The sequence below is a fragment of the Clostridium sp. K04 genome, from assembly GCF_019734375.1.
GTDB lineage: Bacteria > Bacillota > Clostridia > Clostridiales > Clostridiaceae > Clostridium > Clostridium saudiense.
In genome coordinates this window covers 99821-151786 of sequence record NZ_JAASHD010000002.1, presented here as the reverse complement: position 1 = coordinate 151786, position 51966 = coordinate 99821, and the positions used below count along the sequence as shown (strand labels likewise).

45 protein-coding genes and 4 pseudogenes are annotated in these 51966 nt (G+C 26.4%); 7 read left to right on the top strand and 42 right to left on the bottom strand.

What is annotated here, in order from left to right:
* Nucleotides 1-321: 321 nt before the first annotated feature.
* Together HCG70_RS01785 and HCG70_RS01780 are read right to left on the bottom strand one after the other, a co-directional pair.
* On the bottom strand, nt 322-870 hold the full coding sequence (locus HCG70_RS01785) for a Uma2 family endonuclease (protein WP_055292086.1): 549 nt from the start codon (nt 868-870) through the stop codon (nt 322-324).
* A 94-nt stretch (nt 871-964) separates the two neighbouring features.
* Nucleotides 965-3712 carry a DEAD/DEAH box helicase gene (locus HCG70_RS01780; RefSeq protein WP_154820760.1) on the bottom strand — a complete coding sequence of 916 codons (2748 nt, stop codon included), beginning with the start codon at nt 3710-3712 and terminating at the stop codon, nt 965-967.
* 412 nt (nt 3713-4124) lie between these two features.
* On the opposite strand from HCG70_RS01780, the gene HCG70_RS01775 reads away from it, so the two are divergent.
* Entirely contained in the window at nt 4125-5480 is a 1356-nt protein-coding gene (locus HCG70_RS01775) for a glycosyltransferase (RefSeq protein ID WP_221697425.1), read from the top strand.
* A 128-nt stretch (nt 5481-5608) separates the two neighbouring features.
* On the opposite strand, the gene HCG70_RS01770 is transcribed toward HCG70_RS01775, so the two are convergent.
* The 3 genes from HCG70_RS01770 to HCG70_RS01760 all read right to left on the bottom strand — a co-directional run bounded on the left by HCG70_RS01770 (nt 5609) and on the right by HCG70_RS01760 (nt 9698).
* On the bottom strand, nt 5609-6877 hold the full coding sequence (locus HCG70_RS01770) for a sensor histidine kinase (protein ID WP_260457712.1): 1269 nt from the start codon (nt 6875-6877) through the stop codon (nt 5609-5611).
* A gap of 414 nt (nt 6878-7291) precedes the next feature.
* Nucleotides 7292-7588, bottom strand: a complete 297-nt coding sequence (locus tag HCG70_RS01765) for a hypothetical protein (RefSeq protein ID WP_042395531.1) — start codon at nt 7586-7588, stop codon at nt 7292-7294.
* Nucleotides 7589-7730: 142 nt separating this feature from the next.
* Entirely contained in the window at nt 7731-9698 is a 1968-nt protein-coding gene (locus tag HCG70_RS01760) for a UvrD-helicase domain-containing protein (RefSeq protein ID WP_195948882.1), read from the bottom strand.
* A gap of 189 nt (nt 9699-9887) precedes the next feature.
* Between HCG70_RS01760 and HCG70_RS01755 the strand changes: the two genes are divergently transcribed.
* Nucleotides 9888-10136, top strand: a complete 249-nt coding sequence (locus tag HCG70_RS01755; protein ID WP_042395636.1) for a hypothetical protein — start codon at nt 9888-9890, stop codon at nt 10134-10136.
* A gap of 98 nt (nt 10137-10234) precedes the next feature.
* Here HCG70_RS01755 and HCG70_RS01750 read toward each other — a convergent pair.
* The 5 genes and pseudogenes from HCG70_RS01750 to HCG70_RS01730 form a co-directional block, all read right to left on the bottom strand.
* Nucleotides 10235-10451 (bottom strand): annotated as a pseudogene (locus tag HCG70_RS01750) (hypothetical protein).
* A gap of 97 nt (nt 10452-10548) precedes the next feature.
* Complete coding sequence (locus tag HCG70_RS01745) at nt 10549-11454, bottom strand: DUF6179 domain-containing protein (RefSeq protein ID WP_154820759.1); 906 nt, start codon at nt 11452-11454, stop codon at nt 10549-10551.
* Between the two features lie 161 nt (nt 11455-11615).
* Complete coding sequence (dpaL, locus tag HCG70_RS01740) at nt 11616-12806, bottom strand: diaminopropionate ammonia-lyase (RefSeq protein ID WP_055292254.1); 1191 nt, start codon at nt 12804-12806, stop codon at nt 11616-11618.
* Nucleotides 12806-14410, bottom strand: coding sequence for a selenate reductase (locus HCG70_RS01735; protein WP_195951516.1), 1605 nt, complete (start codon nt 14408-14410; stop codon nt 12806-12808). Before HCG70_RS01735 ends, dpaL begins: the two co-directional genes overlap by 1 nt.
* Before the next feature lie 134 nt (nt 14411-14544).
* Nucleotides 14545-15834, bottom strand: a complete 1290-nt coding sequence (locus tag HCG70_RS01730) for an amidohydrolase family protein (RefSeq protein ID WP_195951517.1) — start codon at nt 15832-15834, stop codon at nt 14545-14547.
* Between the two features lie 377 nt (nt 15835-16211).
* Here HCG70_RS01730 and HCG70_RS01725 point away from each other — a divergent pair, with 377 nt between their 5' ends.
* Nucleotides 16212-17306 (top strand): Mbeg1-like protein, encoded by a 1095-nt coding sequence (locus HCG70_RS01725; RefSeq protein WP_221697424.1) that lies wholly within the window; start codon nt 16212-16214, stop codon nt 17304-17306.
* A 153-nt stretch (nt 17307-17459) separates the two neighbouring features.
* Nucleotides 17460-18020: a hypothetical protein gene (locus tag HCG70_RS01720; protein ID WP_221697423.1), complete on the top strand. Its 561-nt coding sequence runs from the start codon at nt 17460-17462 to the stop codon at nt 18018-18020.
* Between the two features lie 214 nt (nt 18021-18234).
* Here the strand turns inward: HCG70_RS01720 and HCG70_RS01715 are convergent, their stop codons facing one another.
* The 3 genes from HCG70_RS01715 to HCG70_RS01705 all read right to left on the bottom strand — a co-directional run bounded on the left by HCG70_RS01715 (nt 18235) and on the right by HCG70_RS01705 (nt 20832).
* A complete protein-coding gene (locus HCG70_RS01715; protein WP_052330605.1) occupies nt 18235-18552 on the bottom strand; it encodes a hypothetical protein in 318 nt (105 codons plus the stop codon).
* 22 nt (nt 18553-18574) lie between these two features.
* Nucleotides 18575-19279 (bottom strand): hypothetical protein, encoded by a 705-nt coding sequence (locus HCG70_RS01710; RefSeq protein ID WP_221697422.1) that lies wholly within the window; start codon nt 19277-19279, stop codon nt 18575-18577.
* Nucleotides 19280-19389: 110 nt separating this feature from the next.
* Nucleotides 19390-20832 (bottom strand): serine/threonine-protein kinase, encoded by a 1443-nt coding sequence (locus HCG70_RS01705; protein ID WP_221697421.1) that lies wholly within the window; start codon nt 20830-20832, stop codon nt 19390-19392.
* A 102-nt stretch (nt 20833-20934) separates the two neighbouring features.
* Here HCG70_RS01705 and HCG70_RS01700 point away from each other — a divergent pair, with 102 nt between their 5' ends.
* Nucleotides 20935-21378: a helix-turn-helix transcriptional regulator gene (locus HCG70_RS01700; protein WP_221697420.1), complete on the top strand. Its 444-nt coding sequence runs from the start codon at nt 20935-20937 to the stop codon at nt 21376-21378.
* A gap of 108 nt (nt 21379-21486) precedes the next feature.
* Here HCG70_RS01700 and HCG70_RS01695 read toward each other — a convergent pair whose 3' ends face one another.
* From HCG70_RS01695 to HCG70_RS01655, 9 genes and pseudogenes are all read right to left on the bottom strand, one after another.
* Complete coding sequence (locus HCG70_RS01695) at nt 21487-22566, bottom strand: nucleotidyltransferase domain-containing protein (protein WP_042395504.1); 1080 nt, start codon at nt 22564-22566, stop codon at nt 21487-21489.
* Between the two features lie 226 nt (nt 22567-22792).
* A complete protein-coding gene (locus HCG70_RS01690) occupies nt 22793-23533 on the bottom strand; it encodes a TIGR03915 family putative DNA repair protein (protein ID WP_042395503.1) in 741 nt (246 codons plus the stop codon).
* A 14-nt stretch (nt 23534-23547) separates the two neighbouring features.
* A complete protein-coding gene (locus tag HCG70_RS01685; protein WP_042395500.1) occupies nt 23548-24900 on the bottom strand; it encodes a putative DNA modification/repair radical SAM protein in 1353 nt (450 codons plus the stop codon).
* A gap of 223 nt (nt 24901-25123) precedes the next feature.
* A complete protein-coding gene (locus HCG70_RS01680) occupies nt 25124-25969 on the bottom strand; it encodes a D-amino acid aminotransferase (protein WP_055292271.1) in 846 nt (281 codons plus the stop codon).
* A 50-nt stretch (nt 25970-26019) separates the two neighbouring features.
* Nucleotides 26020-26649 carry a GNAT family N-acetyltransferase gene (locus tag HCG70_RS01675; RefSeq protein WP_042395478.1) on the bottom strand — a complete coding sequence of 210 codons (630 nt, stop codon included), beginning with the start codon at nt 26647-26649 and terminating at the stop codon, nt 26020-26022.
* A 257-nt stretch (nt 26650-26906) separates the two neighbouring features.
* Complete coding sequence (locus HCG70_RS01670) at nt 26907-27194, bottom strand: hypothetical protein (protein WP_042395476.1); 288 nt, start codon at nt 27192-27194, stop codon at nt 26907-26909.
* 16 nt (nt 27195-27210) lie between these two features.
* Entirely contained in the window at nt 27211-27399 is a 189-nt protein-coding gene (locus tag HCG70_RS01665; RefSeq protein ID WP_221697419.1) for a hypothetical protein, read from the bottom strand.
* 243 nt (nt 27400-27642) lie between these two features.
* A pseudogene (locus HCG70_RS01660) lies at nt 27643-28135 on the bottom strand (GNAT family N-acetyltransferase).
* Between the two features lie 45 nt (nt 28136-28180).
* Entirely contained in the window at nt 28181-29059 is an 879-nt protein-coding gene (locus tag HCG70_RS01655) for a LysR family transcriptional regulator (protein ID WP_195953462.1), read from the bottom strand.
* 334 nt (nt 29060-29393) lie between these two features.
* On the opposite strand from HCG70_RS01655, the gene HCG70_RS01650 reads away from it, so the two are divergent.
* A complete protein-coding gene (locus tag HCG70_RS01650) occupies nt 29394-30215 on the top strand; it encodes a nitroreductase family protein (RefSeq protein WP_042395466.1) in 822 nt (273 codons plus the stop codon).
* A gap of 124 nt (nt 30216-30339) precedes the next feature.
* Here the strand turns inward: HCG70_RS01650 and HCG70_RS01645 are convergent.
* The 14 genes and pseudogenes from HCG70_RS01645 to HCG70_RS01580 form a co-directional block, all read right to left on the bottom strand.
* Nucleotides 30340-30660, bottom strand: a pseudogene (locus HCG70_RS01645) (VOC family protein); the annotation flags it as partial.
* 147 nt (nt 30661-30807) lie between these two features.
* Nucleotides 30808-31179, bottom strand: coding sequence for a MerR family transcriptional regulator (locus HCG70_RS01640; RefSeq protein WP_042395462.1), 372 nt, complete (start codon nt 31177-31179; stop codon nt 30808-30810).
* Between the two features lie 311 nt (nt 31180-31490).
* Entirely contained in the window at nt 31491-32417 is a 927-nt protein-coding gene (locus HCG70_RS01635) for a hypothetical protein (RefSeq protein ID WP_221697418.1), read from the bottom strand.
* Nucleotides 32418-32635: 218 nt separating this feature from the next.
* The gene (locus HCG70_RS01630) at nt 32636-32845 is read right to left on the bottom strand and encodes a hypothetical protein (RefSeq protein WP_042395459.1); all 210 of its coding nucleotides are present in this window, start codon (nt 32843-32845) and stop codon (nt 32636-32638) included.
* Nucleotides 32846-33079: 234 nt separating this feature from the next.
* Entirely contained in the window at nt 33080-33850 is a 771-nt protein-coding gene (trpA, locus tag HCG70_RS01625; protein WP_042395456.1) for a tryptophan synthase subunit alpha, read from the bottom strand.
* Nucleotides 33843-35027 carry a tryptophan synthase subunit beta gene (trpB, locus tag HCG70_RS01620; RefSeq protein ID WP_221697417.1) on the bottom strand — a complete coding sequence of 395 codons (1185 nt, stop codon included), beginning with the start codon at nt 35025-35027 and terminating at the stop codon, nt 33843-33845. Before trpB ends, trpA begins: the two co-directional genes overlap by 8 nt.
* A gap of 8 nt (nt 35028-35035) precedes the next feature.
* Nucleotides 35036-35635 (bottom strand): phosphoribosylanthranilate isomerase, encoded by a 600-nt coding sequence (locus HCG70_RS01615; protein WP_221697416.1) that lies wholly within the window; start codon nt 35633-35635, stop codon nt 35036-35038.
* Nucleotides 35628-36413 carry an indole-3-glycerol phosphate synthase TrpC gene (gene trpC / locus HCG70_RS01610; RefSeq protein WP_221697415.1) on the bottom strand — a complete coding sequence of 262 codons (786 nt, stop codon included), beginning with the start codon at nt 36411-36413 and terminating at the stop codon, nt 35628-35630. The genes HCG70_RS01615 and trpC overlap by 8 nt, the downstream gene beginning before the upstream one ends.
* Before the next feature lie 8 nt (nt 36414-36421).
* Nucleotides 36422-37429 carry an anthranilate phosphoribosyltransferase gene (trpD, locus tag HCG70_RS01605; protein WP_042395446.1) on the bottom strand — a complete coding sequence of 336 codons (1008 nt, stop codon included), beginning with the start codon at nt 37427-37429 and terminating at the stop codon, nt 36422-36424.
* A gap of 128 nt (nt 37430-37557) precedes the next feature.
* Nucleotides 37558-38121 (bottom strand): aminodeoxychorismate/anthranilate synthase component II, encoded by a 564-nt coding sequence (locus HCG70_RS01600; RefSeq protein ID WP_055276593.1) that lies wholly within the window; start codon nt 38119-38121, stop codon nt 37558-37560.
* Entirely contained in the window at nt 38121-39593 is a 1473-nt protein-coding gene (trpE, locus tag HCG70_RS01595; RefSeq protein WP_221697414.1) for an anthranilate synthase component I, read from the bottom strand. Before trpE ends, HCG70_RS01600 begins: the two co-directional genes overlap by 1 nt.
* Nucleotides 39594-40010: 417 nt before the next feature.
* Nucleotides 40011-40382, bottom strand: coding sequence for a hypothetical protein (locus HCG70_RS01590; protein WP_042395437.1), 372 nt, complete (start codon nt 40380-40382; stop codon nt 40011-40013).
* A 238-nt stretch (nt 40383-40620) separates the two neighbouring features.
* Entirely contained in the window at nt 40621-42249 is a 1629-nt protein-coding gene (locus HCG70_RS01585) for a hypothetical protein (protein WP_221697413.1), read from the bottom strand.
* Nucleotides 42250-42317: 68 nt separating this feature from the next.
* Nucleotides 42318-43739, bottom strand: coding sequence for a J domain-containing protein (locus HCG70_RS01580; protein WP_221697412.1), 1422 nt, complete (start codon nt 43737-43739; stop codon nt 42318-42320).
* Between the two features lie 460 nt (nt 43740-44199).
* Here HCG70_RS01580 and HCG70_RS01575 point away from each other — a divergent pair, with 460 nt between their 5' ends.
* A complete protein-coding gene (locus HCG70_RS01575; protein WP_042395429.1) occupies nt 44200-45138 on the top strand; it encodes an L-lactate dehydrogenase in 939 nt (312 codons plus the stop codon).
* 69 nt (nt 45139-45207) lie between these two features.
* Here HCG70_RS01575 and HCG70_RS01570 read toward each other — a convergent pair whose 3' ends face one another.
* The 6 genes and pseudogenes from HCG70_RS01570 to HCG70_RS01545 form a co-directional block, all read right to left on the bottom strand.
* Entirely contained in the window at nt 45208-46821 is a 1614-nt protein-coding gene (locus HCG70_RS01570; RefSeq protein WP_221697411.1) for an SH3 domain-containing protein, read from the bottom strand.
* Nucleotides 46822-47075: 254 nt separating this feature from the next.
* Nucleotides 47076-48671 (bottom strand): PAS domain-containing sensor histidine kinase, encoded by a 1596-nt coding sequence (locus tag HCG70_RS01565; protein WP_221697410.1) that lies wholly within the window; start codon nt 48669-48671, stop codon nt 47076-47078.
* Nucleotides 48672-48836: 165 nt separating this feature from the next.
* On the bottom strand, nt 48837-49838 hold the full coding sequence (locus tag HCG70_RS01560; RefSeq protein WP_154820743.1) for a C39 family peptidase: 1002 nt from the start codon (nt 49836-49838) through the stop codon (nt 48837-48839).
* Between the two features lie 130 nt (nt 49839-49968).
* Complete coding sequence (locus HCG70_RS01555; RefSeq protein ID WP_055278003.1) at nt 49969-50616, bottom strand: manganese efflux pump MntP family protein; 648 nt, start codon at nt 50614-50616, stop codon at nt 49969-49971.
* A 225-nt stretch (nt 50617-50841) separates the two neighbouring features.
* On the bottom strand, nt 50842-51231 hold the full coding sequence (locus tag HCG70_RS01550) for a hypothetical protein (RefSeq protein ID WP_055278002.1): 390 nt from the start codon (nt 51229-51231) through the stop codon (nt 50842-50844).
* Between the two features lie 139 nt (nt 51232-51370).
* Nucleotides 51371-51966, bottom strand: a pseudogene (locus tag HCG70_RS01545) (hypothetical protein); the annotation flags it as partial.

The following is a 51966-nucleotide window of genomic DNA, read 5'->3' as shown; positions in this document are numbered from 1 at the left end:
AAACTTATATAATTTTCAAAGAGCGAGCAATTCTATGAAAAATCAAGCTATTTTTTCATATCAACTTAACAGATTCATATTTTTTGGTAATATTTATAAATTTGTTTACATTTAACAAATACTACACTTTTAAAACTTATATTCATTATTTTTTATATTTCTTAAAAAAATAAAAAAAACAAAGGTGCTGACATATATAAAATATGTTCAACACCTTTGTTGAATATTTCCATTTTTTTATAATTTTAGTATACTACCCATTATTGAGTTGTCAAGTATTTTCCATTAATTAATCCAATAATAATCAAAACCATTCTTAAACTAATATATTTCTTTTAAACTTATTTTTAAATCAGTAAATACTGTACTAACATATTCATCTTCATTTTTATAAACATCAGAAATAATATATTGATTATCTACCAAAGAGTACTGTATAATTTTCCCACTTTGTTCTACAATATTATATTCTTCTACCTTAAACTTTTGATATACTGCAAGTTTAGTTATATAATCATGAGATGCCGTACTTTTAGAAACTACTTCAAATATAATTTTAGGAACTGAAGTAAAACTTTCTCCCTTTGTAGTAGCATTTTCACACATTACAAAAATATCGGGTTTATATTTATATAATTCATCTTTGCTTTGAAATATTACTTCTATTTGTTCATCAAAAGGCTCACATTTTGACCCTTTAAAGAAGTCATCAAGTTTAGATAATATTCTCCTTTTTATCCTATTATGCTCAATAGACGTATTTGAAGTTAAAAATATTGACCCATTATCAAATTCTGCTTTACCATTAAAATTCTTTTGAATTTCTTCAAAATCCTCTTCAGAGTAGATATAATCTTTAATAATATCCATTTTACCCCTCCTTACCACTCTTATTCTTACTTTTTATTATAGCCTAAACATATCTTTTCTTAAACATAAATTTTAATCTTAAGAAAGCTTCAATTTAATATCTATCTCTTCTTTTTCTATTACCCCTATTAAATCCATTTCTTCTGCTATTTCCCCTAAATACTTTCTTATATCTAAAGTCCTTACCATCATTCATCAATTCCTTACAAGCTCTACATCTTTCACTTGGATAATCCCAAGATAACTTTTTACCACAGTTTATACAAACTCTTTCATGATCTAAAAGATTAGTTAAAAGAAGTTCATTTATTCTATTTGCTGTATCTTCCTTTTCCATTGCAATATATCTATTATTTATCATCATATTAAAATTCTTACCAAAAGAATAATTTAATTCTAATGACTTATAATAACATTCAAGTTCATCAAGCTCCTTCTTTGAACTTACATTTTTCTTAAGTACTGGCTTCTTTAAATTTACTGCTCCAGAACTATACATCTTACAATACTCTTCCCATAATGCACATACTGCCTTATTATTTTCTTCAAAAGGTATTGTTGCCATTTTTAAAAGTTCTTCTTTTGAAGCCTCTATATTAAGCTTCTTTAATCTATTTAAAAGATAAATTATTGTTGTTACATCTGATTTTTCATAATATCCTTTTACAGGCATTGTACTCCATGTTTTTAAAGCATCTACAAGATCTATATTTATTTCAAGAATAGAATCTGGTATTCCTATAAAACATTTTTCAATTTTCTTTGTTTTTGCTTTTAATGCATCTCTTATCAAATTAGGATCGCTCATAGTTGCAACATAACCTTTATTATAGATACCTTTACGCCCTGCTCTTCCTGCTATTTGCTTTATTTCAGAAACATTTAATTTTCTTAGGGACACCCCATCATATTTTCTTGTTTCTAAAAATACAATACGTTTTATAGGAAGATTTACTCCCATTCCAATAGCATCTGTACATACTATTACTTCTGTTTCTCCATCTAAAAATCTTTCAAACTGTTTCTTTCTTGTTGAATATGGTAGTGATCCATAAATTATACTTGTTTTTATATTGTTATTAAGAAGCTGTGCTGAAACTGCAAGCGCCTTCTTTTTACCAAATACAACTAATGCATCTCCTGGTTTAACATCCTTATTTAAATCAAACTTTTTATCTTCAAATATCAGTTCCGTATCTCTTTTATGTTCAATAACTTCATATGTGTCATTACAATCTTTTATTAGCTTAATTATTACATCCTTTGCTTCTGGTGCCATACATATATGAACTTCTGGAGCCATTACACCTATTATAGCTCTTGTCCATGCCCATCCTCTTTGTTTATCCGCAATCATTTGAGCTTCATCTATAACACATACATCATAAGGAGTTCCAAGCTGTAGCTTTTCAATTGTTGATGATACATGCCCTGCATATGAAATAATATCTTCTTCTTCTCCTGTTAATAATGAACAAGATATATTTTCTGAATTAAGCTTATCTTGAATTTCAAGAGCTAATAACCTTAATGGTGCTAAATAAACCCCAGTTTCTACTTCCATAAGTCTTTCAATACTTGCATGTGTCTTTCCTGTATTAGTTTCACCAACATGAAGATAAAAATGTCTTTTCATCTCTCTAGTTTCTTTATATTCATATATTGGATTATCTAAAATTATTTCTTGAATTTCATCTTTTGCTTTATTTTTAATATAGATATTTTCTGATGTCCATACTAAACCTTTTATACATATCCAAGGAATACATTCTTTAAACTCTATCATTTCATCAATAGATGGTGCTTTTTCATTTTCTTTTAAATATTCCTTATAAAGAATATTTTCAACTACTGCAATTCTTTTTATTATTTCATTAATTTTATCTTCCTTAGATACAAGGTTTCTTCTAAAGCCTGGTAAATTAACACTTTTATAATATCCAAAGACCATACTTTTAGCATCTTCTAAAAATAAATTCATATGTTCTTTTGTCTTATAAATATTCACATTAATAAGATTATCTAATCTTTTATCAATTGAATTAACAACCTTAACTTTAAGTCTATTTATTCCTTTTGTTGATGAACTTGCCTCTTCACAGCTTTCTATCATAAGCTTTATTAATTTTTCTTCATCATCACTTTTATCTTCTTCTACAATTTCTGTATAACAATCATTAGCAATACCAAGTGCTACACAGCCCTTATCATAAATATCTAATAAAAGTTTTTCTTCTAATGGTGCTACCTTAACTGCAACTGCTGCACCCCATCTTGTTTTAAATCCGTTTCCTATTTCTACTTTTATTTTTTCTTCTATACTTCTTTTTTTATCATCATTTAATTCTTCTAAATCTAAATCATAATATACTTTTCCATCTCTAGTTCTCTTATACCATCTAACACTATTCCATATGAATTCATCATTATATTTACTTTTAAATTTTTTATATAATTCACCTTTTTTTTGCTCCATTATAGTTGCTACTTTTTCATATATAACAGTAGCAATATCTTTTGGCTCATACTTATATACAGGTGTATCATCATCATTTTCTTCAATTTCTTTTAAGTCTTCAATATATGAACCTTCCCATGATACTTCATATAAAAAATCTTTCACATATGTATAATCATAAATATTAAATGGTCCATTATCTATTAAATCGACCTTTGAATTTATATCATACTTATTGTAATTTGAATCATCTATTTGAACTTTATTAACTTCTTTTATGTATTTAACAATTTCTTTTATTGTTTCATTAATAAATTCATTATCTATGTATTTAGCTATTTCATTTTTTGTTTCTTTTCTTAGTGTACACTTAATTGAGCTCATCCCATCATTCCTTTATAAATTACTTTGTTATATTTTATGAATCTTAATTCTTTATCTTATACCTAGCCGTTGTAATACTTCCATCTCTTTAAGAAGAAGATATAAACAGATATCACTCCAAGACTAAATTCCTTATTTTTTAACCAATTCTAGTTCTTAAATTAGTTAAAAATTCCCCCTTAAGTTAAAATTTCAATTTATACAACATACATTTTATCACTATAGGTAGTTTAACAAAAATATATGTATTTGGGTATTTATTTACCAAACTATTTTTGTACAAATCATTTCCATTGCATAATTATCTATACTCTGCTAAATTATTTTATATAGTTGTCGAAAAATTAAGAATTATTTTACAATTATGAAATTCTATATTTTTTGTCAATCCCCTAAGGAGGGTTACTAATTAATGAACTATGAAAACATCATTTCAAACAATAAACAAGGTCCCACTCCAAAAAGAACTATATATATATCTGTAAAAGCTAAATTCATAATAGCTATTACCTTTTCGATACTTTGGGCATTATTCTCTATTTATCTATCAAAAGATTGGATTAAAGATTTAGCAAGTGTTACTAATTTATTTATAGCATTATTTATCATTACTGGAATTGCATACATTCCTGGATTTATAAATGCATTTTTGCTAGCTAGTATATTATTGGACAAGCAACCTAAATTTAAAAATGATGATCCTATGGATGAAGTAACTATTTTAATTGCAGCATATAATGAAGAAAATGGTATTTATAATACTCTTTCTAAAATAAAAGAACAAGATTACAAAGGAAAAATTAATACTATAGTAATTAATAATAATTCTAGTGATAATACTGTAAATGAAGTATATAGAGCTGCAAAAGAGCTAAATTTAAAAAATGTTAAATGTATAGATGAACCTAATCCTGGTAAATTCAATGCACTTAATAAAGGATTAAAACTTGCTAATACAGAGTATGTTATAACTCTAGATGCAGATACATTATTACATTCAAAAGCAATAAGATATTTAGTATCAAGAATAAATTCTGCCCCTTCAGATATTGCAGCTGTTGCAGGTAGTGTTTTAGTTAGAAATAGTAGAGATAATTTACTTTCAAAAATACAAGAATGGGATTATTTCTTATCTATTATGTCTATCAAAAGAATGCAAGGATTATTCCAAGGAACCCTTGTTGCTCAAGGAGCCTTTAGCATATATAAAACTGAACTAGTTAAAAGTCTTGATGGATGGTCTGATGCTATAGGAGAAGATATTGTATTAACATGGCAAATGTTAATGAAAAATAATAGAGTTTATTTTGAACCATTAGCTGTTTCATTTACAGATGTACCTACTAAGTTTTCTCATTTTTATAAACAGCGTTCAAGATGGGCAAGAGGAATGATTGAAGGATTAAGATTGGTAAAACCTTGGCAACAACCAAATATGTTTTTAAAATTTTTAACTGGTATTGATTTATTAATTCCTTATATGGATTTATCTTATACTATATTCTTCATTCCAGGATGTGTACTTGCATTATTCGGAAAGTTTTACATAGTAGGACCTATCATGCTTCTTGTATTACCTATAACATTATTAACATTTATTATTTTTTACTTTAAACAAAAAATATTCTTTAAAGCATTAAATTTAAAAGTTCGTAAAAATAAATTAGGTTTTACTACATTTATTCTCTTTTATCAAATGATAATGTCACCTATTTCACTTATTGGATATCTTCAAGAATTATTTGGAGCTAAAAGAGTATGGAAATAAATAATCTCCTATCAACTTTTCATAAAATATTTACTTTAAATATAAATAAGCTTAAATAAACAAGCCGTATTCAGATTTAATTATTAAATTTAATCTAAATACGGCTTATTTCTATTTTTCATTAAATTTTATACACTAATCTTTACAGGTATCTTTATTATAAATTCTGTAATTGTATCATTACTAGAAACTGATACTTTACCATTATTTCTTTCTACTATCTCTTTAACAATAGCTAATCCAAGTCCATGCTCCTTATTGCTGTTTTCCTTTGTAGTAAATCCAACATCAAAAATCTTATCTATTATTTCATCTTCAATTTTAGGTCCATTATTTTGTATTTTAATAACAACACTATTAAGACTATAATAAGTTCTAACTATAATAAGACCTTTTTCATTCATAGCTGTTACAGAATTATTTAATATATTTGAAACAATCCTTTGTATCTCCATTTCAGATACATTTATATCTTCTAATGAAGCCTGCTCATCAACAAAAATATTAATACCTTTATGTTTTATACCATTAACTATCATAGAAATAATTGAATCGTTATTATATATTTCAACTTCAGATATAATATTGTCATGTCCATTTATTATGGACTTTAAAGAATCCGTAAGCTTGTCATATTTCCCCATAAGACACAATCCATATAAATATGAAATTTGAGAACCATAATCATGCTTTACTTTCTTTAAATCATTTATTTTTTCTTCTAATTCTTTATTTAATAACATAATTTCTTTTGATTTTTTTTCAATACTTGCAAAATATAATATAATTCCCATAATAAATAACCCTGTCATTACAAATATGATATTCTTAATTATTAGGTTATCTATATCATATACTATAAAATTATAAACTATTACCAAATCAGCTACTACAGTAGTTATTATTAATGACATCATAGATAAGTTTTTACTTCTAACAAATAAGTAAATTCTATAAATTAAGTCTTTTCTCAATAATATAAAAATATCCACTATAAAATATGGTACATATGTAATCATTATATATGCAAATTCTAACTTCTCAGTAGGAATCCCACCTTTGAAATATAAAAATAAATTAGACATAATAAGTGTATTAATATTTATAAATAAATATACAATAGATATAGAAATAGTTGCTCCTAATGAGTCCTTTTTAAATACAATTATTCCCATAAGTATTAATACCAAATGAGTAAAAATTATTCCTATACTTAAACTTCCTACTAAATATGTTGTTAAAGTAATAATAAGCCAAAAATTCGCTATTAAAAGTCCGATCTTTAATTTACTATTTTTATCTCTATATTTAGTACAAAAATTGGGAATCAAAACTAGTACTAAGCTCTGAAGTATCGTATTAATTACATCTGCTAACCTTATAATTTCTGTTTTCATTACTTTTTACCTTTCATCATCCATCAATTTTATATTTATTTTTCAACAAATTTCCTTATAAAAATAACTATCTCATTTCTTTTTTCATATCTTATCTCGAATTATATCATATTTTTTCTTATTATTATACGTTTTTTATAATCATTATTAAATTTTTATAACTTTTTTTATATTATTAAGAAAACCAGTAAATATATGTTACCGCATAACTACTTAAATTATTTAACTCATATTTTATTAAAATATAAATTTATAAAATTATAAAATATATAAGCAAAAAGAGTTAGTATATTTATTATTTGCATAAACATATTAACTCTTTTTTCACTATATAAATAATATTTAATTTAAAACTAATCTAAATATGAAAAAAGAACCCTAGCAATAACTATGGTTTCTTCCTTAATCTCAATATTAATCAACTTTAGTTTTATAAGCTTCCATCATTACAAATACAGCCGTTAAGATATGCATTATCATTCCTAAAAATGGTATCCATCCAAGAGCATTACCTACAATCCCTAAAATACTACCTGTTATAGGCAAGTCCTCCTTTTTTGATAATACTAAATTTACAATATGGAATGCTAGCATAGCTGCTAATGGTACCCATACTAATCCTATTATTATACTTGCACCTATTACTGGAATTCCTAATAAAGCTTCGATTCCTCCAGCAACCCATTTGGTTACTCTTACTGTCTCCTTCATAATTCTCTCCTAATAAACTATTTATTAATTCCATATTATATATTCAAAATACCTTAATAAAATTCCTATATATTTAACTTAGTATCATCTATACATTTTTATTGGTTTACATATATTATTGGGGCTACTTTTAATATATTATTTATACTAAATTCACACTACTAATCATTCTCTTATTAAAAGATGGAATATCATCAACTTCTTCAAAATCATCATTAATAATGACAATTTCATTTCCATCAGTAACAACACCATACTTAACAGTATCAAAAATATTCATACATATCTTAAGATGACTAATTTCACTCTCTGTTCCTGCTCCTAATTTATTACTCTTAATAAAAATAAATGGTACTTTATCTTTATTTTCATAAACATATACAACAATATCAACTACTTCAGCCTTAGCTTCTATATTAACTTTAACTTCAACATCTATTAAATCCTTAGGATATCCATATCTATTCATAAGCTCACTAATAATCCATTGTCTTGTGATTTCTTCACTTTTATAAATATCGTCAATCTTATAAGTAAATAAATACTCATCAATATCAATCCTATGTAATTTTCTAAAATTACACTTAGAATTAATTCTTAAATACTTACAGCTTATATCTTTAATAAATTTAGATGGATTTCCATAACTACTTAAAAATAGCTCTTCTGTAGCTCTAGTCATTCCTACATATAATAATCTTCTATCTATAGATTCAACAAAATCACTATCTTCAAATTCATTTGCAAAATCTCTTGAAGGAATAATTTTATCATTAAGTCCAGCTATTATTACAGCCTTAAACTGTAACCCCTTAGCACAATGCATAGTAAGAAGTTTTACACAATCTTCATTAAAATCTAATTCTTCATTACTTTCTAGTTCTTTATAAGGAATATTATTTTTTTCTAAGAAAATCTTAATATCCTTAAGTTGATTTTTAAACTTACTTATTATTGCAATATCTTTGTAGTCATACTTATTTTTTAGCTCATTTTCTATTGTTTCAGCAATATATTCTGCTTCTGATACTTTATTTTTAAATCCTCTATATACTGGATAAACCCCTTGTTTATCAATTAATGATGGCTTTACAAAATTATCATCCTCAAGGATATTTTTATCATCTTCAATTAAACTATATGCTGCATATGCTATTTGCATTGTTGTTCTATAACTCTTTGATAGTGATGTAGATTTGCCTGTCATATCAAGTCCTATACTAGTAAAGCTTCTTCCCTTTACAAGCCAAGCTTCTGGATAAATGCTTTGTGCTGTATCTGAAACAAATAACATACTAGAATAGCTTCTATTCATATATAATGTTTTAATAAATTCTAATTGTACTCTTGTTAAGTCTTGTGTTTCATCAACTATAATATGAGTGTATTTTTCTCCAACTTCCCTTTTTGCTTGCTTTAATGCCATTAATGCAACATCTTGAAGATCTACTAGCTTTTCTTTTTTTAAGTTATCATTATATTGAATCATTACTTCAAAAATAGCTTTTCTTATCTTAGAATTCTTTCTTAATTTGTGTGTTGATTCCACATTATTATTTGATATTCTTCCTATTCTATCAATTGTTTGATATTCTTCAATGTCTGTATAATTACAGGATTTCATCCACCTTATTTCTTCTATAATAAAGGTAAGATTCTTTCTATCTAGTACGTTTACTTTTTCATACTCTTGTTTTACTACATTTATTGCTTCCACCATAGCTTTATTTATTTGCTTTTCAGTAGCAACTCTTAATTTTTCTAGCTTTTCTTCTTTAATATATGAAGTAAAATACTTAAACATCATATTATCAATAGTTTCTATATATAGCTTGTCCTTATCTCCGCTTTCATATATTCCTAATGTTAATTGTTCATTTTCTTTATTTCTTTCTATTTCTTCATATATATATTTAATATAATTTATTAATGATTTGTTATATGTAATAACAAGGATTTTATCATCTTTTTCATAAGTATAATCTTTTAATAAAAATGGTATTTTGTGTACTGCTACTGTAGTTTTTCCCGAACCTGCTACCCCTTTAACTAGTACATGACCATTAGGTTTGTTTTCAATTATTCTTCTTTGTTCAACATTCAACCTCATTGTACTCTCTCGTTTCCCCTTTTATTTTATCTATAGCACAATTATACCATATTTTGTATATTAACTCTTCTATAAATCCTTTTTTCTTAACTATTAAAACCTTAACTTTTTAATTCTTACCACCCACTATTCTAAACTTGAATATTCTCATTTGTATTACACACAATAATCTTGAAAGGAGGCTATTTTATGAAAAAATATATTGCTATATTTCTGATTTTAATTGGATTAATATCTACTACATTTATTTCAATACCTGCATTTACTAAAAATATCTTTACAGAGGGTGTTTATAAATCGTCTGATTTTAACTTTTCAGAAGATAAAACTTATTTTGTACAGAACGTTTCATCAGAAAACGCTGTTTTCTTAACCCTTTATGACGAAAATCAACTTGTAATTCAAAGTATCCGCTTAGAAGCTAATTCAAATAAATAAAATATAACCTCATTGTATAATTTGAGATTATTTTTCCAGTTATCAGTTATTTCTAAAAACTCTTTCAGATTATTGGCAATAATTATACCAATTCCTTATTATCTAATACCATTTTGTAATTGTTTATTTAATAAAAATATATTTTCTATCTTATTTCCTTGCTCATCATAATAATTTATATCTGCCCCTTCAATATAGCCCTTTGTATCCCTATCTAAAACTTGACCTTGCATTTTTAAAAGTTCTTCCTCTTCTTATAGGCAGTTGTACTTCTTTAGTTTCATTATCTACACTACATACCATTTTTATATTCATGATATTATCCTCCTTTATTATCACTACTTAAAAATAGTATGCTTCAAAATAACTAAGATATTTAAATTACTACATCTCAACCTTACAATTACCACAATTAAAAGTTACTTATAACTTCAATAAACTTCTGCTCCCAACCTGTATTTGAAATATTATCATTTAATTTATTATTCAAATAATATTTTAACGCCTCAATTTCCTCTTTACTAAGACTATTAACTAATTCCTCTACTTCATCTTCCCAAATACAATTATTTAAAATCTCTACTAAATCCTCTAAACTTTTAACTTCATTATGAATAATTGTTATCTTATCACTAGTAAATCTGCAAACTCTTATTTCGTCTATTAACTTTCTTAATCTTTCATCATCCATAGATTTATTATCTACAAAGATATCTTCTAACTTATCTTCTTCTATTTTATAACTTAAAAATATATTTGCTAAATTATTATTTTTAATGCCTTCTTCAATTCTAGGAAGTAAGTTTAAAGCTGTCATTTTTACATAATTAACTTCAAAGTTATTAACTATTTTTAATTTATTACATACATTATTAGCTGCTTTTATAAGTTCTTCTTCTATTTCTTTTATAGTCATATTTTTGAAAGTATATAATAGTACTTCTCTTTCATAACTTTTCATTTCTAATTCAAATATATCTGCTTCTACTAAATCTAATCCTATGACATTTGTAAGTACTGGCTCAAATATATTTATTAATAATCCTTTATAATCTTTGCAATAACTGTTTAAAATTCCTATTATTTTTTCTTTCTCAAAGTTATTACAAAACTTATTTTCAAATAATAATCTTGTAAGATATTCATTAATAAAATCTATCCCTTGTAAATCCTCACTTCTTTTATTAATTAAATTTTCAATTTGTGTATCTGACAATGTAACTCCATATTTCATTGTAATTTCATTACATTTTTTTATTTCCATTGCTAATTGTTTTTTCTTCATATTTTGAATAGTTAAAGCAAAATTTTCACTCATTCCTATCACCTCTCATATAGCTTACTACTGTTGCTACACAAGTACTAGACTTGAAATTTTCGCTATTTTGTGGTATTATAAGAGTATAGGAAAAGTGCTATAAAACTTGAAATATCAAGCTTTACAGCACTTTTATTTTTTATCAATTTTTTTATTATTTCTTACCTCGTATATTCTCCATCCCATACTATTTTTCTATAATTTTCTTTATCCGTGTCTCCTTCACTATTAAAAAATAAAATAACTGAATTTTCATCTAGCATTAATTCTTCTTTAAGCCACTTTAAATCTTTATTTCTTAAAACTTCACTTACAAATCCAAAACTTGAAGCTCCACTTTCCCCAGAAATTATTTTTTCATCACCTTTTAATGGATTGCCTAAAATCCTCATTCCTTGTGCTGCTACATAATCTGGACAAGATATAAAGTTATCAGCATAATCTTTTAAAATTCTCCATCCTACTGTTGTTGGTTCCCCACAAGCAAGCCCTGCCATAATAGTTTTCATCTCCCCTGTAACTGGGTGAATTTTACCATCATTAGCTTTAGCAGTTTTAAAAATACAAGCTGCTTCATTTGGTTCTACTATTGTTGTAATTGGCCTGTCTTCACCATAAACATCACCAAAAAAGCCTTGTACTGCAGCTGCAAAAGATCCCACTCCTGCTTGTACAAAAATATGTGTTGGCTTTACTCCATTTAATTGATCATAAGCCTCATAAGCCATTGTAGTATATCCTTGCATAATCCAAGTTGGAATATCTTCATATCCATCCCAAGCAGTATCTTGAACCATTACCCATCCATTTTTTTCTGCCAAATTATTAGAATATCTAACTGCATCATCATAATTAAACTCTGTAATTTCAGCTTCTGCCCCTTCAGCACGAATATTATCTAATCTTTCTTTTGCACTTCCCTTTGGCATATAAATCACACATTTTTGCTTTAATTGATTAGCTGTCCAAGCCACTCCTCTACCATGATTTCCATCCGTAGCTGAAATAAAAGTCAAATCTCCTAGCTTTTCTCTTACTTCTTTAGAAATCATTCTTTCATAAGGCATATTTTCAATATCCTCAACTAACTTTTTAGCTATATAATTTCCAATAGCAAAGCTTCCTCCAAGCACCTTAAAGGCATTTAAACCAAAACGATATGATTCATCCTTAACATAAATATTTTTAACCTTTAATTCCTTTGCTAAATTATTTAATTCTACTAAAGGTGTTTTTTTATAAATTGGAAAGCTTGAGTGAAATCTTTGTACTTTTTTTGCAGTCTCTAATCCTAAATGTTTCACAGAAACTTTTTCTTTTTTTCTCTCATAGCTTACTATTTCAAAACTCATTAAATATCTCTCCTTGTTGCTTTATAAATTTTCTTATACTCATTAGCTTCTTCTATAGAAACATCTCTTTTATTAGTTCTTAAAAACATATCTTTATCTAAATAAACTCCATTATTTTTACTATTATCGAAATTTTCTTTTGAACTAAATATAGTAAACTTTTCTTTATATGGACTATGATTATAAATACAAAACAAAGCACAATTTCCACATTCATTACATAAATCATCAATATGAACTGTATATTTCTTACCATCCACATTAACTAACTTATTACTCCTGTTAGGACAGACATCAACACAGTTTTTGCACTTTGAGCAAAACTCGCTATAATCTCCACCTTTAATTTCAGCCTTCTTTTTAATATTTTTTGAATAATTAAAATCTGAAATTGATTTAGATGCAAGTGCTTCTAATTTTTCTACATTAATCTTTGTAATCTTGCCTCTCTTATAATCCTTGCATTTTTCGTTTAATCTTGTAATATTTTTATATCCCCCTTGCTTTAATAACAAAGTTGAAACTGTAACTGGATAAATTCCGGTGTCTAAAATATCTTTTATGTTATTTACATCAGCTCCCCCAGAATATGAAATTGGTAAATCGCCATTAAATTCTTTTGCTATCATAGCTGCAACATTTATTGAAAATGGGTAAAGTGGTGGACCAGACATATACATATCATTTCCCTGTAATTCATTTCTTGTAATCTTAACTGGAAATGTATTAGTTAATTTAACTCCGAAAACTAAGTTTTTATTTTCTGCAATTTTAATTAATCTTCTAATAATATCAGTTAACTCCTTAAAAGAAATATCATGTTCAAAAGCTTCTTTTGATAAAACAACATAATCATATCCAAGCCCCTTTAATATTTCCTTTGCTTTATCATATCCAACTAATGTTGGATTACACTTTATATACACACTTAATTCTTTTTCATTTAATAAATACTCTGCTATTTTTTCAATTTCTTCTGGCAAACATCCATGCATTGTAGACAAGGTTATAGTATTACAAATATTAGGTGTTATATTTTCAATATATTCTGCTGTAACATTTTCAAACAGATCTAAATTTTCAAGAGAATATTTTTTGCATTCTTTCCATATTTCTGTGTTTGAAGCATCTTTTAACCCTTCAATAAAGTTATCTATTTTCTTTGATTTAATACCTTTTAAGTCATATCCCACACTCATATAAAAAACAAAATCATTTTCATCATTAAAATTAAATTCTTTTGAAATTAATTTAAGTAAAAACCATGCTTTTATATATTCTTCTAAAGCCTCTTGTACAGTTAATTCTGTAGACCATTCAGTATTATAAGCTTCTCCTTCTACATAAATACAAGGTTTTAAAATACCTAGTTCTTTACCTTCTAATACTTGAACTGTTTTTAATTCAAAGTGATTTGCACCACCTGCATAAGCTGCTAATATATTTTGAGCTAATTGCGTATGGGGCCCTGCAGCTGGACCTATTGGACTTTTAATTCTTTCTTTTGATACTGGTACATAATATATAGTTTTTTCTCTTTTATATTCTTTAATAGCTTGATTTAAAAGTTCTTTAAATGATATAGGGGTCATTTTATCACTCATAATTTACCTCCCATTCTCTTCCATAATTTAGTTTATTCTTCTCTTCACCTTACCATTACTTTCTCTTTATTTAAATATTGTAATTAAGTATTCACACTTTTCTATAACCTACTATTATTATCAAATAAGCTTATTTAATTTCTATTCACATAAGAGCCTTTACTTTCTAAAACCTTTCCCTTTTCAGCTATTAGCTTTCCTCTTAAAAATACCTTTTCAATTTTACCTTTCATACTTTTCCCATCATAAATACTTTCACTGTCATTTATAACTTCTTTTATATTTTCATCATAAATAACAATATCCGCATATGAGCCAACCATTAAACTTCCCTTTTGTGGATACAATCCATATGCTTTTGCTGGTCCATCTGTAAATTTAGAAATAATTTTTCTTCCAAACTCTGTATACATATTTTGAAAAGAATACTGTATTCCACCTATTCCCATGGCAATTTCACTTGTATATTTTTTATTTTTTAATTCCTTTGCAAATGGACAATGATCTGTACCAATTGTTGTAATAAAATCTATTTGTTCATATAATAATTTTCTTTCCTCTTCAGGCCTTAATGGTGGTGTCATAAGATATAAGTATCCCTCTTCACCCTTATATATCTCACTATTAAATAAATAATAATGTGGACAACTTTCTAAAATAATTTGTTTTGATTTTAATTCTTTAGAAAAACACTCCTTCAATCTCTTTACAGTAGTTCCACAGCTAACATGAACAATATATAATAACCCTCCAGTTTCCCTTGCCATTTCTGCAAGCTTTAAAACTTCTGTTACTTCACTAACTACTGGTCTTGAAACTTCATGATCTTTGACTTTTACTTTTTTATCATCACTTACTAACTCATCATTTTCTGCATGAATAACAACCCTAACATTATACTTTTTTGATAGCTTTAATAAATCATATATGTATTTATCATATGTTCTTCTATCTGTGTCAGCATATGTTGTAAATAACTTTATAGATGTAATCCCCTTTTCAATACCTGCTTTTATTATTTCTTCTGGAGAACTTTTAGGATTTGCAATAGTTGTATGAAAAGCATAATCACTTACACTCTTTTCTGCTAATTTCATTCTATTTTTATATGCTTCTTCAATTTCTTCTACACTTTTTATAGGATCTAAAAAATCAATATATGTTGTAACTCCTCCAAGCACCCCCTTAATTGAACCAGTATAAAAATCATCACTAGATATATTACTTCCTACCCCTAAACTAAAATGAACATGAGGATCAATAAAACCTGGAAGTACTAGCTTTCCAGAAGCATTTTCTTCTACTTTACACCCTAAATCTTCATTTGTAATATTAGTAATAACACCATTCTTTATATAAATATTACAATTGAAAAACCCTCCATTTAAATAAACTGTTCCATTTTTAATTCCTAAATCATACATAACTCTCTCCCACAAAATTCCATTGATTAATTTATAAATAAATATAAAAAAATTTTTATAATAAAAAAGACATAAAATAATTGTTTAAACTATTTTACGTCTTTAATAATTGATATATGATTATGTATTATTAGCTTTCTTTTCATATTGCTATAATACCATTAAAGCCTTTTATTATTTAATAAAAAATCCAACTACTTATTCATATATAGTTTCTAAATATAATTTTCTCCTTTATAAAAATTACAAATCTTAATTAATTTAATGTATCTTTCCTATTAATTTAGATAAAACAATATTAAGAATACTTTTTTATAAATTAATAATCTTTATTTTAAAAATATTAAATAATTATATTTTTATAATTGGAGTTTAAAATGGAAAATATTATAGATTATGCTAAAACCGAATTACATACAATGGATATAAAAGAATTTAATGATGTAGATTCATTAATCCTTTCTCAACTAAGTTACATAAAACTTGATGAATTAATAGGAACAATAGATAGTAATAGTGATTCAATACTTTTAAAAGATTTACTAAAAGCTGAGTTTTTTCCTAAAATGTTTAAGGATATTGCTTATGCAGAGCAAACTAAGGACTTGCTTTTTAATCTTTGCTCTAATCCTAGATTTAGAAATATAAAAATTAATTATCATATATCAAAAACTGATCCAATTTTTGAAAAACAATTTTCTGCAACAACATTTATTTTAAATGAAAATTTAGCTTATATAGCCTTTCGTGGTACAGATTATAGCATTGTTGGTTGGAAAGAAGACTTTAACATGGCATTTACTATTCCAGTTCCCTCTCAATTAGAAGGAGTTGGTTATATAAATAAAATTTCAAAACTAATTCCTCATGATTTTTATGTAGGCGGTCATTCTAAAGGTGGAAATATTGCTGTTTATGCTTCTATGCATTGTGACTTTGAAGCATCACCACGTATTAAAAAAATTTTTAGCCATGATGGTCCTGGTTTCCGAGAAGAAGTTATAAAAAGTGATGCTTTTATTAAGATACAAGATAAGATAAGTAAAACATTACCATATTCTTCGCTTATAGGAATGCTTCTAGAAAACCATGAAGATTATCATGTGATAAAAAGTAATAAAATTGGAGGCATAGGACAACATAATCCTTTTTCCTGGGAAATAAAGGACTCTGATTTTGTTTATTTAGAAAAGATTTCTCATGGTTCTAAATATACTTGTGATACGTTGCATCAATGGTTAAAAGATATTGATGATAAAAAGAGAAAATTATTTATTGATGGTTTATTTGATATTTTTACTTGTACTAAATCTGAAAGTTTTATTGAAATTTTTCATGATTGGAAAAAAAATCTTCCTCTTATATGGGATTCTGCAAAGCATGTAGATAAGGAAATTAAAACTATGATTTTTGAGTTATTTAAAGAACTTTCAACTTTCAATTTTAAAACCTTCACTCATAACGATAAATAATCTCCTACATTAAATTTATCCTTAAATATTATGTGATTTATTGGTTAATTATTTTCATATTTAATTCATATTCATCCATAAACTTCATGTATTAAAATTTGAATTAAACACAAAACAATATTAATAAAAGTATTTTATTTTAAGGAGGTTATTATGGGTACACACAAAAGCAAAAAAATATCTGAAGTAATAAATAAAAGTGATGAAGATCTTAACTTACATGAAATAAAGGCTAAAACTGGTGCTGGTAATGGACTTAGTTCTACTAATACAACACCATCAGAAATGATAGATAACAATAATCCAACACATAAAAGTCATAAAATAAATGAGGTTATTAATGAGCATGGAAGTGATTTAAACTTACATGAAATTAAAGCTAAAACTGGTGCTGGAAGTGGTCATAAATATACTACTATTCCATCTAATGATAATGTATCAAAAGTCCAACATAAAAGTCATAATATCTATGATGTAGTAACAAAAATCGAAGGAAAAGCTAATATACATAAAATAAAAGCACAAACTGGTGCTGGTAATGGCTATAAAGATCATAGTAAAAGTGCTGTAAATAATTCAAATAATACTACATCTAATGAATCAATGACTCATAAAAGCCACAGAATTCATGCATTATTCCATAACTCCGATAGAAAATTTAATCTTCATGAAATTAAAGCTAGAACTGGTGCGGGAAATGGTTATAAACATTAATATTAATTATTACTAAAAATCAGCTGACTTTATACAATTTAAACAAACTTATTTACATACTTCTAATTTATTTTCTAATTTTAGATTCCATAAATAATCCCCATAGATAAACTTATTGTTTATCTATGGGGATTATAAATATTTTTCATATTATATTTCTATCTGTTTATATTTATCTGCATATCTATATTTATATTTAAATTCGCCTATCTATTTAAACCTCTTTATAAGCAAAAATAAATCTAACTCCTTCTAAATAAATAAATTCTATATCAGCTTTAATAATACACACACTTTTCTTTCTCTTCTTAGTTTTAACTTCGTTATATCTTCTTAATGCATCAATTTCATAATCAAAAATTCCATAGACTTCTTCAGTCTCCTGTCCCTTATCAGATATAACCATATACTTCCCATATTCAAACTCTGAACCTTTTTCCTCTGGACTCATTTCATTTAATTCTTTCTCAAATTTATCAAAAACTTTTTCTAAAATTTCTGCAATATTTTCTTTCTCTCCATCATAACTCATCAATTTTTCCTCTACTTCCAAACTAATTTATATTAATTTCAGCTCCAGATAATTTTAGATATTGTCCATCTTGTACTGTTATATAAGAATCTTCCATTAAATTATCATTAGTTATAATTGAATCAAGAACTCCTCTACTATCACTAGACACTTCAATATATCCCATACCAATATTTGAATTAACAGTTACCTTATACTCTCCAGCTGGTATATCTTTCCCTACAATATACTTTCCATCTTTATATATTCCATCACTTGGTACTACTGATGGCGCATCTGCAACTGCATAAGCTTCACCACTTCTAAGTTTTAGATATTCCCCATCATAAACTGTTATATAAGTATGACCTGATACATTATCATTTGAAATAATACTATCTAATGCTCCTGTTGAATCTGAAGCAACTTCTATATATCCCATTCCTTTTGCAAAAAATATATATTCTCCTGCTGGTAAATCTACACCTATTTTATAAGTTCCAGCTTTAATTTTAGTATTCTTCTTTTCTTCCTTAGTTGTATTACTTTCTTCATTTGCAGTATCTATGCTTACTTCTTGTGCTGTATCAGCGCTTTCTTCTTGAACTACAATACCTTGATTACTATTATTGCTAGAATCAGTAGTCTTATCACTTTCTCCTCCTGATGTGATTGCACCGACTATAATAACAGCAAGTATCCATATCCACCATTTTTTCCATATTGGTTTTTTAACTTTTTTCTCCATAAAAATAACCTCCAAAAAATAAATAATAATATTAACTTCACTTGATAATATTATTTTAATTACTTTTTGAAGGCCTTTGTTATGCTGTCAGCATACATTTTAATATTTTTTTAAATTAATTCTGTGATAATTCCATATATCATAAAAATAACAATATTATATATAATAACACCTGCTATCACTCTATTTTTCACATTACTTCTAGTCAAAGGTAATTTACTTTTTATATTTTTATAATTTCCATTAAATAAAGTAAATGATAATAATAAAGCTACAACAAATATATCTTCTAAAATTAATGTAATATCACCACTTCCCCAATTGCCAAAGAATCCAAAGGCTAAAAATAAGTACCATAAACTTGCTCCCAATATCATAAAAGGATTCCTAGCCCCACATCCTGGTAAATCTTTTATTTCAGATATTATATTAATTTTTTTATGTTTTTTTCCCTTATTTAAATTTGAATTTAAATTTTCTTCTTTATCTATTTTATTTAAATTAAGCTTTTCTTTTTCATCTGCTTTATTTAAATTAACTTTCTTCTTTCTACCAAATTTATTTAAGTTCAATTTCTCTTTTTCATTTGATTTCTTAAAATTATTGTATACTTTCTCCTTATTTGAAAATAAATTTTCATTATTTGAAGCTTCCTTTTCTTTTATTTTTGGAACTCCCTTTTTAGTTTTTTCATTTGTATATTTATTTTCATTTAAAGAAATTGATACTCTTTCCTCTTCTTCTTGTTTATACTTATCTTTTATAAATTCTGGCTCAGAGTTTTCAGATTTAATAACTGTTTCTTTATACTCTTCTTGTCCTTTATAGTATAAAACATTTTCTAAAGCTTTTTTTAATTCTTTTACATTAGAATACCTATTATCTGGTGAAATGTTTGTACACTTTTTAATTATTCCTTTTAATTTTCCCCCATTTAGCTCTTCTTTTATATGCTTTCCTGTAGTTAATACATTCAGCATTACCCCAACTGAATAAATATCACTTCTACAATCTGTTTGTTCAAAACCAAACTGCTCTGGTGGCGCATACCCCTTAGTTCCTAATATATGCGTATCCATATTTCTTTCTTCTTTATATACTCTTGAAACATCAAAATCTATAAGCTTTAATATTCCATTATTATCTATTATTATATTAGAAGGCTTTATATCTCTATGTATAACTGCTGGATTTAAATTATGTAAAACATCTAAAATCGAGCATAAATTAATCATATATTTTATTGCTTTTGTTTCTTCTAATGGTCCTTCATTGTCTAATATAGCTTGTAATGTTTGTCCATTAATAAACTCTTCAATTACTATTAATGAATCTTCACATTTAAATACTTCATATACTCTAGCCATGTAGAAATTTTCTATATTCATTATTTGTTTATATACGTCAATATTATAATTTTTTAACTCCTTTTTTATATAGATTCTTCCATCTACTTCACTTCTAACTAAATATACATTACTTTTTGCTGAATTATTAAGTTCTGTAAGCTCACTGTACTTTGATTCTATTTCATCAAAGCTAACATTTTCCATACTCCTCTACCCCTTAGTTATTTGATTTTTAGCAAGTTTTATTTTATCATTATTATATGAATTACTCAATTTTGAGTATAAAAATAATAATGGAGAATAATAATGTTAGATAATAATACTACTGAACTTGATAATATAATTAATAATATTAATTCTGAAAGTGAGCTTGATAATTTTATTAAAAATACACTTTCACCAATTCCTAAATTAACATTTTCTAAGTATTTAGATAGTTTAAGAATTTCTAAAAAAATAAAAAAGAGTGAACTTATTGCTAATGCTGATATTCATAGAAATTATGGCTATCAAATACTAAATGGAACAAAAAACCCAAGTAGAGATAATGTATTAAAACTCTGCCTTGCTTGCAAGTTATCTATTGATGAATCTAACAGATGCCTTACCCTTGCAGGATTTAATAATCTATATTCTAAAAATGCTCGTGATGGCTTAATAATTTATTTTATAAATAATGGCTACTCTGTTATTGATGCAAATTTAAAATTAGCTGAGTTAGAGTTAGAGCTTTTAGGCAATGTTGAGTAAAAATCATTTTGATATTATATAAATTAGCCCCAGAAGCAAACTAAACTAATTAGTAGTTCACGTCTAGGGCTAATCTATTTATCCATATCAAATATATAATCCATTTTATTAAGACTGTAAATAATTTTCTTCAAACTCATCTAAATCATTATATTTTACAACATCGATATTTAACCTATTATAATTTTCTTTATATTCTTCCATAGCTTCATCAAAACATTTTGCTGCTTCCTTTAAATTATTATCTTTTAACTTTTTCATAATATCAACCTTTTTAATATTATATTCATTATACATATCATCATAAAATTCCTGACAACTTGCAGCAGTGTTCAAAGATAAATAAGTATCATTTATATCAGCAGCATGATACATCTTATTTTTCCAATTAGAGTAAATTTCTTCATAAGATCCCTTAATATCATTTTCTGTTATTGTTTTTTTAGTAGTAACCTTAGCTCTCATAACACTTGAAAAATCTTTCATAGATTTCATTAATCTTGTTGATATATTCTTCATTTCTTCAATATTTTCTGATTCAATAAGCTTCTTATATAATTCAATAAACCCTTCTGGTAAATTTTCCATTTTTGATATTTCTTCAGGAATTCTCTTTACACCTGTATTTATATATTTTTTATTATATATATAAATAGCTTGTTCAATATTATAAAGCATTCCTGCTACCTTATATCTACATTCTCCATACTCACTACTAAGCATTATATTAGCATATTCCTTAATTCCTTCTTCAAGAAGCTTTTCAGCATTTTCATTATCCTTTATAGAAAATTTTTCTTTTAATCTTTTTATAGCCTTTAACTTTAACTCATCATATCTTATTAAGAACTTTTTCTCTTTAATATATAAAACATTTAAATCTAAAAGCTTTGTAATATAAGGGTTTTTATATTCAGCCATATCTTCAAGTACATCCCATGGTGTACAATAAATATCAAAAGCAACATCATCTAAAATAAAACATGAAGAAAGTTTCCATCCTTCATCATCATTTATGACAATACATAAATCTAAATCTGACTTGTCATGTATATCTCCAGTATAAAATGAACCATAAACCCCTATTAATGCAATGGATTCTGGACAAATACTATTTGCCTTCTTTATAACTGCATTAATTATTCTCTCATTTCTTTTCTCTAACTTCTTTTTTATAGACCCATCCATTAATTCTCACCTTTTCCCATTTTTCTGGACCTTTAATGTCCAAAAATTTTATTTAACTTTCCCCCAATGCTACTTTACCTCTTCATATTTTTTATTATTTGCTACATGATTCATTTCTCTATCCCCTCTACCATTATTTACAATTTAATTATCTTTTTAACTTTAAACAAAGTCAACATCTTTATGTAAACATTTAATTTTTTATATACTAAAAAGGAGTTACTATTTACTGTAACTCCGTTAAATGCTTCCAATACCTTCTTGGCATATGCTGATTTCTACATTTATGATTTTTACGTTCTTCAATATTTACAGAATTATAAAAAGTCCTCCATAAATTTTCAAAATCACTATCATCAATTTTATTACTTAACTTTTCTCCCTGTTCTTTAGTTAAGTCTGTAATAATTGCTTCTTTTGTGTTATAAACTATTGCCTTTTCTCTTTTTAAATCATGTATTATAAAATTTTGATCAGAAAACCTGTTAGTAAAATGCCTTAATATTATAGGTAATATATTATGATCTGGCTCAATAACTGAATAATAACTTAAAGGACCTATTTCCTTAAATCTTACAAAACCAGTAAAACTATGTGCTTCTCCACTTACTCTTTTGCAATATTTATCTACTAAAATTATTGTTTCATTATTTTTAGCTAAGTTAATATCTATTCCATACTTGTAACATAATCTTAAATAATCTAATGCAAGATTTTCTGATCCTTGTATATCACTAAGGTATAAGTAATATATATTTCTTAAAACATTATTATTAAGCTTTTCAGACATACTTTTATAAACTCTCTCAAACTTATCAATTTCTGTATTTATATCTATTACTTCATCTATTAAATTTGGAATATATTCTTTTGATTTTACAATAATGCAACTATCCTTGCAGCTATAAGCATAAAAAATAGATGTTAAAAAACCTTCAAAGCTTCCATCATATAAATATGAATTCAATATATTATCACCTCTTATAACTCCCCACTTATTGACGTATCTTTATCATTTAATAATAAAACTTTCTTTTCAGTAGAATAGCTGCCATTATCCTCTAAAATAATATTTCCTATATCCTTATTAAAAAATGATATTTGCTCAACATCTTCATCAATAATATTTAAATCAAATTTAGGTTTTAATGCACTTCGTATCTTAACATCATCAAAAGCAACAGCTCCAAAATACTTTCCTTTGCAAGTAACAAAATATTGTGCTCTTTTTATTACTATTCCTAGTTTTTTTAAGTCTATAAAATCTAAAGAATTTATTCTTCTAGCACTAATAATTTTTCTTGCTCCCCTTATTCCTATTCCTGGTACTCTAATTAACATTTCATATGATGCTATATTCACTTCCACTGGAAATTTATCTATATTATTTAAAGCCCATGTAGTTTTAGGATCAAAATTAATATCAAAATTAGGATTCTTTTCATCTAATAATTCATTGGCCTTGAATCCATATACCCTTAAAAGCCAATCCCCTTGATACAATCTATGTTCTCTAAGTGTTGGTGGATTTTTAATTTCTGGTAAGTTTCCACCATTATTAACTGGCACATAAGCTGAATAATAAACTCTTTTTAAATCAAATTTATTATAAAGATTTTCTGTTAAATTTAATATATTTAAGTCATTTTCCTTTGTTGCACCAACAATAAGCTGTGTACTTTGTCCTCCTGGTACAAATATTGGTGATGATTTATACCTTTTACGTTCATCTTTATTAGAGATTATGTTATTTTTTATTAAACTCATTGGCTTAAATATTTCTTCTTTTTTCTTTTCTGGAGCTAAAAGCTTTAATGAATTTGATGATGGTAATTCAATATTTACACTCATTCTATCAACATATGAACCTGCTTTTTTAATAAGTTCCTCATCAGCACCTGGAATTGCCTTTAAGTGAATATATCCTCTAAAATTATATTCTACCCTAAGTTTTTCAACTACTGTAGTAAGTAACTCCATAGTAAAGTTAGGACTATTAATTATTGCCGAACTTAAAAATAATCCTTCTATGTAATTGCGTCTATAAAAATTCATAGTTAAATTTATTATTTCCTCAGCTGTAAAAGAAGCTCTTTCCACATCATTAGATTTTCTGTTTATACAATAAGCACAATCATATATGCAACAATTACTTAATAATATTTTAAGTAAAGATATGCAACGTCCATCTGGAGTAAAACTATGACAAATCCCACTTGATGAAACTGAACCTATTGCACCCTTTTTTGAACTTCTATTAGAGCCTGAAGATGAACAAGACACGTCATATTTAGCAGCACCACTTAAAATTCTTAGCTTTTCATTAATATCCATTTTAATCACCAGCTTTATTAATAATCTATAGATATATTATAGACCAACAAAACTTAATGAACAAGTGTTCTTTTTTGCATTTTAGCTATATATATTATTTTTTTATTTCAACCTTATTTATAAAATAAACTTCTTATAAAAATCTCAAATTAAATAACTCCAATAAAAAATGCTTAGATAAATATATTTCTACATTATCTAAGCTCTGATTATTTTTTTAATTTTACAAACTTGTTTCTAAATCAACCTTTTTATAATATTCATCTTGAAGTAATTTAACTATATTAGGGGCTTTTCCCCCAACCTTTATTCCATCGATTTCACAAGCAGGTACTATTAATTTACTTGAACTAGTTACTAATACCTCATCTGCTTCCATCATTTCCTTTACTGTAAATGCTGTTTCATCAACCTTAATATTATTATTCTTACAAATTTCAATTATATGTTTTCTTGAAATACCAGGCAAAATATAATTATCAGTTGGGTGAGTTTTAAATACACCATCTTTTATTATATGAACATTACTATGTGATGCTTCAGTTACTATATCTCCTCTATGAAAAACCGCTTCATCACATCCAGCTTCATCTGCTTTTTGAGAAGCCATAACATTTGGAATTAAATTCAATGTTTTTATATTACAATGTAAAAATCTAGTATCTTCAACAGTAATAAGCTTAAGCTTTTTTTCATAATCCTTAACTTCAGCAAATGGAGTTATTGTTATATAAAGATTGCCCTTTATTTCTTTATTATATATATGCTTTCTAGGTGCTGTCCCCCTTGTTACTTGCCAATATATAAACTTTACTTTTGAATCGACCTTACTATTTAACTCTTCCAATATATTAATTATTTCTGTTCTAGTAAAAGGTAAATTAATATCTAATAATGATGCACTGCTATATAATCTGTCCAAATGATCATCTAATGCAAATATTTTATTACCTATCGAAAATGTAGCTTCATAAATCCCATCTCCAAAATAAATTCCTCTATCAAGCATTGGTATTTTTACTTCTTCTATTAATCCATATTCCCCATTATAATATCCTATATTTTTCATGTATTACCCCTCTTTTAAAACCTCTATTGCTTATTTATAACCATCCGTTTTTATAAATCAGTATCTCTTGGCTCCCTTTTTTCTTTCTTTGGAAATTCTAATTCGAATTTCTCTAACTCCTCATCAGTAACATTAAATAAAGAATCAAAATTATAAACTCCACTATGCTTTGATAAATAACCTTTTTCTAATTCCATTGCCATAAAAAATTCTGCCTTATCCTCTACAGACATTCCTGGCAAAGTAACTCCATACTTATATGCCCCTTCAAATCCTAATGGGTTATAAAACTTATCATTTCCAGTAATAAGAACTGCCTTATACCCTAGTTCTTTTGCCCTATTTATTGATATTTCAATTATCTTCTTCCCTATACCTCTTTTTTGATATTCAGGATGTACACTAATTGGTCCAAAGGCAATTACATCATTAAGCATTTCACCCTTCTCATTAAACATCTTTGTATAAACAATATTAGCTATAATTTTCTTATCTACTACAAAAACATAATCTAAATCACTAATAAATGATTTTGCATTTCTCAATTTATGCAATACTAAATGTTCACTACATCCTGGTCGATATACATCCCAAAATGCTTCTCTTGTTAGATTTTCTACTTCTCTATAATCATCTTTTTGCTCTAATCTTACTACTAATTGCTCTAACCTAATTTCCATAACTGCTCTCCTTTTATTTTAACTCACAATAGATTGATTTAAATATTAATCTATCCCTTCTAGAGGTACTTTTGTATCATTTAATTAATATAAGTTAACCTATTATAAAAAATTGTTTTTTACATTATACATTATTTTCATATAACATTAAACATTCTAACTAAAATGGTACTTTAGTATAAATTTATAGATACATTCAAAAGGAAAAACTAAATATCACTATACTACATTGCTAGCATTTAAATTTTTATTAATACCTATTTCGAGAATATTGCAAATCCATATGATACTATCCAACTTGTCCCTATTATAAGTACAACTAGTAATAATAATACACTTTTATTTTCAGGATTAGATTTTTTTAAGTTCTTTCTTTGCTCTCTTACTATTAGGAAATTTATAATCATCCCACATAAAATTACAATAAGAAATAAAATTCTAACATAAGACATTGATATTCTATCAGCATATCCTAAAATATTAATTATTGTACTACACACCATTAATACTAATTCTATTGCACTAATAACTTTTAATGATTTCAAAATAACCCCTCCCTTTTTACTCCTTATCTTTGTTTTGATATATTTTTTTATGTTGAATATAAGCATTTATAAAAGATAAAATAACTACAACTATGTCTAATAAAATCAAAGCAAATGTCCCTTTACTAAAAATATTTATTATAGAAGTTATAAAAAAAAGCACCCCAGAAATTATCCACAAATTCCTAGTTAATTTGTAATTCATAATATATACCCCCATAATATAATTCACTTAATAAATGATATAGATATTCTTATAAATAATTATACAGTAATATTTTGTAAAAATATTACTTAATTTAAATTTATACCAACTAAATTTACCCTTACCTATTTATAAAAATAACTGTAAAACTTAAAGTTTCACAGTTACTATTTTTTCTTTATTATTTATATAAATACTTTATATTATTTAGTATTGATACCTTTTATCCATAACATCTCCTTTTTATAATTCTCTATAATATGGACAAATATCTTCATAATGTCCATCCTCCATTAAGAATCCCTCCGGTATAACCCCCAATTGTTTAAATCCTAAACGTTCATATAAATTTCTTGCATGTATATTACTTGCCACTACCGCATTAAATCGAATTATTCTAAAGCCATATTTTTTTCCTTGTTCTAAAGAATCAATTACAAGTTTTTCACCAATATGTAGGCCCCTACAGTCTTTTTTTTACAGCATAACTTGAATTACATATATGACCACATCTTCCTACATTATTAGGATGTAAAATATATAATCCTAACACTTCTGACTTTTCTTCATCAATTGCAATTGCCGTATATGTTTGTTCATCAAAAAAATTCTTTGCTGAATTCAATGATAAAGTCTCCATCTGAGGAAATGCTATTCCTGTTTCAACTACTTCATTCCATATTTTAATCATTTCCTCTAAGTATTTTTCTTCATATTTTCTAACAATTATATTCATTATATTTTTCCTCTTTCTTCTTTATATTTACTAATGTAATACCTTTTATTTCAAATCTTTAATTACATACTTTTTAAACTCTTCTATAGTTTTCGAGTAATATGAATTTCTATTCCATCCCATATAAATATTCTTACGTCCAATATAATCCTTTATTTTTATAATAGATAGCTTATTAGTATTTATCATTGGTGTATTTAAAATTATTGCAATTCCTGCTCCTGCAGCAACTAAACTTGCAAGCATAGTTGCTTCTGTTGGCTCAACTGCTATTTTAGGTGTATATCCTATAAGTTCTGAATAAGATATTTTTTTCTCATTATTCCTATCATTATAAGCTATAAAATACTCATCTTTTAACTCTTTCAGCTCAACTTCCTCCCTATTTGCTAAATGATGATTTTTAGGTACTATTAAAACATACTCCTCTTTCTTAACTAATATTGTTTCTATTTCTGAATACTTATCAATCTTTTCAATACTATCAAAAAACCCCAAATCTACTCTTTCATACTTTAAATCTTTAAAAATTTCTTCTGTACTTTGATTATTAAAATTAAATCTTGTTTGAATATGTGAATTTATAAAATTACTTATTAAAAATGGAATAAATGTCGCTCCTATACAATAAGTTGATGCTATTGAAATAATATTATCATTATTTGTTTTCATATCATGTATTTTCTCTATGCCTTTTTCAATATCATCTAATGCTGATTCTGCATATTTTAAAAATACTTCTCCATATTTAGTTATTTTTATATTACGACCTTCTCTTTCAAATAGTTGTACATCTAATTCTTCTTCTAATTTTGAAATTGCTTTACTTAAAGCAGGCTGAGTTATTGATAATATATTTGATGCTGTAGTAAAATTCTTTGTTTGTGAAATCACTTTAAAATATTGTAATTGTTGTAAATTCATTTTTATATCTCCTACTGATTTTTATCTAATTTGTTAAAGGAATATAACTTAAATTTATAATACTCTTAATTCCATTAATATAACTACTACATATTGTGTAAATTAATCTAAAACTTTATTTTAATTTATATATATATCCTTAACTTCAAAACAAATCTATAACTTTTAGTTATACATTTATGAATATATTGAATTAGACCTACTCTAATAAATAGTGCTATAATATCAATATTGATTCATTACTTTTTATTAACTAATGGATTAATTATAAATTTTATGAATATAAAAGTCAAAAAATACTAACTATAAAAATATAAAAGAGGAGTGTGTTTATATGTTTAAAGTAGATAGAGAAAAATGTATCGCTTGTAGACAATGTATTCAAGATTGTCCTACACGTGTTATTTCATTAAAAGATGGTAAAGCTGATATAAATAATGAAGGTTGTATAAAATGTGCTCACTGTGTTGCAGTCTGTCCTGTAGATGCTGTTTCAACTGATGATTATAATATGTCTGAAGTAAAACCTTATAATAAAGAAACTTTCACTGTAGAAGCTGAAAATCTTTTAAACTTTATTAAATTTAGAAGAAGTGTTAGACGATTTAAAAATATTCCAGTAGAAAAGGAAAAACTAAAACAAATTATTGAAGCTGGAAGGTTCACTCAAACCTCTACTAATAGCCAAGATGTTTCTTATACTGTAGTTACAGATAAATTACATGAACTTAGAGAATTAGCTTATGAAAGCTTAAAGAAAAAAGGAGAATATATATTAGCTAACTTAACTCCTGAAACTGAGCATTTAAAAAGATATGCAAATATGTGGATTCATAGTTATAATCAATTCAAAGAAGATCCTTTAAAAAATGATAGAATATTTTTTAATGCACCATCAGTAATATTTGTTACTACTCCAAATCCTATTAATGGTGGATTAGCTTCTTCTAATATGGAGCTTATGACAGATGCTTTAGGACTTGGTACTTTCTTTAGTGGATTTTTATTAATTGCATCTAAAGACAATAAAGAAATTTTAGATTTACTTGGAATTAAGGATGGTAATACAATAGTTTCTTGCTTAGTTATTGGATATCCAGATGTTAGATATAAGAGAACTGTTCCTAGAAAAGAAGCTAATGTAAATTGGATTTAAAAACTTCGCCATATTAATATTAACGTTTTTATATATAAAAAGCATCATATTTAGTTTATGATGCTTTTTACATATACTTTTATTTCATATTAATTTAAACCTTTTATATTAAAATTAATATTATTTACTTATCTTCTCTAACTAAATAATCATTTCCATCCATATCTTTAAATTTAAACATACTTCCATATGGCATTTTCATAATTTCCCCAACTTCTACTTCATTTGTTTTCATTTCATTATAAGTAGATTCAATATCATCAGTACTTAAAATTATATTTGGATGACCTACATTTGCTTGTGGATTTTGAGCTAACATTAAGTTCTTTTCATATATTACAAAAGTAGTAAATGAATCTTCACTTGGTCCAACTTCTAACCATTTCATATTTGGCCCCATTGGTTGTTCAAGTTTTACAACAAAATTCATTTTCTTAGTCCAAAACTCTTTAGCTTCTTATTGATTATTTACGTATATTGTTATTTTTCCAATTTTATTTATCATTTGATTTCCTCCAGATTTTTGTATAAGTTAAACTATACTCTAATATTTATGTTTTAACCAGTAATTAATTTACAATACATTTTACTTTTACCATGAAAGCTTTCCTGTTTTTACTGCATCTTCATATATTGAAATTTTATAATTAAGTCTATCTAAAGTTTCATCTATTTTCTTTTTTTGTTCTAAAAGTGATTGTCTTTGTTCTAATAATAACTGCAATCTTGCTGGTATTGTTGAATCTCCCTCTTGATATAATCTTACATATTCAATCATTGCTTCAACTGGAAGCCCTGCACTTCTCATACATTTAGCAAGGCCAACCCATCCTAAATCACTATCTTGATAATCTCTAATACCACTTGCTGTACGAGTTACTGGTGGAATCATTCCTACTCTCTCATAATATCTTAATGTATCTGCTGAAATATCGTATTTTTTACTAACCTCTGCAATTGTCATACTACTAACCTCAACTTCCTTTTAAGTATTTAATTAACTTTATCTATTTCCCTATAAAATATTATATTTCATTTTTCTTAATAATTTAATAATATCCCTTGGAGCTAACTCCAAGTCAATATTTTTTATAAATTTCTAGCCTAAAATGAAAAGTTAAATTCTTGATTGTAATACTAAATTCACTTTTTTAAAAACTTATTCTTCGACTACTAAAATATTATACCGCATTAATAATTATTGAATTTTTCTATTAAGAAGTAAAAAAAGCAGTAGACAATTAAAAAATATCTACCACTTCATATTTATTATAATTAATTTTCTTTAAACATACTAACTTTACATTCTTCTAATAATTCATTTGTATTACTATCTTTCATAGTAATTGAACATTCTAAATTAACTAACTGATCAACATTAGTATTAAATATCATTTTATCAAACACTCTTGTTTCTGCTGAAATATTGCAGTTAAATACTGGTTCTGTGCTTCTTCCATCAACTATAACTTCTTTACTTTCTACTACAACATTTTTGTCAGTTTTATTTTCAATACATAAATTTAAATTTAAAGCATCATCTTCATTTCTGCTTATTCTAATAAAATACACCTTAATTTTATCAGTATTAACTATTATGTCTCCATCAACATCATCACTAATATTTTCAACAACTACTGAAGCATCTGATGCAACCTCTTCATTGCTTTCTTCATTAGTAACTTCAGTTTCCTCTATCTTTTCCTCTTCTTTTACTATAGGTTTAAGTCCAGTAAACTTTTGAATAGCTTCATCATCACTTAATATTTCTTTTACTTTGTTTAATTTACCATTACACTTATTATATGCTAAATTTAAAGTATCCCATGCACTTTCATTTTCAGCATATAAATCAAGTGAATTATTAAATAACACCACTAAAGCCTCTAATGAATATGGGAATGTCTTATCTTTTTCTTTTGTAGCACTAGCAATAGTATATTCATTATCATAATATTCTTCTAATGATTTGTTTAAATTTTTTAATGCCTCTTCTAATTCTTGTCTTGCTTCATTAAGATATTTTACCTCTAATTTATCTTTGCTATATATATCTAACATACTTTCATCTACTAAATATTTTGAAGCTAAATCTTCTACTTCACCTAATAAATCACTAGTCACTCCATAATATTCTGGAACTTTATGTTCAACTTTTTCTACGTTATTTTTCTTTTTATTAAATATATCAAATATCCCCATCCTAGTACTCCTTTACATACAAATGATTTTCTACTGTATTTTTATTAAACATATATATTTAAAACTATACTATATTAATCATAATTTTCAAGTAATTATTTAAAATAACTTTTAAATGAATATGTTTATTTACCTCTAATTCAAATATATTATTTAACAATTAAATAATATAGCCATAAATATTGGATGTTTAAACATTCAATATTTATGGCTTTATTTTACCCTTGAATATTATTATGTTGGCTTTCTTCTTTTACTAACTCTTTAAATTCCATGTCATATAGCTTATCTTGTAATTCTTGAATTTTATTATCTAATTCCTGTACTTTTTCCTTTGCATGGAGCATTTTCATATCTACTTTCCAATCATCTCTTTCTCGCTTATAGTATTTTATCTCTTCCCTTAGCTTTTCAATTTCTGATAGCATATTTACACTTCCTTACAACATTTCATGTACTACTTTTTTAAGCACACTTACTAAATTTATGCTCTTATTATAAGGTATGCGCAAATACAAAATTTATATTCTAAATTTAGCCACTCATCTATAATAATTACTTCACACTACCTCTACAATTTTATCTATATTAAACATGGATTATAACTTTCTTAGTTATGCAACAGCACTTCTTAATAACCAAATTTTATACATGTTGAACTCCTATTTTATTGCATCTTTCATTTCTTTCACATAATTAAATAATTCATCATGCGCATTGTCCCCATATTTTGCAATTATCTTAACAATTGCACTTCCAACAATAACTCCATCTGCTACTTCTGCCATTTGCCTTGCTTGTTTTGAATTATTAATTCCAAAACCTATAGCACAAGGAATATCAGTAACTTCCTTAATTGATTTTACTATACTTGATATATCTGTTTTTATTTCATTCCTAACACCCGTAACCCCCATAGAAGAAACTACATAAATAAATCCTTTAGCCTCACTTGCTATTTTTTTTATTCTATTTTCTGAAGTAGGTGCAATTAAAGAAATAATATCAACATCAAATTTATTTGCTATATCTTCAATTTCATGTTTTTCTTCATAAGGTACATCTGGAATAATAATTCCATCAATTCCAACTTCTTTACATTCTTCAAAGAATTTTTCATACCCATACTTATAAACCGGATTAATATAAGTTAAAAATACTAATGGAATATTACTTTTTTCTCTTACCTTTTTTACAATTTCAAAAACTCCACTAGTTGTCATTCCACCTTTTAATGCTCTAATATTAGCTTCTTGAATTACTATACCTTCAGCTGTTGGATCTGAAAAAGGTATTCCTATTTCAATTAAATCAGCCCCTGCTCTTTCCATTTCTAAAATATATTCTACAGTCTTATCTGCTCCTGGATCACCTGCAGTTAAAAATCCTATAAATGCCTTTTTACTTTCAAATGCTTTATATATTTTACTCATAAATTTCTTCCCCCTTATATCTAGCTATTGCTGCAACATCTTTATCTCCTCTTCCTGAAAGATTAATAATAATATTTTCATCAGAGCTAAAATTCTTTGCTATTTTCATAGCATAAGCTACAGCATGTGCACTTTCTATTGCACAAATAATCCCTTCTGTTCTTGCTAAATACTCAAAGGCTTCAACTGCTTCATCATCAGTTATAGGTACATACTTAGCTCTTTTTATATCATTTAAATATGCATGTTCAGGTCCAATCCCCGGATAATCTAAACCTGCGGATATTGAGTAAACTGGAGCAATTTGCCCAAATTCATCTTGACAAAAATAAGACTTCATTCCATGAAATATACCTACTGTTCCATTAGCCATCGTTGCTGCATTTAATGCTGTATCTACACCTTTTCCTGCAGCTTCACATCCAATAAGCTGTACATCTTTATCTTCTATAAAGTTATAAAAGGCTCCAATTGCATTACTTCCACCACCAACACAAGCAATAACTGCACTAGGTAGCTTTCCTTCTGCCTTTAATATTTGTTCCCTTGCTTCTTTACTTATAACACTTTGAAAATCCCTTACTATTGTAGGAAATGGATGCGGTCCCATTACTGATCCTAAAACATAATGAGTATCAGAAATTCTACTTACCCATTCCCTCATAGTTTCATTAACAGCATCCTTTAAAGTCATTGTTCCACTAGTTACAGAATGAACCTTTGCCCCTAAAAGCTTCATTCTATACACATTTAAGGCTTGTCTATCTGTATCTTCATTCCCCATGAATATTTCACACTTTAACCCTAAAAGAGCTGCTGCAGTAGCTGTTGCTACACCATGTTGCCCTGCTCCTGTTTCTGCAATTATTCTTGTTTTACCTAATTTTTTAGCTAGCAAAGCTTGTCCAAGAACATTATTTATTTTGTGAGAGCCTGTATGATTTAAATCCTCCCTTTTTAAATAAATCTTTGCTCCTCCAAGATCTTTACTCATTTTTTCTGCATAATACAATAATGATGGTCGCCCAGCATATTCATTAAGTAATTTATTTAATTCCTCATTAAATTCTTTATCCTTTTTATAAAATTCATATTTTTCTTCAAGATTAATAAGTTCATTCATTAATGTTTCTGCTATATACTGTCCTCCGTAAATTCCAAATCTCCCTTTACTCATAAAATTACCTACCTTCCTACAATCTTTATTACTTCCTTCATTTTTTCAAAATCCTTAACTCCATTAGTTTCAATGCCACTGCTAATATCTATAGCCATTGGTTTTACCTTTAAAATAGCTTCATTTATATTTTCTAAATTTAATCCACCAGCAAGGAAAAATGGTCTATTAAGATTTTTTATATTATTCCAATTAAATGTCTTTCCTGTCCCTTGTCCATTATCTAACAATAAATAATCTGCACAAGAATCCTTCCATACTTCAATATCTTCAAAGCAGTTTACCTTTATTGCTTTTATAACTTCTTTTGTACTCCTTTCTTTTATAGTTTTTATATACTCCTCACTTTCATTTCCATGAAGTTGAACTATATCAATAATATTTTTATCTATTATCTCTAATACTTTTTCAATATCTTCATTAACAAAAACTCCAACAGCCTTAATATTAGTATTCAACTTACTTTTTAATTTTATTGCTTGTTTTATACTCACTTTTCTTTTGCTTTTAGCAAATACAAAGCCTATATAATCTGGATTTAACTCATTTACATATTCAATATCTTTTTCTCTAAATAACCCACAAAATTTTATTTTTACTTTACTCATATTTGTATCCTCTTAAATACTCTAAGGCTTTCTTTTTATCCTTACTTCTCATAAGAGTTTCACCTATTAATACTGCATTTACATTTGCTTTTCTCAAAATTTCTATATCCTCCGAAGTTTTTATTCCACTTTCAGCTATAAAAATAATATCTTCTGCTACTAGCTTTCTTAAATTTATAGAATTATTTATATTAACAGTAAAATCCTTAAGATTTCTATTATTTACTCCTATAATTCTTGCTCTAGCTCTTAAAGCCATTTTAATTTCATCTTCATCATGAGCCTCCACTAATGCTGATAATCCTAAGCTATCTGCTATTTTTATATACTTTTTTAAAGTATCTTCATTTAATATTGAACAAATAAGTAATACTGCACTTGCTCCTAAGATTTTAGCTTCATATATCATATATTCATCTATTACAAAATCTTTTCTTAATACAGGAATTTTTACTTCACTGGCTATTTCTTTCAAGAACTTATCTTCCCCTTTAAAGAAATATGGCTCTGTTAATACTGATATTGCATTTGCTCCGCTTTTTTCATAATCCTTTGCTATTTGTAAATAAGGAAATTCTTCTGCTATTATTCCCTTTGATGGTGATGCTTTTTTAACTTCACAAATAAATGATATTTCTTTACTTTTTAATACTTTTTCAAAGTAAAATTGCTGTTCAACTATTGATAGTGCTTCCTTTTTTACTAAATCAAAAGGCTTTTCCTTTTTCTTCTTTTCTAATCTAACCTTTGTCTTTTTAACTATTTCATCTAAAATCATTTAATCACCTACTCATTAGAAAACTTAATGAAATCTTCTAATTTCTTTTTAGCCTTTCCACTATCAATAATATCTTCTGCTAATCTAACACCATCTTTTATTGAATCAGCTTTTCCACCTAAATATAAAGCTGCTCCAGCATTTAAAACAACAGCATTTCTTTTAGCACCCTTTACTCCATTTAAAATAGAAAGAGTAATTTCTGCATTTTCATTAGGACTGCCTCCAACTAATTCTTCTTTATTACATCTTTCAAATCCAAAGTCCTCGGGACGTATTTTATAAGAATAAAATTTTCCATTCTTAATTTCACAAACTTTAGTAGCTGCACTCATAGATATTTCATCTAATTTATCTTCCCCATAAACTACTAATGCTCTTTTTACGCCTAAATTATCTAAGACTCTAGCTAAAGGTTCTACTAATTCTTCATCATAAACACCCATTAGCTCAATATTTGCTCCTGCAGGATTACTCAGTGGCCCTAACACATTAAATACAGTTCTTATTCCAAGCTCTTTTCTTACTGGTGCTACATACTTCATTGCAATATGATAATTTTGTGCAAATAAAAAACAAATACCTATTTTATTTAATAACTCAGTACTTTTTTCTGGCGAAATAGTTATATTTACTCCTAAGGCTTCTAATACATCCGCAGCCCCACACTTGCTACTTGCAGCTCTATTTCCATGCTTAGCAACCGGTACCCCTCCAGCTGCAATTACAATTGATGATGTAGTTGAAATATTAAATGAATTAGATCCATCTCCCCCAGTTCCCACTATTTCTAGTACATCCTTATCATGTAAAAGCTTTATACAGTGATTTCTCATTTCTTCTGCTGAAGCAGTGATTTCTCCAATAGTTTCACCTTTCATACTTAATGCAGTTAAATATGCACTTTTTTGAATATCACTTGCTTTCCCGCTCATAATTTCATTCATAACTTCCTTGGCCATGTTATAACCAATATCTTGCTTATTGCTTAGTTTAATAATTGCTTCTTTAATCATTTAAATTGCCCCCTCTTTTATTTTGCCTTTAAAGAACTTTTCATTTACGAATCTTTCTCTTTTAATTTGCGAACATCTCTAGTTAAATTTATGAATATTCCCTTAAGGCAAAGTACAATAAATTATTTTTAACTTAATAAATTATTTATTATTTTCAATCCATCCTTAGTTAATATTGATTCAGGATGAAACTGAACACCATATACTTTATTTTTCTTATCTTCAACTGCCATTACTTCATTATCATCAGTCATTGCTATTACTGATAACTCTAATGGTAAAGTATTTTTATCTACAGCTAAAGAGTGATATCTTCCAACCTTTATTTTTTCATTAAGCCCTCTAAACAACTTGCTATCATTATTCACATTAACTATGCTTGTCTTACCATGCATTAAGTTCTTAGCATAAGTAACTGTTGCTCCATAAGCCTCACATATTGCTTGATGACCTAAACATACCCCAAATATAGGTATCTTCCCTTTAAAATACTTAACTACATCAATACAAATTCCTGCATTCTTAGGTTTTCCTGGTCCTGGTGAAATAATTATTATTTCTGGATTCATTGCTTCAATTTCCTTAATACTCTTTTCATCATTTCTTATTACAGTAATATTAGAATCAATAGTTCCAATAAGCTGATAAAGGTTATAAGAAAAACTATCATAATTATCTATTAAAAGTATCATTATCTAATCCCACCCTTTGCAATATTTAATGCATTAATAACAGCCTTAGATTTATTTATACATTCCTCATATTCATTTTCTGGAACACTATCTGCAACAATACCAGCTCCTGATCTTACAAACACCTTTCCATTCTTTGCAAATGCAAGTCTTATTGAAATACACATATCTAAGTTTCCCGTAAAATCTATATATCCAATAGCTCCACCATATATTCCTCTTTTATTTCCTTCTAACTCATTTATTATTTCACAAGCCCTAAGTTTTGGTGCTCCTGATAATGTACCTGCTGGTAATATTGAATCTATTGCATCTAATGCATCCTTATCTGATCTTAATGTCCCAGATACTGTAGAACCTATATGCATTACATGAGAAAACTTTTCTATACTCATATATTTATCAACTTTTACTGAATTAATTTCACTTATTTTACCTATATCATTCCTACCTAAGTCAACAAGCATATTATGTTCTGCTAATTCCTTTTCATCAGCTAAAAGTTCTTTTTCTAACTCCAAATCTTCCTCTTCATCTTTTCCCCTTTTTCTAGTTCCAGCTAGTGGGAAAGTATATAACTTATTATTTTCAAGTTTTACTAAAGTTTCTGGTGAAGCTCCTGATATCTCAATATCATTACTATAAAAATAAAACATATAAGGTGATGGATTAGTACTTCTTAAAACTCTATAAGCATCTAAAATACTTCCCTCTATTTCAGCTTCAATTTTATTTGATAATACTACTTGAAAAATATCACCCTCTTTTATATATTCCTTGGCCTTTACTACCATATTGCAATATTGCTCTTTAGAAAAATAACTCCTATAATCTGACTTTATCTTTAATGGTCTTTCTTCAGCTTTTTTACCATTAATAATCAAATCTGCCATTGCCTTTAATTCAATTTCTGCTTTTCTATAATTAACTTCTAAATTTTCAACCTTAATATTTACAATTAAGATTATTTTTTGCCTATAATTATCAAATGCTATTACTTTATCAAAAAGCATTAAATCTACATCATTAAACTTTTCTTCATCATTAGCATTTAAATTTAAGCTCTGCTCTCCATATTTTATATAATCATAAGAAAAATATCCTACAAGTCCTCCAGTAAATGTAGGCATTCCCGAAATCCTTGGACTTTTATTTTCTTTTAATATTTTTCTTATATATTCATTTGGATGCTTTACTTCTTCTTCAATAGTGGTCCCTGTAGTAATTTTTAGTTTATGATTGTAGCAAGTAAGTTCAAGCTTTGGGTCATATCCTAAAAAGGTGTATCTTCCCATTTTATTAGTACTATCAACACTTTCTAAAATAAAAACATTAATACTGATTCCCTTTAAAATTTTTAAGGTTTCAATAGGAGTTTTTATATCCGAATATAACTCCATACTTATTGGTACAACTTTATAATCTTGATTCGTAGTAATTTTTTTTACTTCTTTTAAACTTGGATAAATCATCTTTTCCCTCCTAATGTACTATTAATAATTTAAAAATTTATAATAGTATACTTACTATTAAAGAACGTAAAAAATCCCGCCCAAGACAGTATAATTTACTGTCAAGGACGGGTAGAATATACTACACCCGCGGTGCCACCTTGATTCACGAAATAATCGTACACTTTATCAGATACTAACATATCCTAGACAACTAACGTATGTCAAACGTCATAGAATACTAGGAGTAAAACTCTTTTCACTATGCCCTCAGTGGTCCATTTAATAGGCTGCGTTCTGCTTGGCTCTCATCTTTCCAAACTCTCTGTTAGTGCACGATCTATTTTTATCTCCACTTCAACGGTTTAATCTTTTACTAATTTTAACATTTTTAATAAAATATTTCAATTAATTTTGATAAAAATATTTTCGCTTAATTTAAGCACATGTATTTACTTCTTTTTCTTTTTTTTCATAGTAATTTAAAATATTTATTATAAAATTTCTTGTGTCCATATCTAGTTTTCGTGTACTTGAAAGCTCGTTGACTGAAAAGTTTCTAGTATAAAAACTATATGCTAATTCAACTATAAATCTTGAAGTATTTATAATTCTTGTGTCATTTAATAATTCCTTAAATTTAATAGTAGTGCCACAAATATATTCTTTGGCAACACTATAAACTTCATCAATACTTAATAATTTTAATACTATATATAAATCTTTATTTAATTTTCCCATAAAATTTTTAACTAACTCTATATAATTTCTTTCATGATAAGAATCTACAAATGCTATATTATTTTCCATAACTAATCACTCCTTATGTAAACATTATACTATATTAATTTGTCAATTTTGTTACAACAATCTTAATATTCTCTTAAAAACCTTTAATATATATATTCCTCCACCCCTTTTATTACAGTTTATATATTTATATTATATAGTATCGTATACTACTTTGCAATTATTCTTCATATTATATTTTTGTTAAATAACTATAAACAAAATGAGCATATCTTTTTACAGATATGCTCATTTTTAATTACTTTTTATTCTCTTTTTTATTTTTTCTAAAAATCATATTTTTTAATTTGCCCCATCCATGCTTACTATCATTATTATCTATATCTTTACTTTTTATTGCAGGCTTTGCCTTAATAATTTCATCTCTTTCTATTTTTAAAGTACTATTTATATCTTCGTTTTTTATTTGCATTTTATTACTTTCAATGTAATTTACCTGACTATTTATATTTTTCTTAGCTACTTCCTTCTTCAAGATGTTACTATCTTCTTCAATAGTAGGCTTTGAAGTATTATCATAATTTAACTTTAATATAGAAATAGCACTTTCTAGCATATATAGTTTGTTATTATCACTAGAGTATAACCCCTCAACAAGTTTCCACTTAACCTCGTCTTTTTTCTTTACCCAAGCTTTAATATTTAGTGTATCTACACCATAAGCAATATCATTAATAGAAAATACTTCATCAAAGTTTTTATAAATAATATTATTTATTTTTTCTATAATATTAACTTTAATAATTGTTTCTAAAGAATTAAATATCTTTTTATTGCTCTTTAAAATATTATTCACACTTAAATCTACTTCTTGATTTAAGTCAAATTCTTTTTCATCAATTATCATTTTTAATAATTTACTTTCCTCATTTTCTGATATGTAAAATTCATTTATTATTTCACTCTTTTCAAGTAAATCATTTAATTTATCATAAAAATAGCTTAAGTATAACAACACAATTTTATCTTCATTAACTAATTCTTTCTCTATTTCACTTATCTCATCAATTATTTTATTTAATGTTATTATACATTCATAATTATTATTTTCTATAAAGGCTTTCTTTATTTTAATGAATAGACCTTTATTTTCAATATCATCCTCTTTTGTTATTTTATTTTCTATACTTTCAATTATATGCTCTACATTACTTATTGTATCTTCTTTTTGACCTTTGCTAGTTTCTGTAATTACTTCTTCTGAACTTGTTAAAATTTCATCTTCCGTAATTATTTCTTGTTCTTTAATTTCCTCTTCTTTTAATTCCTCTACTGCTAAAGCTATTTCCTCTTCAACAATAATTTCATCAGCTATATTTTTAAACCCTAATTCAATTTCTTCTGAAATTTTTTCTAACCCTAATTGAACTTCTTCATCAATTTCTTCCATTGATATTCCGTTTGCTTTTTCTTTAGTTTCTTGAAGTTCTAAATCAACAACCTCTTCTTCTTGCTCTTTAATTTCTATACAAATTTCATCTTTTTCAAGATCATCTATAGACTCCTCTTCAACAACAAACTCTAAAATTGATTTATTCTTTTCTTCATCTTTTGTATCTTCTTTTTTCTCTTTAGAAAAATCTTCACTTAATGACTCTTGTCCACTTATTGTATATTCTTCTTTTACTTTTGTGTCATCAATAAATCTTATATCTATCTCATTAATATTATCTAAGCCAATACTACTTTCATCAATCTCTTCATTTGGATTAATATTTATATTTTTAACGTCAATATTGACAGCTTTTTTTAATATCTCTATATCTTTTTTTAATTTTTTTATTTCAGTATTGGCTAAAGCCAAGTTTATTTTTAACTTTTCTATTTCTTGTATATCTAAATGTTTTTCATCAATAGCTTTTCCCAATTTTTCATTCTCCTCTCGTGATGGATTTCAATTCTCCGTTTTATAGGCTATTTTAGCCTATTTTTCTCTTACCCAAAAACAAAGCCTTTTAAAGCTTTATTACTTGTGTCCACTGAACTTGAAATTAACTTAAGTACACTTGGTAAAAATATAGAAATTATAAATCCAATAGCACAAATTACAAATATATTATATTCCCTAGGTATTTGACCTGTATAAATTCTATAACCATGAATAGCACTAATTGCAATTGCTCCAATAATTATAATCTTTGATACTATCCAAGATGATACACTTAACACCTTACAAATTATACCTAATAATGTTAAAACAGCTATAATAGGAAGTGCTAAAATTTTTAAAGGTATTAATACTATACTAGTAACCCCTACTGACTTTTGTTTATTTGCAACTTTATTAATTCTTTTATTAACTCCATCCTTTACAGCTTGTCTTCCTATTTTGTCAGACTGTACTGCACTTTCATTTTGATAATTTTCACCTTGTCTATTATTTTTACTAAAGCCATCATTTTTACCGTTACTTGTATTACTTTTCTTAGTATTATTGTAACCTTTATTTCTTTCAGAATCATTATTTTTTTTCTTAATATTTTCTTTTTTATTTTTTATATTACTTTTCTTTTTATTTTTCTTGTTTTTAATAACTTTTCCTATAAAGTCATTTTCATATTCATCTTCACTATCAAATTCATCCTCATAGTCATTATTAAAAAACTCATTTACACTTTCAAATTCAACTTTAGATTTATATATAGGTACTTCGCTTTTTTTAGCACTTTCTTTAAGTACTTCCCTTTCTATTTCTTCTCTACTCATTATTATAGTAGCTGCATAGCTTTCATTTATATTTTGAGGTTCCTTTATATATATACTATCATTTATAGCTTTATCTTTATTTATAGCTTTATCTTTATTTATATCTTTATCTTCATTTATACCTTTATCTTCATTTATACTTTTATTCGCATCTTCTACTATAGTATTACCTATTCCATTTTCAACTTTATCTTCTTTTATATAAAGTTTCATTCCATCATTTAAATTAACAATATTTTTTTCATCTGATGCTATATTACTAGTTTCAATATTGCTATTTTCACTAAAGTCTTCACCTAAAATTTCTTTACATTTTACCTTCGAATACTCTTCAAAGCTATCCTTAGGGCAATCCCCTATAATTTTATCTTCATCGTTAACATTTCTTGATTTTTCCTTCTCTTCTACTGATTTAAATAACTTACTTACTTCTTCATCAAATACACCTTCATTTTCTTCTATTGGCTGAATTATTTCTTTTTTCTCTACATTTAACGCAGCTAATGCCTCATCAAATAATTCTATAAATTTATTTAATCTTTTTTCATCCTTAACTTCACTTTTAAAATAAGCAACTTGTTTTTCATAAGCTCTTTTAATTTCTTCTTTTGAGGCATTTTCTTCAACACCTAATACTTTATAATAATTCACAAAATCGCCTCCTTATTGTCACATTACATATTATTTATTTAAATATATAAAAGCATATGCTGTCCTTATTACTGATTATATCAATTTTATAAAAAATAAAAAGGTGCAAATTATAATAAAAAATCAAATTCATTATAATTACACCTTTTGTTTTTATAGTATCAGTTATGGTTTTATTTAACTTATATTGATGCTAGTATAAGCATTATAATTTTTAAATATAAATATGCTATATTCTGGATTAATTTCACTATATCAATATTTATTTTACAATATATTTATCTTTTCTTTAATTTTCTTTATTTTTCATCCTTTTATACATAAATAAGGTAAATATATTGCAATTTTTTAACAATATAACTATAATATAATTATTAACAAATAATAATTATTTTTTATTTCTATAATATATTTATTAATAATACAAATACTATATGTAAAAATTAAATGAGGTGAAATTATGAGTAAAATATCAATAATTGGAGCAGGTGCTATTGGTGCAACTACTGCATTTGCATTGCTACAAAGAGGAATTGCAAGAGAAATAGTAATAAATGATATAAATCAAGAAAAAGCATTAGGTGAAGTTATGGACTTAATGCATGGAAGCTCATTATGCCGTCCATGTAATGTTACTTTAGGAACTTTAGAAGATACAAAAAATTCGGATATAATTATAATTACTGCTGGCTCACCACAAAAACCTGGTGAAACAAGATTAGACTTAGTAGATAAAAACTACGCAATATTTAAAAGCTTCATTCCTAGACTTGCTGAATTAAGCCCTAATTCAATTTTACTAGTTGTTTCTAACCCAGTTGATATACTTGCATATATGACATATAAATTATCAGGATTCCCAAAAGAAAGAGTTATAGGTTCTGGAACTGTTTTAGATACTGCAAGACTTAGAAGTTTATTAGGTAAGTATTTTGGTATAGATGGAAGAAATGTTGAAGGATATGTTCTTGGAGAACATGGTGATAGTGAATTTGTAACTTGGTCTTCATTAATGGTAGGAAGTATTCCTGTTAAAAGCTTCTCTGAACAAAATTCAATAACATGGGATGAAGGAAATGAAACTGTTATTGCAGAAGATGTTAAAAACTGTGCTTATGAAGTTATAAAGAGAAAAGGTGCAACAGCATTTTCAGTTGCAATTGCATTAACAAGAATTGTTGAAGCTATTATCAGAGACGAAAAAAGTATTTTAACTGTTTCAACACTTTTAAATGACTACTATGGAGTTAGTGATGCTTACTTAAGTGTTCCAACTATCCTTGGTAAAAACGGTATTGAAAAAGTATTAAACATTCAATTATCTAAAGAAGAGCAAGAAAAATTTGTTTCATCAGCAAACTTAATGAAGCAATACATTGATAGAATTAACGATAAATAAAATTACAGTAATATAAAAATAGCCATGAAATTAATAAATATTATTAATTTCATGGTCCTATTTCTTACTTTATAATACTCTTCTAGCTCTTTTAGCTGAATCCCAACGTACATCTGTTATTCTAACAGTTTTACCTGTGTTAGGTGATTCAATCCATTGTCCATTTCCTATATACATAGCAACATGTCCAAGATTGCTATCGAATAATAAATCTCCTGGTTGTATATTATTTATAGATACTTCAACACCAGCATTTATTTGATCATAAGTGCTTCTTCCAATATTAATATTTGCCTTAGCAAATGCCCATTGCATAAGCCCAGAACAATCAAAAGCTCTTAATCCACTATCTACATACTGCTCTAATGCATCATATTTTCCTTGTGCTGCGTAACTAGGAAATCTTCCTTTTAAACTATCAATTGAAGCTCTAGTAACTAACTCACCAGCTGCACCATAAGCATAAGGTGAACCTATTTGTGATTTTAAAGCTTCTAAAACTATTTCATATGAACTAGATACAGATTCTGTACTACCAGTACTTCCTGTATTTCCACCATTATTTGTAGTTCCAGTTGTTATCTTAACATAATCAGCACTTACGTAACCTGTAGATCCATTAAAGTTAATTTTATACCAATTTCCTTCTTTTCCTGTTATAGTTACAGTTTGATTATTTAAAAGGTATCCTAAAACTAATGAATTTGATGAAGCTTCTTTTCTTACTCTAAGATTTGAAGAAACATTTACTACTACTCCAGTTTCATTCATAGCTTCACTTGATGAAGAATTTCCATTTGAAACTGAACCATTGCTTGTACTATTATTATCACTACCAGAAGATGGTTTATTTTCAGTTATATAATCCTTATGAACATAAGCTGTTGATGAATTATAAGTTATCTTATACCAACTTCCACTTTCTCCTATAATATTAACAGAATTTCCTGAATATAAAGTACCTAAAATAGTAGAACTTGTTGATGCAGCACTTCTTACATTTAATCCACCACTACTTACATTATACACATATCCCGTTTTATTAATTACATTTTCAGAAGAATTATTGCTTTCGTTACTTGCATTATTACCGTTATTTGTACTATTATTATTTGTACTTCCATTTGTAGTATTATTTGAGCTTCCATCAACTAATATATAGTCTTTATGAACATATCCATAACCACTATTATATTTAATCTTGTACCAGCTTCCTTCCACTCCAACTATACTTACTGAAGTGTTATTAGTTATATATCCTAATACTGATGCACTCGTTGAGGCTCCACTTCTTACTCTTAAATTTGAAGTTACATTAACTACCTTTCCAGTTGATGAAACTGTTGAAGATTCTGTAATTTCCTTAACATAATCTCCATGAACAAATCCACTTCCACCATTATATTTAATTTCATACCAACTACCACTTTTTGAAATAATGTCAAATGTAGCACCATTTCTTAATGTTCCAAGTACCGTTGAATTTGTATTAGCAGCTGATCTAACTCTTAAAGTTGAAGTTACATTAACTACTTGTCCTTTACTTACAGATGCCACGGCAACCCCACTATTATTAACAGTAGTTGCATTTACAGGTATAGTTTTAGCACTTAACATAGCTCCTACAACACCCGAAACAGCAATTATTTTTTTTAGCTTTTTCTTCTGCATTCTATTTTTCACATCCCCACCTATTAAAATATATATTTAGACATAATAAATTATATATTTTAATCAATGATTTTTCCATATATTTTACTACTTTTCTCATAAAATTCATTATTAAGATTAAATTTGTCATTTTAGCATTATTTTTTTATAAATTTAAAATATTATATAGATTAAAATTGTGATTTTATAATCATATTTCTGCACATAAACATCTTCAATTTATAAAATTACATTTTGTCATTTCTTCTATAAAATTATAAATTTACTTAAAACTCATATATATCTGAAAATTCAACAATGCACCTTTCAATTTTAGTTGTTTTAACCATTTTTTTATGTTCAGTTGAACAATCATTAACTGTTCTAATTGGGATAGAAAAAGTAAATTGTGTTCCTTGTCCAATTTCACTATTTACTTTTATTTCGCCCTCGTGCATTTCAACTAAAGACTTTACAAGAGCTAAACCAATTCCACTTCCCTCAGTCATTCTATTTAATTTATTATTAATTCTCTTAAATCTATTAAATATAATACCTATTTCTTCTTGTGAAATTCCAATTCCGTTATCTTTAATAGAAATTAATACATATCCATTATCAATCGATAAATTAACATCTATCTTTCCAACTTTAGTTTTATCCTTACTCGTATACTTAATTGCATTTGAAATTAAATTTAATACTATTCTTTCTATTTTTTCCTGATCACAAGCTAACATAACTTCTTCAACTTCAGTATCAAAAGTTATTTCAATATTTTTTCCTTCAACATAACTAATTACAGATGTAACCATATCTTCAACTAAATAAACTATATTACAATTCTTCATATTTAAATTATAATAACCCATATCAAACTCACTAGCATCTATAATATTAGTTACCAATCTCAATAGTCTATAGGAATTTTGTTTAATTGAATTTATATATTTATCTAAATTAAAACCATCAGCACTTATAATTTGATTGTTTTTAATACCATGCTCTATTAACTGTAGTGCAGAAAAAGTTATATTTAATGGTGTTTTAAACTCATGAGACATATTTGTAAAAAATTCATTTTTTATTAATTCTATATGAAAGGCTTCTTCATACTTTTTACTTTCTGATTCATATTTTTTCTCTTCAGTAATATCGCTTCCTGAACCTACAAAGATTTCCCACTCTTTAATATATATTCCTTTCCAATAAATAATTTTATACTCCCCATTCTTACATCTACACCTATTTGTACCTTCAAACAACTTTCCATCTATTTTACTAACCCTAGCCATAGCTATAACATTATTTTTTTCATCTGGATGAAACAAATCTTGCCACATTATATTTTTCAAATCCTCATCTGTCCATCCTAAACACTTTTGCCACTCCTGACTAACCCTAATTATTCTTCCTTGCTTATCTAAAAATCCAAGCAAATCAGTGGTTGTGTTTAAAAGCATAGAGATTTTTGCTTCCGCTCCCTCATACTTATTAACTGCTAATTTCAAATCTCTCTCTAAATTATTTATTATATTATCATTTTTCTCTTTATCATCGTATTTTTTCGGATCAAATCTCATTAAATATGCTTCTTCACTATTCCATTTCGTTTTATATACTTTTCCAATAAAACTTTCAATACATTTTTCTTTACTTCTAAAACTATATATATTATCATTCTCATTTAAAAGCTTATATGAATATTTAATATTCCAAAACAATTTACTATTATACAGTAAATCCTCTTCTAAATTCATATCTATTACTTCTTCTGCTTTATACTTTAGTTTTTCCGCAAATTTTTTATTACAAAACTTAATTATTTTACTCTCATTAATAACAACAATATAGTCGCTTACATCCTCAAATATTTTTTCCATTTTTTCCTCGTTTTTTTATTTTTCCTATTTATCTACCATTTTCGCCTTACATTCTTACTATTATATCCAACTAACTCACAATTTTCAAGATATAATTACATATAATACAAAAAAGCCACATTAAACTTTTTTAAGTTTAATATAGCTTTAATTTAAAATAAAAATTTAATTCTGCTTATGAATAACATACATTATATAATTTGATCTTTCCCACGCTTTCATAAATTCTTCTAACTTATATTTTAATCTAACACTTTTATCATCTTTCCCAGCTGGGTCATTTACTATAATCCATTTCCCATCTTTATTAACTTCAATTCCACAAACAACAATCAAGTGTCCATTTGTAGTTAATGGTGCATTTTCAATATATGGATACTCCTTCTTATTAATATCATTTGTATACTTTACACTAACTTCAATTGGATTTCCATTGCTAATTTCCCTTATAAGTGAATCTATTCCTCCATATTCAACATATGCTTTATATCCAAGGCTTCCTGCATAAGCTACATTATAAGTCCAATTCCCAAATTCATTATAATTGTAATCAAAACAACTATATGCCACATCTTCAACTTTTAAATTTTCTCCTAATCTATTTAACAACATAGTTAAACTTGTTGGACTACAAATTTTATGTGCTATTTTTTCATCTCTTTTCATTTGTGAAATACACGGAGTTTCTATCAATTTATTTATTAATTCATATTTTTTATTTTTTAAATCATTATTATTTTCTTTATAATAAGTAATTGCTACTTCCCTAATATCTGCTGCAAAGCCTTTATTATCATAATAACTAATTATTTTTAGTTCAATGGCTTTACCGCTATATCCTTCATTTATGCTTAAAGTATCAACATCAATTCTTACTTCATCACACTTACTACTTTCTGAACCTCTTTTTATATTTGTACCCCATTTTCCCCAAGACATCCATTCTGACCATTTTTTCTTTTTATCTTTCTTATTCTGAACAAAAACTCTTGCTTGAACAACAATATAAGAATTTAATGGGGTTACTGCATTCCATGAAACTATAATCTTCTTAAAATCATCAAATTTAATAACTTTAGATAAATATATCTCATTATTTTCTTCTTTTATTACCTTTAATTTTTTCTTGTTAATAAATATCATTGAATTTAAATATTTATTACTCACCTATTCTCTCCCATATTAAATAGTATTCAAATATCATTATATTTGATTAATAAAAAATTGATAATAAATTAATATTTTATATTTTTAGTGCGTATTTTATTTATTATTCTTACTTAATTTTTATATACTTTTATTTAAAAATGCTTTGTAATAAATGTGTTAAAATTCCTGTATGTTCATTAAATATATTTATTCCTATAAGAATTAAAATGATACCACCTACAAGTTCTGCATAATCTTTAAATAACCCGCCTATTTTTTTACCTGCAATTACACCAATAAAACAGACAATAAATGTTATAATGCCTATTATAGTTGATGATGAAACTATATTAACATTTAAAAATGCAAAGCTTATCCCTACAGCTAAAGCATCTATACTTGTTGCTATTGCTAATGTTGTTAATTCCTTATTTGATAATTCTTCTTCTCTTACTCTTTCTTCCTCTAAAGTTGTACTAGCTTCATTAGCAGCTTCATTTTTTTCTTCTTTTGCTTCTTTTCTATTTTCATAAAACTCATAAATCATTTTTCCACCTAAAATAGAAAGTAAAATTAAAGCAATCCAATGATCTATTGCTTGTATATAGCCTTGAAAGCTTATTCCTAAAAGCCATCCTATTAAAGGCATAGCTGCTTGGAATACCCCAAAAAACAATGCTATTTTTATAGCCATTTTTTTAGTTAAATTTTTAAGCATCATTCCCTTTGTTACTGATACTGCAAAGGCATCCATTGCTAATGCAAAACCAGTAAGTATAATTGTAATAATGTTCATATCTCTTCTCCTTCTTTTTATTATTATTTACAAAAAAAAATAACGAGATTCATGGATGCTCAAAAAAAGCATCCATGAGTCTCGTTATTTAAGATTAAGCCAGGCTTTTAACAGCCATTATGTTGACCTAACCACATTTTCATGCTAACTACTCCCTCATCAGGACTAATAAATAATAACATCTTTATTCTTTATTGTCAATTGATAATGATATTACTCTAATTTTTATTGAAAATCTTTTATTACTTTAGACATAGCTAATGCTAAATTATCATTGTGTGAATTATTTCTTATAAATATAAGCTCTTTCTTTAATGTTTTTATTTTTATTAATTCTTCATTCTCATTTGATATTACCGAAAATCCTTTTAGGTCTTTTAATGCTATTTTCTCTAAATCTCTTACTTCTTCAGCGTATCCAATCGCTGCATGTCCTATATATTCTAAGTAAAGTGTATCATTAGTTAAGATTATGTTTACTTTATCTGCAATATCTCCACCAGCTCTAGTTAGTAAATTTCCTAGAAAATTTGTAATGACATCCTTATTATTGATAAACTTTGCAACAGTAATCTTCATTAAGATATCTTCACTATTTAAATTTAATTTAAACATTAAAATCACCCCTAAATATATATATCTATTTTAATTATATAGTAATATAATCCATTTTTAAATGTTTTTTGAAATATAAAAGCCCAATATTAATTAAAATATTGAGCTTAAACTTTATATCTTTATAGGCTTATTTTAGCTACCTTGGAGTAAATGCAAATATTGAGCATAATGGGATTGCTATATTATTATTTTTCTCAATTTGATTTGTACTACTTCCAAAAAGCACACCATTTGACACTGCAACTACAGTTATTGTATATGAAGCTGCTGTATTATCAATTACATCTACTTCAATTTTTTTACCTATATATTTTGTTAATGCAGCTGCTAAATCTGCATTACAACAACAATCAGAAGTAGGTAGTGTAGTTGGTGTAATTGCTTTAGGATAAGTGATATATTTAACATTACATAATGATATAGTATATACATCTTGTGAACCAGTATTGTCCTTTACATCTACTAAATCACTATCTACGCTATATCCTGTTGATGTTACATTTCCGTTTATTGTTGTATTATAAGTCACTAGTGATATTCCTGTTTGTCCTCTTATTAGTCCCACTGCATAATTAGTTGGATCTTTACAACAGCATTCTCCTCCTGGACCTGTTGGGCCTGTTACTCCTATTCCTGTTGGACCTGTTACTCCAGTTGCTCCTGTAATTCCTCTTCCTGTTGGACCTGTTACTCCAGTTGCTCCTGTAATTCCTACTCCTGTTGGGCCTGTTA

Bases quoted from the DNA above. Each gene is read 5' to 3' on its own strand.
- HCG70_RS01590 (WP_042395437.1), bottom strand. From the start codon at position 40,382: ATGGAAAATAATATAGCATTTGTAGATTCTTATCATGAAAGAAATTAT.
- HCG70_RS01745 (WP_154820759.1), bottom strand. From the start codon at position 11,454: ATGAGTGAAAATTTTGCTTTAACTATTCAAAATATGAAGAAAAAACAA.
- HCG70_RS01705 (WP_221697421.1), bottom strand. From the start codon at position 20,832: ATGGAAAATGTTAGCTTTGATGAAATAGAATCAAAGTACAGTGAGCTT.
- dpaL (WP_055292254.1), bottom strand. From the start codon at position 12,806: ATGAGTTTTGAAATAGTAAGCTATGAGAGAAAAAAAGAAAAAGTTTCT.
- trpE (WP_221697414.1), bottom strand. From the start codon at position 39,593: ATGATTTATCCAAGTTTAAAAGAAGTAAAAAAAATTACTACGAATCAA.
- HCG70_RS01680 (WP_055292271.1), bottom strand. From the start codon at position 25,969: ATGAAAAATATAGGATATTATAATGGGGAATATGGATTAATAGAAGAA.
- HCG70_RS01550 (WP_055278002.1), bottom strand. From the start codon at position 51,231: ATGTTTAAATTAAATTTAAATAGTGAAGATATCTTAATGAAGATTACT.
- HCG70_RS01635 (WP_221697418.1), bottom strand. From the start codon at position 32,417: ATGGGGATATTTGATATATTTAATAAAAAGAAAAATAACGTAGAAAAA.
- HCG70_RS01715 (WP_052330605.1), bottom strand. From the start codon at position 18,552: ATGAGTTATGATGGAGAGAAAGAAAATATTGCAGAAATTTTAGAAAAA.
- HCG70_RS01695 (WP_042395504.1), bottom strand. From the start codon at position 22,566: ATGGATGGGTCTATAAAAAAGAAGTTAGAGAAAAGAAATGAGAGAATA.
- HCG70_RS01615 (WP_221697416.1), bottom strand. From the start codon at position 35,635: ATGAGTAAAGTAAAAATAAAATTTTGTGGGTTATTTAGAGAAAAAGAT.
- trpC (WP_221697415.1), bottom strand. From the start codon at position 36,413: ATGATTTTAGATGAAATAGTTAAAAAGACAAAGGTTAGATTAGAAAAG.
- HCG70_RS01735 (WP_195951516.1), bottom strand. From the start codon at position 14,410: ATGAGTGATAAAATGACCCCTATATCATTTAAAGAACTTTTAAATCAA.
- HCG70_RS01640 (WP_042395462.1), bottom strand. From the start codon at position 31,179: ATGACAATTGCAGAGGTTAGTAAAAAATACGATATTTCAGCAGATACA.
- HCG70_RS01565 (WP_221697410.1), bottom strand. From the start codon at position 48,671: ATGGAAAAAATATTTGAGGATGTAAGCGACTATATTGTTGTTATTAAT.
- HCG70_RS01725 (WP_221697424.1), top strand. From the start codon at position 16,212: ATGGAAAATATTATAGATTATGCTAAAACCGAATTACATACAATGGAT.
- HCG70_RS01710 (WP_221697422.1), bottom strand. From the start codon at position 19,279: ATGGAGAAAAAAGTTAAAAAACCAATATGGAAAAAATGGTGGATATGG.
- HCG70_RS01775 (WP_221697425.1), top strand. From the start codon at position 4,125: ATGAACTATGAAAACATCATTTCAAACAATAAACAAGGTCCCACTCCA.
- HCG70_RS01575 (WP_042395429.1), top strand. From the start codon at position 44,200: ATGAGTAAAATATCAATAATTGGAGCAGGTGCTATTGGTGCAACTACT.
- HCG70_RS01630 (WP_042395459.1), bottom strand. From the start codon at position 32,845: ATGCTATCAGAAATTGAAAAGCTAAGGGAAGAGATAAAATACTATAAG.
- trpB (WP_221697417.1), bottom strand. From the start codon at position 35,027: ATGAGTAAAGGGAGATTTGGAATTTACGGAGGACAGTATATAGCAGAA.
- HCG70_RS01665 (WP_221697419.1), bottom strand. From the start codon at position 27,399: ATGAATTACAAATTAACTAGGAATTTGTGGATAATTTCTGGGGTGCTT.
- HCG70_RS01730 (WP_195951517.1), bottom strand. From the start codon at position 15,834: ATGTATGATTTAGGAATTAAAAATGGAACAGTTTATTTAAATGGAGGG.
- HCG70_RS01700 (WP_221697420.1), top strand. From the start codon at position 20,935: ATGTTAGATAATAATACTACTGAACTTGATAATATAATTAATAATATT.
- HCG70_RS01765 (WP_042395531.1), bottom strand. From the start codon at position 7,588: ATGAAGGAGACAGTAAGAGTAACCAAATGGGTTGCTGGAGGAATCGAA.
- HCG70_RS01675 (WP_042395478.1), bottom strand. From the start codon at position 26,649: ATGGAAATTAGGTTAGAGCAATTAGTAGTAAGATTAGAGCAAAAAGAT.
- trpA (WP_042395456.1), bottom strand. From the start codon at position 33,850: ATGAGTAAAATATATAAAGCATTTGAAAGTAAAAAGGCATTTATAGGA.
- HCG70_RS01685 (WP_042395500.1), bottom strand. From the start codon at position 24,900: ATGGATATTAATGAAAAGCTAAGAATTTTAAGTGGTGCTGCTAAATAT.
- HCG70_RS01600 (WP_055276593.1), bottom strand. From the start codon at position 38,121: ATGATACTTTTAATAGATAATTATGATAGTTTTTCTTATAACCTTTAT.
- trpD (WP_042395446.1), bottom strand. From the start codon at position 37,429: ATGATTAAAGAAGCAATTATTAAACTAAGCAATAAGCAAGATATTGGT.
- HCG70_RS01720 (WP_221697423.1), top strand. From the start codon at position 17,460: ATGGGTACACACAAAAGCAAAAAAATATCTGAAGTAATAAATAAAAGT.
- HCG70_RS01770 (WP_260457712.1), bottom strand. From the start codon at position 6,877: ATGAAAACAGAAATTATAAGGTTAGCAGATGTAATTAATACGATACTT.
- HCG70_RS01785 (WP_055292086.1), bottom strand. From the start codon at position 870: ATGGATATTATTAAAGATTATATCTACTCTGAAGAGGATTTTGAAGAA.
- HCG70_RS01760 (WP_195948882.1), bottom strand. From the start codon at position 9,698: ATGAGGTTGAATGTTGAACAAAGAAGAATAATTGAAAACAAACCTAAT.
- HCG70_RS01650 (WP_042395466.1), top strand. From the start codon at position 29,394: ATGTTTAAAGTAGATAGAGAAAAATGTATCGCTTGTAGACAATGTATT.
- HCG70_RS01780 (WP_154820760.1), bottom strand. From the start codon at position 3,712: ATGAGCTCAATTAAGTGTACACTAAGAAAAGAAACAAAAAATGAAATA.
- HCG70_RS01755 (WP_042395636.1), top strand. From the start codon at position 9,888: ATGAAAAAATATATTGCTATATTTCTGATTTTAATTGGATTAATATCT.
- HCG70_RS01655 (WP_195953462.1), bottom strand. From the start codon at position 29,059: ATGAATTTACAACAATTACAATATTTTAAAGTGATTTCACAAACAAAG.
- HCG70_RS01555 (WP_055278003.1), bottom strand. From the start codon at position 50,616: ATGAACATTATTACAATTATACTTACTGGTTTTGCATTAGCAATGGAT.